Genomic DNA, 56575 nt, shown 5'->3' on the forward strand with positions numbered 1-56575 from the left:
GCCGAGGCCCGAGAGCGCCGCCGCGAGGTCGGCTTCGGTGACGGTGTCCATGGCCGCGCTGACGAGCGGCGTGTCGAGGCGCAAGTCGGGCGTCACGTTGGTCGAGAGGTCCACGTCGCTCCGGCTGTCGACCGGGGAGCGCTGCGGAACCAGCAATACGTCTCCGTAAGAGAGTCCTGTGCGAATCTCCATCGTAACCCTCCACAGCCGAAGGGTGCGAGGGTGATAACGCCGACGAACGCGGTTCCCGTCGCCGCGGAACGAAACTATTAGACGTTGGCGCTCGTTCGTTCACTAACACACGGCGCCGCGTCTCGTGCGAATCTCTGACCCATCGTAACCCCAACACAGTCGCCGTTCGCGGGCCGTGTGGTTCGAACCGTCCGCGAGCGATCGCACCGCGCGAGAGCGAGCTATCGGAGTCGAATCCGGCGCGGAGTTCGCAAGCGTTTTGGTAGGCTGATATTGACGGATAGTTGCCGTACCGGCCGCGCCACCTCGAGTCGGTATCGGTAGGTGGATCAGAGGCAACCCACAACGTCACGATTGGTCCCCGCCTCAGTACTTCTCCGACCGAAGACATTTCTTCCGCGCAGTCCCTTAGGAGGGTATGCAGACAGTCATTCTCGCCGCCGGCCGCGGCACCCGGATGCGTCCGCTCACGGACCGCCGACCCAAGCCCATGCTCCCCGTGGCCGACCGGCCGCTGGTCGCGCACACCGCCGACGCCGCCGTCGCGGCCGGCGCGACGGACATCACGCTCGTCGTCGGCTACGAGGCCGCTGACGTGCGCGACTACTTCGGTGACGAGCGCGGGGGCGTCCCCGTCGAGTTCGCCGTCCAGTCGGAACAGCGCGGGACGGCCGACGCCGTCCGCGCCGCGGCCTCCCATCTCGACCCCGACGAGCCGTTCGTCGTCCTCAACGGCGACGCGCTGTACGACGTGCCGTCGCTTTCGACGCTGTACGAGGGGACGCCCGCGGTCGGGTCGTTCCGCGTCGACGACCCGAGTTCCTACGGCGTCCTCGACACCGACGACGGGGGCTTCGTCACCGGCGTCGTCGAAAAGCCCGAACACCCGCCGTCGGACCTCGTCAACGCCGGCGCGTACGTCTTCCCCGCCGAGGCCCACGACTGGCTCGACGTGGCCGAGAGCGACCGGGGCGAACTCGAACTGACCGACGTGCTCGCGGCGACCTGCGAAGCCTACGACGTGCGCGGCGTCGCCTTCGACCGCTGGCTCGACGTGGGGCGGCCGTGGGAACTCCTCGAAGCCAACGAATGGAAACTCGACGAACTCGACCCGCGAATCGACGGCGACGTGTCCGAACGCGCCGAACTCGACGGACCGGTCGTCGTCGAGGCGGGCGCGACGGTCCGCTCGGGCGTGGTCATCGAGGGACCCGTCCTCGTCCGCAGCGGGGCCACGGTCGGGCCGAACGCCTACGTCCGCGGGCGCACGCTTATCGGCGAACACGCCAAGGTCGGCCACGCCGTCGAAGTGAAAAACAGCGTCCTGATGGAGGGCGCGACGGTCGGCCACCTCTCGTACGTCGGTGACAGCCTCCTCGGCCGCGACGTGAACTTCGGTGCGGGGACGAAGGTGGCGAACCTCCGCCACGACGGCGAAGCCGTCCGGCAGATGCTCAAGGGCGAACTCGTCTCCTCGGGTCGCCGGAAGTACGGCGTCGTCCTCGGCGACGAGGTGAAAACCGGCATCAACGCCTCGCTGAACGCGGGCGTCAGAATCCCGACCGGCGGCACGGTCAAACCCGGCGAGTCCGTCCTCTACGACCGCATCGACGAGCGAGAGGCTGCGGACGAGACGGACGGGAGAGACGAGTGAGCGAGGCGTGAACGAACACGCGCCGGGGACAATTTGACAACTGTATAACAATTAATCTGCCAAACAGTTATCAGACAGACCGTCGAACAACAGCCACAGCGCATGGACGTAATCGAGGGGGAGTCGTCAGCGATACGCGTGCTCTACGTCGATGACGACGAGGGGCTGTTGGCGCTGACGAAGCGGTTTCTCGAATCCTCGGACGACGGTATCGAGGTCGAGACGACCGACTCGCCGCGGCGGGCGCTGCGACTCCTCGAATCGGAGTCGTTCGACGCGGTCGTCTCCGACTATCAGATGCCCGAAATGTCTGGACTCGAACTGCTGTCGGAGCTCCGCGACGGGCGCGACTCCGGCATTCCCTTCGTCATCTTCACCGGACGGAGCCGCGAGGAGGTCGCCATCGAGGCGCTGAACCTCGGGGCGGACAGCTACCTCCAGAAGGGCGGCGACCCGACGGCGCAGTACGGCGTCCTCCGGCAGACGCTCGTCCGCATCACGGAACACCGGCGCGCGGAACGGCGACTCCGCGAGCGCGAGGCGTATCTCCGCGTCACCCTCGACTCCATCGCCGAGGGCGTCGTCGCCACCGACGCCGACGGGACGGTCGTCCAACTGAACCGGACCGCCGAGGAGATAACCGGCTACGACGCCGAGGCCGCCGTCGGCGAGCAGCTTTCGGACGTGCTCCACCTCGTCGACGGCGCGACCGGCGAGCGCATCGACCCGGTGCGACGCGTCGCCGACGCGGACGGGCCGGTCGAACTCGCCGCGGGAACGAAACTCGTGACGAGCGACGGCGACGAGCGCTACATCGAAGACAGCATGTCGCCCATCAGGACCGACGACGGGTCGGTCGAGGGCGTCGTCGCCGTGTTCCGCGACGTGACCGAGGCCTACCGCGAGCGGGAGCGACGGGAGCGCCAACAGCGGGCGCTCATCGACCTCGCGACCGACGAGACGGTCATCGCGGGCTCGTTCGAGGACGCGCTGCCGCGAATCACCGAGACGATGGCGACGGTGTTGGACGTCGAGCGCGCGAGCGTCTGGCTGTTCGACGACGCCGAGACGCTCCGCTGTGTCGACCAGTACGACCGGTCGTCGGGCGAGCACAACGCCGGGACGACGCTGACCGCCTCGAACTACCCGGCGTACTTCGCGGCGCTGGAGACGAATCGGTCGCTCGGCGTCGACGACGTTCGGACCGACCCCGCGACCGCAGAGCTTCGGGACGGCTACCTCGAACAGAAGGGCATCACGTCGCTGCTCGACGCGACGGTCAGGTCGGGCGGCGAAGTCGTCGGCGTCGTCTGTCACGAACACGTCGGCGAGCCGCGACGGTGGCGGAGCGACGAACGGCGGTTCGCCGCTGAGGTCGCTGACAACGTGGTCATCGCGCTCATGCGAGCGACCGACGTCGACGCGCTCCCGACGAGCGCCGACGAGGACGGCACAGACGAGACGCGACCGGGACGAGACGAGGGCTGAATCGGCCGTCGCGCTGAGCGACCGGCCGACGACACCACCCCGAGCCTCCGTTTCGACGATTCGAAGCCTCCATTCGGTCAGTTCTCGTCGTCGAAGCCGAACATCGGGTCTCCGAGTCGAGCGAGAGGGTTGAGAAACGTCGGTTCCGCGACGAATCCGGCGAAATCGGCGCAGCACCGTGAAATCTAAAATGCCCGTAGCTCCAAAGAACGTGTATGTCGAACAGCAGCCGATTCGTCGTCGCGACGCACGTGCTGACTAACTTGGCGGTGCGGAGCGACGAGCGGCTGTCTTCCGACCGTCTCGCGTGGAGCGTCAACACGAACCCGGTGGTCATCCGGCAGCTCCTGTGTTCGCTTCGGGAGGCGGACCTCGTCGATTCCAAGCGCGGCCCGACCGGCGGCTTCACGCTGGCCCGCGAGCCGGACGCCATCACGCTTCGCGACATCTACGAGGCGGTGGAGGACGCCGAGCCGTTCTGTTTCCACACGAACGAACCGAACGACGAGTGCACCGTCGGCGAACACATCCAGCCGGTGCTCGGCGAACTGCTCGAACCGGCGATTCAGGCGATGCTCGACGAACTCGACTCGGTCACCGTCGCGGACGTCCACGCGGAAATCGTCGAGACGGCGGACGGCGACCCGCTCGAAGCGTAGCGCGGCGCGGAGCGCGGTTCAGGCCGTCGACTGCACCGTCTCACTCTCGGCCGACTCCTCGCGCTCGGCGTCGAGCCACTCGGTGGCCCACTCCTGTATCTCGTCGAACACCGGGCACAGCGAGACACCCTTGTCGGTCAGCGAGTAGTACGTCGCCACCGGCGCGTCCTCTTCCATCCGGCGGTCGACGAAGCCGTGTTCCTGCAAGTCGTCGAGGACGCGAGAGAGCGTCCGCGAGCTCGCGCCGGTCGAACGCTTCAGCTCGTTGAACCGCTTTTCACCGTCTTGGAGGTCGTGGAGGACGATGAGACGCCACTGCGACCCGATTTGCTTCAGCGAGTCGATGATGGGGCAGGGGGCGTCGTCGAGGGTCATATCCGTGGCCATATCCCCACATCGAGTTCGACCCTCTTTAGCAGTTCGGTTAGTACACCTGCTTTCGAAACGTTACCTGATTCGGCTCCGGACCGACAGACCGGCCGGCCGGCTTCCGACTGGCCCATCACCGACCGACTACCGGCTGGCTGCCGACCAGCCGACCGGGTCGCTCAGGCGAGCAGCCGCGAGAGGAGGAGAAACACGCGCTTGAGGTTCTTCGAGAGGCTCGATTGATTCTCCGAGTAGAGCGTCACGCCGTCGTCCGGCCCGTGAATCCGTACGCAGCGGCCCCGGTCCGACAGGTCCTTCAACTCGATTCCCCGGACCGAATCGAGCGGGATGACGAGGTAGCGGTACTCCTCGTCTTGGATGTCGGCGTTACAGTGGTCGCCGTAGACGTGGATGCTCCGCTCCGTGACCGCGAGTTCGTAGCCGACGTAGCTCATCCCGGCGATTTCGGCCCCGGCGCGACCGCCCTTGACTTTGCCTTTCAGGTGCGAGGCGTCGAGGAGAATTCCGTCAACCATACGCCCGACTCCAAGCGGGCGCTCCTAAGTATTCGCGTCCAGTTCTCCGAATTGATTTTCGGGGTTCCGGGGAGCACTCGTCCACCGACGAAAACTCGGTCAAGCAGTCAGCTGACAGCCGTCGTCCGCGTCGTCGCCAGAGCCATCGGATTCGATAATCGAGTACGACGAGACGAGGTGGTTGACGATGTAGTCGACCGTCGAGGGGTCGTACGTCCAGAAGCCGGTGAAGCCCAACCCCGGTTCGGTCTCCTCGGCGACGAGCGCGCATTTGTAGTCACCGACGCCGTTGCCGTCGTAGGCGACGAACCAGGAGCGCCGAATTTCGTCGGAGCGCGCGAGATGGAGTTGGAACTGGTCGGCCTGCGGGACCTCGCCGTTCGGGTAGATGTACGCGTGGACCGAGAGGTCGTCGCGGCCGCCGAGGCGGCGGTACGTTCCGAGTTGCGGGCGGAGGTTCCCGCCCGACTGGAAGCCCGAGTGGAGTTCGCCCGCGCCGACGCGCCACGCGCGGTCCTCGATTTCGCGGGTGGCGTTGAGCATCTGCTGCCGGTCGTAGGAGGTAAACAGCGTCTCGTCGAGGTGGTCGAGAATCGGCGCGTACGAGTCGCGTTCGAACCCCGGTTCGACGTCCTCGGGGTGCGCGAGGAGGTCGTCGACCGAGACGGCCGTGTGGAACTCGTCGCCGGTACCCAGCACCGCGTAGTTCGAGGGACCCTCGTCGGAACTCGCAGACACCACCGAGACGTTTCGCTCCGCGAAATGCTCGGCGAGTCGCTCGACGACGCCTGGCGTCGGATTGAACACCGTCAGCGTTCGTTCCGAGGCGGCGACGCCGGAGATGAGTTCGCTGAGAGACATTACCGGGAGAACGCTACAACGGGTTATCATTCTTTGCAATAATATGGTATGCGAGACCGGCGAGTCGGGACGCGAAACTGGTCGACTCGCCCGGAAGGAAGTCGTTACCGGGAGAGAACAGCGTCCTAACTATGCCCCACAAGCGTGTACGTTCAGTATGATTTCCGACGCGCCCCGTTCTCGGACCCCCGCGGAAGTCGACGACGAACTCGGGACGGGCGACGGCCCGTGGTTCGCCGCCGAGGTCCCCGACATCGTCGCCGGACTCGAAGCCTCGCAGTCCATCGGTCCGGTCACCGCGGCGGCCGCCCGCCAACTCATCGCGGTCGGCCGCGCGAGGGACGCGCTCGCGCTCGTCCTCGGCGAGGTCGACGGGTCGTGGCGGCGATAGGGTCGCTCGTCGCGGCGAGCGACGCGGACTCGGCGGCCGGCGAACTACTTCTCGCGCGAATTCGTGTCTCTGACGTACAGTTCGACCAGCGAGTCGAGCAGGGTCGGAGCCAGTCGAAACCGAACGTCAACGCTGTTTTGCTCGCGGTCGTACGCGAGCTGCTGGACGTCGATGGCGGCCAGAAGCGTGCGCATCGCGTCGACGACGTAGTTGCTCGACCCCGCCTCGACGCGGAGGCTGTCGCCGAGGTGAATCGAGAGGCCGTCGACGGCCGTCTCGTAACACGTCTTGCTCGGCGCGTCGACTCGCTGGGTCCGTTCGACCAAGCCGAGGCTCGAAAGCGTCTCCAGCCGGCGGTAGATGGTCGATTCGGAGACCTCGCAGCTCTCGGCGAGCTCCTCGGCGGTCATCGGCGCGCGGTTGCACGCCAACAGCACGCTCCGGGAAACGTCGTCTCCGAGCGCGTCGAGGAGGTCGTCGTCGGACGACTCTGGGGTGATATCGGTCTCGTCGGCCGCCGCCGCGGCGTCGCTCTCGTCGGTCAGTGGGCCGGGAGGCCCGTCAGAAGCCGAAAGAACGTCGTCCACGAGGTCGCGTCGGGTCATCGCATGTTACCTGACGCGGGCGGGTAATATGTAATCGGTGCCTACAATCGAGATAAGCTTCGCTTATCCACGAACAGTCTCGAATCTCTGAAAACAGCGGCCGGGGACCGAAACCGAACGACTGCGGCGGATTAATGGGTTCGAAACGTCGGAACGCGGCGGTGAGACCCGCCACGACCGCACCGCTCGCTCACGGCTCACTCGACGGTGACGCACTTGGCGAGGTTGCGCGGCTTGTCGATGGGTCGTTCGAGCAGGTCCGCGGCGTGGTACGCGACGAGCTGGAGCTGGACGTTGGCGAGGACGCCGGCGATGTCGGGATGCGTGTCCGGGATTCTGAGTACGTGGTCCGCGAACTCGGTCACTTCGCCCGAACGGTCGCTCGTGATGGCGATGACGGGCGCGCCGCGGGCCTGGACCTCCTTGACGTTGCTCAGCGTCGCCTCGTCCTCGTGGCCCGTGAAGATAGCGAACACCGGCGACAGCGGCGTGACGAGCGCCAGCGGGCCGTGTTTGAGTTCGGAGGCGGCGAACCCCTCGGCGTGCTCGTAGGAAATCTCCTTGAACTTCAGCGCGCCTTCGAGGGCGACGGGGTGGGCGACCCCGCGACCGATGAAGAAGTACGCGTCGCTGCCCTCGTACTCGATGGCGATTTCGCGGGCCATCGAGGTGTCGAGCACCTCCTGTACGTCGCCCGGGAGCCGCGACAGCGCCTCCATCAGGTCGCGCGCGGCGGGCGACTTCGCGCCGGTCACGTCCTCGACGATGCGCTCGGTGAGGAGCGTCAGCGCCGTCACCTGCGACGAGAACGTCTTGGTGGCCGCGACGCCGATTTCCGGGCCGGCGCGGATGAGCAGTTCGTCGTCGCACTCGCGGGTTATCGACGAGCCGACGACGTTCGTGACCGCGAGGGTCCGCGCGCCGGCGGCGCGGGCGCGGCGCACGGCGTCGAGGGTGTCGGCGGTCTCCCCCGACTGGCTGACCGCGACGACGAGCGTGTCGGGCGTCACCGGCGGCTTGATGACCGAATACTCGCCCGCCATGAACGCGTAGGCGGGGATGCCGCGGGAGTTGAGCAGCGACGCCGCGTACATCCCGGCGTGGTGCGAGGTGCCCATCGCGAGGAGGTGGACCTGCGACACGTCGGCGAACGACTCCGGCGGGAACTCCTCGAGTTCGACGCCGCCGGCGTGGGTGTTCAGCCGGCTCTGGGTGGTCCGCCGGAGCGCGCCGGGTTGTTCGTGAATCTCCTTGTACATGTAGTGCTCGTAGCCGCCCTTCGTCGCCGTCTCGGGGTCCCACTCGACGTGTTCAACGGGGCGGTCGACCGCGCGGCCGGCCGAGTCGGTGATTTCGTAGCCGTCCGCGCGGGTGACGACGAAGTCGCCGTCGTGGAGGTAGATGACGCGCGCCGTGCGCTGGATGAACGCGGGCACGTCGCTGGCGAGGTAGTACTCGCCGTCGCCGACGCCGAGGACGAGCGGCGACCCCGAGCGGGTCGCGAAGATGGCCTCCTCGTCACCGATGATGGCCGCGAGCGCGTAGCTTCCCGAGAGGCTGCCGACCGCGGCGCGGAACGCCTCCTCGGGGGTCGCGCCGTCGCGGAGGTTCTCCTCGATGAGGTGCGGGACGACTTCGGTGTCGGTCTCGCTGCTGAAGACGTGGCCGCGGGCTTCGAGGTCGCTGCGGAGCGACTGGAAGTTCGAGATGATGCCGTTGTGGACGACGGCGATGCGGCCCGACTCGTCGGTGTGCGGGTGGGCGTTGCCGTCGGTGACGCCGCCGTGGGTCGCCCAGCGGGTGTGGCCGATGCCGTAGTCGCCGGCGATGGGGTTCTGCTCGACGGCCGCGACGAGTTCGGAGACCTCGCCGACGCGCTTCGTCAGCGAGATGCCCGAGCCGTTTTTGACGGCGATACCGGCCGAGTCGTAGCCGCGGTACTCCAGTCGCTGGAGGCCGTCGACGAGCGAGTCCACGGAGTCGTCCGCGCCGATGCAGGCGGTGATGCCGCACATCAGTGGGTCACCTCCACGCGCTCGCGAACGTCGCCGTGTAAGACCGTGCCGGCTCCGACGACCGCCTCGGCACCGACGCGACTCCCGGGCGTGAGCGTCACGTTCGCGCCGACCTCGGCGCGGTCACCGATGATGCTCCCGAGGCGGCGGTCGGTGTAGAGCCGGCCTTCGAGGATGACATCGGCGCGGCCGCCGGGCGAGACGACGCCGTCGCCGACGGTCGCGCCGGGGCCGACGACGGAGTCGCGGAGGACGACGCCCGCGCCGACCCGCGCGTCGGTCGAGAGAATGGAGCGCTCGATGACGCTGTTCGCGCCGACGGAGACGTTGTTCTGGAGGCACGAGCCACCGCTGATGACCGCGCCCGGCCCCACGTCGCAGTCGTCGCCGACGACGACGTGGTCGCCGAGGAGCGCGCGCTCGTGGACCCGCGCGGACGCGGCGACCGCGTCGTCGTGTCTGCGCGCGAGGAGCGTCTCGGTCACGGAGAGGAGCCCCCACGGGTGGGAGGGGTCGAGCCAGCCGCCGTTGACGAGGACGGACGTGACGTGCCCGTCGAGGTAGTGAATCACGTCGGGAAGCCGCGTCTCGCCGTCGTGCGGCGGGGTGCGCCGGAGCGCCTCGAAGACGGCGTCGTCGAAGACGTAGACGCCCGCGTTGACGAGGTAGCCCTCGCTGTCGACGGCGTGTTCGTCGATGTCGGCGATGCGACCGTTGTCCTCGACGACGACGCCGTACTCCTCGGGCGTGTCGGACTCGGCGACCGCGATGGTCGCCACCGAGTCGGTCGTCGAGAAGCGTTCGAGCGCCTTCAAGACGATGTCGGCGTCGACGACGTTGTCGCCGTTGCAGACGACGAACGGGCCGGTGACGAGTTCCTCGGCGAGGAGGAGCGCATGACCGCTTCCGAGCCGGGTGTCCTGGTGGACGAACTCGATGTCCGCGTCGGGGTACGTCGCAGAGAGGTGCGATTGGATGCGGTCGGCGCGGTGGCCGACGACGACGACGGCCCGCTCGATACCGGACCCGAACAGCGCGTCGAGGACGTACTCGACGACCGGTCGGTTTGCGACCGGGAGCATCGGCTTCGGCTGGAAGGTGGTGAGCGGGCGGAGCCGCCGCCCCTCGCCGGCCGCGAGGACGACCGCCTCGGTGAGACGGTCGTTCATGCGCACCCTCCCGCGAGCGACGGGCGTTCAGAACGTGACCGTGACGGTGTGCGAGTCATGAAAGCAACAGGGACCGCGACGGGGATTGTTATACAGCGAGTTCCCCGAACCGGTCTCGCGTTAGGGTCGCGTGTGAGACTGTTGCAAGCGGAGACCACAGTCCGAAATCGACGGGGCAGACGGTTCGGACGCGCCTAATCGGAGGGTGTCCCCCAGACAGTGTCGCGGCGCGACGAAGCCGCCGCGTCGGTCGCATGGACTGCGAATCACACCCGCGGAGTGAGAGCTGACAGCGGTGGGGGAGCCGGGGAGAGCTGAGTCGGCGGGAGGAGGAAAAAGGAGGGCAGACAGCGGGGAGAGGAAACGGACAGAGTCGGGCCGAGCGCCGCGGCTGTTCGAAAGCGGAGCGAAGTAAAATCCGGGTGTAGTCGTTCGAAATCGGTATCGTCGCGGACGCGATGAGGACTGACCCACTCAGAGGTCGAGGCGGTCCTTGTACGACTCCATCGCGGTGACGGCCATGAGCGTCGCGGTGCTCAACACGGCCCAGCCGGCCGCCGGGACCTGTTCGAGTCCGGGGACGCCGAGCAGTCCGCCGGAGACGGTCGCGGCCACGCCGGCGGCGATAGCGAGGTTCCGCTTCGGCGACGCGGCGAGCGACGCCGACTGCTCGTCGTCGGCGTCGGTGGTGACGATGTCGCCGTCGAGGTACTGGTCGAGCTGTTTCGCGGTGTCGAGAAGCGTGATGTCACCGCGGTTCTTCTCGAAGTCGACGATGCCCGCCGAGTCCATCTTCGGCAGGTGGCACTGGTACAGACCGATGTACACGCGCTTTCGTTGACTCGACGACAGCGCCTTAATCTCGATGCCGTTTTCCTTCGCGGCGATGAACTCGGCCATGTCGCCGAGTTTCGCTTCGCCGTCGTTCTCCTTGAGATATCGGAGCGCGTCGCGTCGGCGCTGGTTCTTCAGAATCTCGAAGACGACGTCCTTCGAGAGCGCTTCAACTTCGGGTTGTTGCTGCTGTTCTGTGACCGCGTGAGACGCACCAGTCGTCTCCGCGAGTCGCTCGTTCGTCGTCTGGTCAACAACGTCGGTGTCGGCTTGCAGTGAATCGGTAACCATTGTTCCTTCCTCCCCCACTGTGTAGTCGGGTGCTACCGCGTGACATGGTCGGTCGAGAGGGGAGACCACGAGACGCGTCGCACAGACCACAACCTTTGGATGCGCCCCACCAAGCGCGCCCCAGATACAGAGGGTCAGTGAACTAATAGGTTAAACGAGGATATATACTTGTCTGACAATCCCACACTCTGATTTCTCCGACTGTTAGGGTCTCAAAATCTGCGAGTAAAGCGGCTGTAACAATCTATGCTAACGCAGACTTTCAATAGATCCGATAGTACGGAAATCCTACCGGAAGACGACGACGTGTGTCGGTTTCTCATGCACACACATGGTCATCGAGCGGGGAGTTAATTCTGGGCTGTCAGTTAGGGGCATGAACACGACGATTGGACAGTAGCATCGACTGAGAATACGCGAGCCGCAAGACGGGGCTTTCGGACGTGGCGAGAAGACGGTGTTTATTGCGCGGTTATTCCACGAGCGCCTCGAAGGCGTCGGCCGAAGTTCCCCCGTTCCGTTCCGAGAGATACTGCGCGAGCACCAACACGAGAAGCGCCGCGGAGACGAACACCGCGACGGCGCTCCACGAGACGAGCGCGAATCCGGGGAGCCCCGCCCACAGACCGAGAATGAGCGCCCAGCTGAGCGCGCCGAGCAGCGCGTAGTACCGACTCCACGACTCGCTCGCGCCGGGCTGCATCCAGAAGAACCCCCGCTTGGCGACGTTCGGGACGAGTTCGACCGACCGCTCTTCGTCGTCGTAATCGACCAGCCCGGCGCTTTCGAGCTTCGGGAGATGCGTCTGGTACAGCGAGATGTACACGCGCTGTCGCTCTTCGTCGGTCACGTCTTCGACCGCCGTTCCGTTCTCCCGAGCAGCGACCATCGCTGCGAGTTCCTTCAACGAGATCGCCTCGCCCGCCCGATGGAGGAAGTAGAGAATCTGCCTCCGCCGGGAGTTGCTGAGGATGCGGAATAGCTCGTCTTTTGATAGTGTTGTCATCGTCGTGTGCGGGGGTGGTCCCGCACGCGGTGCGAAAGGGGGACCCGACCCGGTCGGGTCGTACTACACCGCACCCGACCTTTGTTATCGTGACGTTTCCGGGAGGCACCGAGTCAATCCCTCCCGTGTATTAAGCTCATCTTCACGCGATTGTTATCGGAGCGCAGACCGTCAGCGGGAGGGAGTTATCTCAGTCTCGGAGATGATTACACATCTCGATGATTTCGAGAAAAACCCTCGCGCCGAAACGGGAGCAAACTCGCGACAACGGCGGTAAGGAAGCCAATTGTCCAGTATAGAGGTGGCTAACAATACCCGATGGCGGCGATACTTAGATTCGAGACTACATGTTCGAACTGACTGGCTTCCAGCGCGACCTGCTGTACGTGATCGCCGGCGCAGAGCGCCCGTCCGGGCAGGAGATTAAAGAGATGATCAGCAAGGACGTCGGGGAGGTGAATCACGGCCGGCTCTACCCGAACCTCGACGCCCTCGTCGAACAGGGGTACGTCAACAAGGGACAACACGACCGTCGGACGAACTTCTACGAGATGTCCGAGAAAGGTCACGAGTCCATCGTCCAACGCCGAGACTGGGAAGACCGGCGCGTCGGGTTCCTCGGATAGCGCACGCCCGCAGAACAGAAGGACCGTCCGTTCGAACGCCCGCGGGCGCGAGTGGGACGCTCGCTCCCGGAGAAACCGAAGACGAGAACGGCTCGTCGCTGGTGGCCGCATCGGTCCCCGCGGTCTCGTTTGGCCCCCTCCTCCTTTCGCCACCGGTTCGACCCGAGCGACCGCACCGAGCGCTGACTCCGTCCGACCGCACCGAGCGCTGACTCCGTCCGACCCCGCCGAGAGCTGACCGCACCGAATCCACACCGAGCGCGACCGCATCCGACGACGCTCGACGCCGAGCCGCCCCGGCCGACCCGGCCGAAGTCTGAGCGGAGACCGAGGCGTGAAGCGGCGTGATAGCCGCGGGCAGCGGACTGCGGCGCACCGCGCCGAGTGTTCGTATCAGAAATTAGTACACTCAGGGACCGCCAAAAATATCAGAATTCATATATTCAAACCGGCGTCGCAAATACGGGATTAATGCAGCCATAAGAAACGGATTAATTCGAGAATAAGAGAGCGCAGTCAAGCGTTTTCGTCCCTCGAACGAATCGACAGGAGTTGTCGTCAAATCGAACATTAACACCGCCAATAATATCATCGATAGACATTCATGTATTCCTACTAATGTAATTATCGCAACATTTATGGGTGTAATCCGCAACCCCTGAGACATGGTAAGAGAACGGTCCACCGGGCAGGACCCAGAGACGACGACTGACGACGACGTCGGTAGACGCAAATACCTCGCGCTGTGCGGGTCGGTATCGGCCGCCGGCGCGCTCGTGGGGTTCTCTGGGCTCGGCTCGGCGACGGAACAGACAGGCGAGTCGGCCGACGGCGACGGGCACACGCTCGTCGTCGCCGGCACCGGCTCCATCTCGTCGTTCGAAGTGACGGTCAGCGGCTCCATCTCGCCGCTCCAGTCGAACGGCGCGCTCAGCACGACCGGAACGGTCGGGCCCGCCGCCGAGGGAACCGTCAGCGACGACTCGCGGCGCTACCAGTTCGCGGGCGACATCACCGACTTCCGGTCGACCGACGCGGTGTCGGTCTACGTCGACGGCGTCCGCGTCCCCGACAACTCCTTCTGAGCGCCGCCGAGCAGCTCGTTGTTTTCACCCGACGACAGCGGCGGCGCGAGGCGCTACGACCGCATGTAGCCGCGGAGCCACTCGGGCGTCACGTCGTCGAACACCACGGTCTTCCCGCCGTGTTCGGCGACGAACCCGTCGGCGTCGGACTCCGACGAAAAGGGAATCAGGTCTTTACCCATTCCTCCGAGCACCTCGCTTTCGACGACGTAGGTCATCTCGGTGGCGTCGCCGAACGTGTCCGCGCCGGTGTGCGTCGAGATGAACGTATCGCCGCCCTCGGTCGAGAGTTCGTAGTCGACGGTCGAGTAGTCCGTGACGTACACCGCCGTCGCCTCCCAACCCCGCTCCCGGTGTTCGAAGGAGTACGGGAACAGCCCCATGCTGAGGGTGTGGAACCACGCCGGGTTGTCGTGGCCCTCGGGCGCGTTGTCGCGGTAGAAAATCTGTCCGTTCGGACCGGCGTGGAGGCCGATGACCATCCCGCCTTGGTCGTCTTCCTTCCCGCCCGAGAGGTCGACCGGTTCGGGGGTCGGCTCCGCGTTCGAACCGCCGCCGAGACAGCCCGCGAGCGCCGCGAGCGCGCCGAGAGAAACGGCTTTCGTCGCGGCGCGGCGCGTGAGCGAACCGTTCGAGCGGTCGCGCGGCGGAGAGTCGTGGTGCATCGTCGCTCTACGCGGAGGTCGGGCGTCACGGTACATAAACCGTGAGAACGGTCGCTCGCGTGCGCGAACTGAACTACCCTCGGGCGAGGAGGCGGACGGGTCACAAAATCGAGCGGTTCAAGCGACGACGCGCGCGCCCTCGACGAGCGAGCGAACGTCCTCGAACAGGCGGTCGGCGTCGTCCTCGTCGCGGGCCTCCGCCGTGATGCGGACCAGCGGTTCGGTCCCGCTGGCGCGAACGAGGAACCAGCCGTCGTCGGTGTCGACGCGGATGCCGTCGGTGGTGTCGACCTCGTCGTAGGTCGCGTGGATGTCGCGGGCGATGCGGTCCATCGCCTGGTGTTTGTCGTCGAACGAGAGGCTCGCGCGGCGGGTGGCGTACCCCGCGCCGCCGAGGTCGGCGACCTGTTCGGACAGCGGCGCGCCGCGGGCCACGAGGTCGGCGAGCGTGAGCGCCGCGTAGTGACCGTCGGGCGCGAGCGTCTCGTCGGGCCAAATCCACGCGCCGGAGGGTTCGCCGCCGAAGACGTAGCCGGGTTCGGCGACCGCCTCGGCGACGTGGACGTCACCGACAGGGGTGTAGGTGACGCGGCCGCCGGCGGATTCGACCACGTCCTGCACGAGGAGGCTCGTATCGACGGGGACGGCGACGGCGTCACCCGGGGAAACGGCGTCGCGCGCGAACAGCGCGAGCAGTGCGTCGCCGGGGACGTACGCGCCGGTCTCGTCGACCGCGACGAGGCGGTCGGCGTCGCCGTCGTGGGCGAGACCAACATCCGCGCCGAGCGCGGGGACGGTTCGGCGGAGCGCCGTGAGCGTCTCGGCGTTCGGCTCGCTCTTTCGGGCGGGGAACCGACCGTCCTGCTGGCCGTCGATGGTGTTGACCGTCGCGCCGAGTTCGTAGAGCGCGTCGACCGAGACGCGACCCGTACCGTTGCCGAGGTCGAACGCGACGGTCACGTCGTCGAGGTCGTCGAACGACGAGACGAGGTGGCTCACATGGCGGGCCGCCGCGTCGGGCCACGCGCGCTCTGCTCCGAGTTCGTCCCACGCGGCGAGCGACACTTCGTCGCGGTTGAGCCGGTGGACGATGTCGCGCGTCTGGGCCTTGTCGAAGGCGCGGCCGCTGGGCGTCCAGAGCTTCAGGCCGTTGTCGGCGGCGGGGTTGTGAGACGCGGTGATTCCGATGCCGGCGTCCGCGCCGGCCCAGCCGACCGCGCGGGCGACCGTCGGAGTCGAGGCGACGCCGAGTCGGACCACGTTCGCGCCGCACTCGCGGACCCCGGCGCTCACGGCGTCAGCGAGGACATCGCCGCTGAGCCGAGCGTCCTGGCCGACGACGACGGTGCAGGCGTCGCAGCCGACCGCGCGGCCGATTCGAAGGGCGAGTTCGGCGGTCACGGTTCGGCCAACCGGACCTCTGATTCCACTCGTTCCGAACATACCGTGGGAGACGGTGACAGGACGTTTTGGTATGTTTCGCCTACTGTCACGACCAGTCGGTCAGGCGGCACCTACTGCGAGCGCGGACGAGTCGCGGGGTCGGCGTACCGAATCGGGGGCGCGTCGCCACTCGTCGGGGCGAGTGAGCGGTGAGTGGTCGGCGGTTAGGCGGCGAGTCGCCTCACTGGAGGGGCCGGGAGTCGCCGATGGGGACCACTTCGATAGAACCGAGCGCGTCGAGCGTCACGCGGTAGCCCGCGTAAGAAAAAGAGAGAATCGCGTCTTCGGAACAGCCGAACACCGTTTCGAGGGCGTCGGGGTCGATAGTCTGTGCGAGCGGCGGAAGCTGCGTGGGGCGGACGCCCTCGATTGCCGCAATACTCAATACAACGTTCGTGCTGAGGAGTTCGGAAGAATCGCGGTCGACCCGGTATGAGCCGGTCGACTCGTCGTACGTCACGCGCGAGTCCTTCCAGTCGTTCGTCTGTGCCATCATGGGTGCCTTAACAGGCGTCTGTGTGCGACGGTGACCCTTAAATCCATGCTATTTGTGAACAGTTGTAATTCGTGACTGTCACGGAATCGAACGGATACAGGAGTGGTACTCGACGCGGGGAATCTGGTGCCGAACATACACAATCAAAAACCATGATAGTTTTGCGGTGACGACGGTCAGCCCTGTCGGGCACGAAGCGTTTGGACGGTGTCTTGCGCCTCTTCGACCGTGATTTCGCGCTTGTAGAGCGCCGAGCCGGGCTCCAACAGTTCGCCGCCGGAGACGAGACCGCCGACATCGACGGGGCCGAATCCGATGTCACGGATGAGGCCGGCGACGCGCGTTTTGGCGTCCGAGTCGTCACCGGCGAGGAAGACCGCGAGGCGCTCGGATTCGGGGAGGTCCGGGTGGCCGAGGTCCCGGAGCGTCTCCCAGTGGATGGTGTTGAACGACTTGACCAGCTTCGCGTCCGGGAGTTGAGACGCGACGAGCTCCGAGGAGGTGTCGTCGCCGAGGTCGATGACGTGGAAGTTCTCCGTGTAGGGGTTCATCGCGTCGACCACGATTTTCTCCGCGAACCGGGCCGCGTCGGGCAGCGAGTCGCGCTCGCGGAACGGAATCGCGAGAAAGACCACGTCACCGAACCGAACGGCTTGCTTCGGTTCCACCGGGCGCAGTTGCGGGCCGAGCGTCTCCGAGAGGTCTTCGAGCGACTCGACTCCGCTGTCGTTGGCTATCGCCACCTCGTGGTTCGACTCCACCAAAAGCTGGGCCAACGTCCCACCGAGTCGACCGGCACCGAGGATTCCTATATCCATGAACAAAGATGTATGTTAACGAAGTTCAATCTTTGTGTGGTCGGAGGCGGAGCGACCGGCCACCAGCCGAACTGGTTACACTGCCGTTAAAATGCCGTATCGGCGGCCCAGACCGCCTCTATCGCGGGGGGGTCACGGGGGCTGAGCGTCAGGCCCCGCCGGCGTACGCCGCGAACTCCTTGCCGCGAAGGGCGAAGTAGACCACGCCGACCACCCCGACGAGCGACGCGACCGAGAACGCGAGCGTCGGGTCGCGCGCGTAGAGCCAGCCGCCGAGCGCCGCGCTCGGGATGACGATGGTGTTCCGCAGGAGGTAGTACGCGCCCGTCACCCGCCCGCCGGCGTTTCGCTCCGCCGGGCCGACGATGAGCGCCTTGTGCGCGGGGAGGCCGGCGAACCGGAGCCCGGAGAACGCAAAGAGAGCGACGACGACCCACTGGTCCGCCGGCGCGAAGATGAGGAGGACCGGGAACATCGCGTACACCGAAAATCCGAGGGCGACGACCGGCTTGAGCCCGGTCCGCTCGGTGAGCTTCGAGACGGGGAGCTTCGTCAGGAGCGCGACCACCATCTCCACGCCGAGGAGGACGCCGAAGAAGGCGTCCGGGCGGAGCGAGACGCCGAAGCCGGTGAAGCCGACTTCGAGGAACTCCGTGACGACGATGACGAAGAAGACGTACACCATCCCATTGGCGAACCGGACGAGCGTGTCCGCGACGAGGAGCGGCCGGAGCGTCGGCGGGAGCGACCGGAGGTCGTCGCGGAGTTGCGCGAGCCCCTCGAACGACTTGCCCAGCGAGTCCTCGCCCGCGTCGTAGAGGAGGTGCTGGGCGACGGTGGCGACGATGCCGAACGCCGCGGCGACGATGAGAACGTACCGAAAGCCCTCGACGAACGTCGCCGTCGCCGCCAGCAGCGCGGCCGCGATGAGCGGCCCGAGGAGGAAGCCGACGCGGCGGAACACCTCGGTGCTGGCGAACCCCATCGCCAGCCGCTCCGGCGGGACGCTCTGTTTGACGATGGCGAACGTCGCGCCGAGACCGAACGACTTCCACGCCTGCGTGAGAAACAGGCCGACGAAAATCCAGAGCCACGGTTCGAGCGAGACGCCCGCGAGCGTCACCTCGGGGACCTGCGGGGCGACGAACCAGAAGAGAAAGCCGGCCGACGAGAGTGTGCCGAACAGCGTGAGCGAGAGGCGAGACCCGAGTCGGTCGGAGAGCGCGCCGCCCGGATACGGGTACAGCGCGCCGATGAGGTTGCCGACGCTCCCGTAGAGGCCGACGACGGTCGCGCCGGCTCCGAGCACCCGGAGGTACTCCGGGACGTACCGACCGGTCATCTGAAACGAGAGGCTGAACGCGAACATCGCAACCGAGAGGACGAGCACGTCGCGTTCGAGCCCGACGAACTGCCGAAAGGAATCGAAGCTATCGACGGCGGCATCCCGACGCGTATTCATCGTCCGAGTGGTTCGCGGGAGGACTCAAGAAAGTACGGTGCGGTCGCGCTGCGACCGTGCCGGCAGACCTGCTACGGTGCGGCCGGCCTACTCGTCCGCCGGCGGGGCGACCCAGACGACGAGGCCGTCGTCGCTCCTGACGACGCCGCGGGTGAGGTCGTCACCGAACGGCGCGTCATCGACGGCCTCGGGGGCGATTTCCGTCACGCGGTCGACCTCGTCGACCAGCCAGCCGAACACGGTCGCCTCCTCGTCGGCGGCGTCGAAGACGACGACGCGGGGGGCGTCGGGGTTCGAACCCACGCCGAGGAGCGAGGCCGTGTCGACGAGCAGCGTCGTCGCGCCCCGGTAGTCCATCGCGCCGACGACGTGCGGCGGCGAGTCCGGCAGCGAGCGCGCCGATGTGCGGTCGATGATTTCGGTGACCGCGTCGAGGACGACGCAGTACCGTTCCTCACCGAGTTCGAATTCGAGGACCTGCGTCGGCTCCGCGAGCGCGCCGTCGGGCGCGTCGGTGAGCGACATCTACGCACCCCGGGCGAAACGCCCGTCTTCGGCCGCGTCGAGTTCGTCTTCGAGGTCGTCCACCTCGTCGTCGATGTGGTCGACGAGGAGCGCGATCTCCGAGATGTTCGCCGTCTGCTCTTCTGTGGCCGCGGCGACCTGGTCGATTTCGTTGGCGACCTCCTCCGCGCCCCGGGCGGTCTCGTCGACGAGGCTCGCCACCTCCTCGGTGCTCGCGGCCTGCTGGTCGGTCGCGCGGGCGACCTCCTCCGCGCCGGCGGCCGCCTCACCGACCGCGGCGTCGATGTTCCGGAGCGCGGAGACGGCCGCGTCGACCTCAGAGATACCGTCGTTGACCTCCTCGTTGGCCTCTTCGATGTTGTCGACGGTCGTCTCGGTCGTCTCTTGGATGTCACCGACGACCGCCTCGATTTCGGAGACGCTGTCGCGGGACTGCTCCGCGAGGCTCTTGACCTCGTCGGCGACGACGGCGAAGCCGGCTCCCGCCTCGCCGGCGCGAGCGGCCTCGATGGAGGCGTTGAGCGCGAGCAGGTTCGTCTGGTCGGCGATGTCGTTGATGACCTCGACGACGCTGTCTATCTGGTCGACTTTCGCGCGGAGGGCGGTGATTTCGTCGTACACCTCGGTGGTCACGTCATCGACGGTATCCATCGCGTCCGCGGCGTTGTCGGCGGAGCTTCGACCCTCGGCGGCGAGGTCGCGCGCCTGGTCGCTCATCGCCTTCGTCTGGTCGGCGCTGGAGGCGATTTGCTCGACGCTGGCGCTCAGGTTCGACACCTCGCCGGCGACCTCCTGCATGTTGGTCGACTGGTCGCCCGCGAGGTCGCTTATCTCCTGTGCGCTGACGGCCACGCTCTCGGAGGCGCGGGAGAGTTCGGCGACGCCCGTGCCGATTTCGTCGGTCGCGTCGTCGACGTCGTCCACGTCGTCGAGGACCTCGCCTGTCGCCGCGCCGGCGGCACCGGGGCCGGAATACGCGTCGTGCTGTCGGGAGGCGGGCCCGTCTCCGGCCGCAGACTCCCGTTCATTTCGCTCGATTGCCATACGAAACTGTGTGGGAGTAAACTGATAAGTATTCGTAGAGGACATCAGAATAGATAATCACAGATTGCCGCTAATCGCCTCGAAACAGCCAAAAAGAACGGATTCCGAGGACGGTGTCGCAGGATAGATACCACACAGCAAACGCCGGGGGAACCGGAAATCGTCGGGTCGGGTCGGGTCGGGTCGGGTCGGGTCGGGTCGGGTGGCTCTGTTGAAATCCTCCGCGACTGATAGTTTGCTGAGGCCGTGCTGCATACAGGGCGCGTATCTATCGCATCCTCTGTATCAGTAACCTCGCTACGAGAACTATTGCTAATCCGATTAACAGCCAGAATACGACCGATGCAGCGATTCCAAGCCCACTAGGTGATGTGGGAAATGGGGAGGGCATACCAAATAATAGGATACTCAATTGATAAATACACCCTCTGTCTGTGTCACGCGGATGCTGTCAAGTTCTAAGGAATTCAACAAAGCCGGTCGGGTGAAAATCACGTGTCCGGTCACAATCGACGGCCGTCGCGGGATGGCCGCGTGGTCACCGCGACCGGGAGTCGGTGGGAGGGCCGAAACGCGGGGGCAGGTCAGGCCAGTCGGCGGCCGGCGGCGACGGCGACGAAGCCCGCGAGCGCGACGAGGACGATGGAGCCGCCGGCGGCGAGCCCGTAGCGGTACGCGACCGTGACGCCGGCGACGCCGGCGAGTTCGCCCGCGAGGACGCCGTACAGGAGCGACCCCTTGAAGCTCCGGCCGAGTCGCGAGGCGGTGACGACGGGGACGACGAGCAGGGCCGCGACGAGGATGACACCCATGATTCGCATCGCGCTGACGACGACGAACGCGGTGAGAACCGACAGGAGCGTGTTGACGGCGCGGACGTGGAGCCGCGACGCGCGGGCGGCGGTCTCGTCGAACGTGACGTACACGAGCGGCCGGTAGGCGACCGCGACGGAGCCGACGACGACGAGCCCCATCGAGACGAGGAGGCCCACGTCGGCCCGCGAGACGGTCGCCAGCGACCCGAACAGGTACTGGTTGATGCCGACCGAGATACCGCCGCCGGTCAGCGAGATGAGCACGCTCCCGAGGGCGAACCCACCGGTCAGAACCATCGCCAGCGCGGCGTCGCTCCGGGCGTCGGTGTACTCGATGAGCGCCTGCACGGCGAGCGCCGCGACGACCGCGACGACGAGCGCGCCCAAGAGCGGCGGGACCGCGAGGCCGAGCGTCGCGTCGAGGAAGAGCGCGAGCGCAACCCCGGCGAAGGCGGTGTGGGCGAGCGTGTCCCCGACCATCGAGAGGTCGCGGTAGACGAGGAACGACCCGACGAGCGGGCCGACGACGCCGATACAGAGCACCGAGAGGTACGCCCGCTGCATGTAGGGATAGCCGAGGAAGTCGAGGCCGGTGGCGCCGGCGAGCCACGAGAACGCGCCGCCGACGACCGCCGTCAGGAACCAGTCGAAGAGTCCCGTGAACGCGTCGGCCACGAGGAGCGGCGCGAGGGAGTCGGCCGCGGAGAACTCGACCGCGAGGAGGTCGGTCGCCGCGAGCGCGACGAGACCGGTCACGGGTCGCGCTCCGGTTCGGTGTGGGCGTGACCGTGGTCGTGGTCGAGCACGCGCTGGTTCGCGCCGTAGGCCGCGGCGAGGGCGTCGCTGTCGGCGAAGTCGCCGGGGTCGCCGTGGAAGTACAGCCGCTTGTTGAGACAGGCGATTCGGGATGCGCGGGCCGTGACGACGCCGATGTCGTGTTCGACGAGGACGACCGTCATCCCCCGTTCGTTCAGGTCGCCGAGGAGGTCGTAGAACGCCGCGCGGGACTCGGCGTCGAGGGCGACCGTCGGCTCGTCGAGCGCGAGCAGGTCGGCCTCGGCCGCAAGCGCCCGGGCGACGAACACGCGCTGTCGCTGGCCGCCGGAGAGCGCCCCGACTCGGCGGTCAGCGAGATCCGCGATATCGACGCGGTCGAGCGCCGCGGCGACCGCCTCGCGGTCGGCGGCCGAGAAGCGGCCGAACAGGTTCCGCGGGTAGCGCCCCATCCGAACGACTTCGCGGACGGTGACGGGCATGTCGCGGGCCGCGTCCGTCGCGTCCTGTGCGACGTAGGCGACGCGCTCGCCGTCGGAGAACTCGTGGGCGGGGCGGTCGAACAGTCGCACCTCGCCGCGGGTCGGGCGCTGGAGGCCGAGCATCAGCGTCAGGAGCGTGCTCTTTCCCGACCCGTTCGGGCCGACGAGCCCGAGGAACTCCCCCTCGGGCACGTCGAGCGAAACCCCGTCCACGACCGGGACGTCGCCGTACGAAAAGGTCACGTCGCTGAGCGAGACGGCCGTCATTGCGCGCCGAGCGCCGTCCGGAGCGACGGGAGGTTCACCTCGCGCATGATGTCCACGTACCCCCAGTCGTGTTCCTCCCACTCGGTCATGACGCCGGGAAGCGGCGTGAGCGGGAGCACGTCCTCGGCGTCCGTCTCGGAGACGAGTTGCTGCGCGGCGCGGTCGGACTCCAGCGGGTCGGCGAGGACGTGTCGGATACCGTGTTCCTCGATGGTCGCCTGCGCCCGCTCGATGTCCCGCGGCGACGGCTCCTCGTCGGGCGAGATGCCGGTGAGCGCGACGATGTCGAGGTCGTAGCGGTCGGCGAGGTAGCCGTAGGCGTCGTGGCCGGCGACGAGAAGCACGTCGCGGTCGCGGTCCGCGAGTCCGTCTTCGAACGCGGCGTCGAGTTCCGAGAGCGTCTCGCGGTAGGACTCGGCGTTCGCGGCGTAGGCGTCGGCGTTCGCGGCATCGACCGACTGGAAGGCGTCGCGAAGCGTCTCGGTCGCGGTGGCGACCCGCGTGGGGTCAAGCCAGAAGTGCGGGTCGAGTTCGCCGTGGTCGTGGGTCTCCGACTCCTCGGCGTGCTCGTCGTCGTGGTGTTCGGTCGCCTCGTGGTGCGTCTCGTTCGTATGCGTCTCCTCGTGCGTCTCGGTCGCGTGCGCCTCTTCGTCGTGGTGTTCCGTCTCGTCGTGGGACTCGTCGCCGTGGACGTGGCCGTCCGCTCCGATTTCGTGGAGTTCCACGTCGGCGGAAGCGTCGACTTCGGAGACACCCGAGTCGTCGGCTTCGAGCGAGGTGTGGATGTCGTCGGCCCACGGCTGAAAACCGGGCGTTCCGTGGACGAACAGGTCGGATTCGAGCACCCGACCCTGCACGTCCGGGCCGGGTTCCCAGCCGTGGCCGTGCTGTCCGATGGGGACGAGCGTCTCGACGGACGCGGCGTCGCCAGCGACGTGGCGCGCCACGTCCCCGAAGACGAAAAAGGAAGCCGTCGCCGTCGTCTCCGAGGCGGCGGGTGAGTCGGTCGAACCGGCCGAATCGGACGAGTCATCACCGCCGAGACAACCCGCGAGGCCGACGGCGGCGCCTCCGGCGACTGTCGCGAGGAACCCACGTCGGGTCTTCGTTCTCATGTTATTAGAAAACTTCTTAGAGATAATAAGTGCTGTTATTCTATATTACTATATTATTACCTTGTGCTGGCGACGGAGTCGCCGGTGAGCGCCGCTGTTCGTGGGATGAGCGGAACGTCGATAAGAGAGAATGCGCAAGATTGCGAGGCGAGCGACCACCCTCGGACCGGCGTCAATCCGTGGTCGAGGCGGCCGCACCGGACGGCCCGCGTTTGTACTTCCGGATGGCCACGAAGATGAGCGGCGTACCGACGACGGTGGGCCAGAGCCACGCGGCGACGGTCGGGAGGAAGTCGAAGTTGACCGACGAGAAGGCGGTGACGGTGGCGATGTAGCCGCCGCCCATGCGGCCGATGTGCTCGAAGAACCACTCGCGCGATGCGGCGCGCTCGCGGCGGAAGGCGGCGAGGTCGCGGACGCCGAAGCCGGTACCCGCCGCGCCGAACACGAGCATCACGGTGGCGAAACCGTCACCGGCGAGGAACCGGAGCGCGCCCATGGCGAGGAGGCCGACGCCGGCGGCGGTGAGCAGGCCGACCGCGACCCAGTCGAGCGGTTCCGGCCCGTCGGTCGGGCGCTTCCGCGAGAGGACGCGGTCGCCCGAGAAGACGAAGTAGTAGCTGAACACCGCGACGAGCGCGAGGAACGCCCGCCCGCGGGTCGACGCGAGGGCGAACAACACGAGCGACGTGACCGCGACGACGGTCATCCCCGCGACGTAAATTCTCCCCGCACGCCGGTGGCGACGACCGCCTTTCGTCGTGACTATCGCGCCGAAGCCGGCGAACAGCGCCGCGAACCCCGCGAGGATGTGGACGCCGAGCGTCGCGTCCTCGACGAGCGTCATCGGGGAACTCCGAGAGCTGTGGCCGGGCGCGGATGCTGGGTTCGACGTGACGGGACGCGTTCCATGAGTAGAATTGGCATGGAATCGAGTCGTTCGAGAAGCGATATAAATCTACTGAGTAAGTACTTACTTGAATATTAGCGGATGAGTTTTAGTCAGGGCGACTGGCACTAAGAGGCCCAGTCGCTAGGGGTGACATGGATCGTCGTTAAGCGTCTCACGGAGTATTTTACTGGAGCATTATATCTCAAAAAGAGACTGAAGAGGAAACACTCTGGCCATCAGTTGGAGTACCGTACTTCAATAGCAACATAAGAATCGAATGCAGGGAGAAGTAATCACCAATTTCGTCTTGCTATGGCCCAATCTCATCTTCAGGTGGTATTTCGATGTCTAAGTCACCGTATTTAGCATCGTCGTACAGATGTGTCCAGTCATCAAGAGGAATCTTGGCTAGGACGTAGTCTTCTGTTTCTCCGACTTTTTCGACATTATAGTTGGTGGAATTATCGATGAGTGTGAAATCAATTTCGTCAAAAATTTTGAAACGGATATCACCTTGAACGGTGTAACCTATTGTGAGACCGGGGATGTCAGATGCCCATTTGAGAAATTGGATTACGCCTTCTGGGTTGGAAATTAGGAGGACGGCAATACTAGTCCACCATATTTCTGATTTTCGATCGTAACCATTGATCTGTTCTGATTTATTTCCGTTTCTGTCTACCACTGTAGTTTTCTTGGCTTTGATATCATCTTGATTTTCATCTATGAATTTTTTAATTAGCGATCGTGCTTCTTGTCTATCCCCCTCAAATTCATCACCAATTACTGCTTCGAGTCGTATTCTACTCATGACTGTAAATTGTATTTTCAACTAATTAAGTATGAATTCGTGTGGTAGTCTCCAAGAGAGAAAGGTAGAATAGTCGCAACCCCAGACGCGTTTTGATTGCAGTTCGGTTACAGAACCAACCGACCAACCACCGGACTCACTCGACCAACAGCGAGTCGATGTACGCCGACAGCGACGCCCGGAGGTCGTCGCCGACGCCCTCCATCCCGAGCGCGAGGGCAAAGCCGGTGTAACCGTCGGTCGCCGAGAGGACGAACGCGGCCGTTCCCTCGGGGTCGACCTCGCGGAAGACGCCCTGTTCGACGCCGTCGCGGACGATGTCGGCGATGACGCCGAGGGTGTGGCGCTCCATCCTGAGCAGGGGTTCGCGGAGCGTCTCGTTGTGCGGCGCGTGCGAGAGGAGTTCCATGACGGCGATGTTGACGCCGGCGGCGGCCGCGTCGCCCTCGTCGACGAGGAGGATGTCGCAGACCGCTCGAAGCCGCGCTTCGGGGCCCTCGGCGTCGATGTCGTCGAGGCTCCGCGCGAGGTAGTCCTCGGAGGTTTCGAGGAACGCGACTATCATCTCGTCTTTCGAGTCGTAGTAGTAGTACAGTCCCGCCTCGCTCTTGTCGCTCTCCGCGGCCACCTTCTTCGTCGTCAGCCGAGCGTAGCCGTGCTCGGCGAGCGCCGCGCGGACCGCGTTCGCAATCTGTGCTTTCTGCTCGGGCGGCACGGAGTCGGCGGGCATGGTGAGTGAGTGTTCGCTCGCTCGACTACTTGTGCCCGTTGCTCCGGGGGTGAAACGCGAAACGCGAGACGCGACGGCGGCCTCACTCCGCAGACCGACCGCGCGCACCAGCGACCAACTCCCCGAGCGCCCGGCGCTTGATGAGCGCGAAGCCGGCGAAGATGGAGACGAAACCGAGCGCGGTCACGGCGTCGATGAGCTGGCCGAGGAAGGCCCAACTGAGAAGCGTCGCGGAGACGGGTTCGAGGTAGCCGATGAGGTTTATCTGCGTCGGGCCGAAGCGGCCGAGCAGTTCGAAGTAGATGAGGAACGCGCCCGCGCCGCTGACGACGGCAAGGTAGAGCAGCGAGCCGACGGCGACGCCGGACCACTCGATTGCCGCGAGCGACTCGCCGGTGGCGACGCCCGCGACGGACAGGAGCGCGGCCCCGAACAGCATCGCCCACGCCTGAAGGGTCCGCGCGGGGATGTCCGAGGAGAAGGGGCGCGTCAGGACGGCGCCGAGGGCGAAGCACGCCGAGGCGACGAGGACGGTGGCGACGCCGACCACGTCGCTGGAGAGGAGCGCGCTCGGGTCCGGTCGGGCGACGAGGCCGACACCCAGAAAGCCGAAGCCGAAGCCGAGGACGCCGAGCGGGGAGATTCGGTCACCGAGGATGCCCGTCGCGAACAGCGCGGTCAGGACCGGGCCGAGACTGATGACGATGGCCGCCACCGCGCCGGGGACGTGCTCCTGTCCGAGGTAGAGAAACGCGTGGTGCGCGCCGATGAGGAGGCCGCCGGAGACGCCGACGAGCGTCCAGTCGGTCCGGCTGTGCGGCCGCCAGTAGTCGGTCGAGACGGCGGCGTAGCCGAGGACGATGAGCCCCGCGAGGAAGAACCGAAGCGCCGCGAACTGGAGCGGCGGGAAGTACGCGAGGCCGACTTCGATTGCGACGAACGAACTCCCCCAGAGGAGCCCCAGCAGGACGAACAGTCCGGCGGCGACCCGGCCGTTCACCGACACCACGCTCCGCTCGACGGGCGGCGGCGCGGCCGCGCCCGACTCGTCGGCCGCTTCGGTTTCGTTTCGACACACCCGCGCCCTGTTGGAGGTATATCCAGCATGTGGGCGTATCGTTACCACACAATCGATAATAGTCGTTTTGTTCGGTTCGAATTTCGAACCGCTCGCGGCTTACAGCGAGCCGCGGAGGACCTTCGCCGCGGTCAAAATCGGGTCCCAGACGGGACTAAAGGGCGGCGCGTAGCCGAGGTCGAGACGCTCCACCTCGGCGACGGTCAACTCGGCGGCGAGCGCGGTCGCCACGGTGTCGATTCTGACGGCGGCGCGGTCGGCTCCGACGATGGTGCCGCCGAGCAGTCGCCCCGTGTCGCGGTCGGCGACGAGCGTGACGGTCGTCTCGGCGGACCCGGGGTAGTAGCCCGACCGCGAGCCGGCGGTGATGGTCTCCGAGACGGGGTCGAAGCCCGCGTCGCGCGCCTCGTCGAGGTCGGTCACGCCGGCGCGGCCGCACTCGAGGTCGAACGCCTTCACGACCGAGGTGTTCGCGACGGTCCCGATGGGTTCGGGGTCGCCGGCGACGGTCTGCCCGATGGCGCGCCCGGCGCGGTTCGCGGGCAGGCCGAGCGTGTTCCACGTCGGCTCGCCGGTGACGACGTGGTCGATTTCGGCGCAGTCGCCCGCGGCGTAGACGCTTTCGGCGCTCGTCCGCCCGTAGTCGTCGACCGCGATAGCGCCCGTCTCACCGAGGTCGACCGCGTCGGCGACGAGGTCCGCGTTGGGGCGGAGGCCGATACCGACCATCGCCGCGTCCACCGCGAGTTCGTCGCCCTCGCAGACGACGGCCTCGACCCGGCCCGCGTCGTCGCCGCGGAGTCGCTCGACCGACGCGCCGAGATGGAGCGTGACGCCGTTATCTTCGAGGTGTTCTTCGACTCGCTCGCCCACGGCGTCACCGAACGTGCCGAGGACGTGGCCGGAGCGCTGGAACAGATGCACGTCGAGGTCGTGGGCGGTGAACGCCTCCGCCATCTCGACGCCGACGAAACCGCCGCCGACGATGGCGACCGACTCCGGCGGGTCCATCGCGCCGAAGCGGGCCGCGCGCGCCTCGTCGACGAAGCCGCCGCCGCCGAGGTCGGCCACCGAGGCCTCGTCCGGGTCGGTGAGGAACGACCGAATGGCCGCCGCGTCGTCCAGTCCGTGGAGCGTGAACGCGCCGTCGAGGTCGATGCCGTCTATCGGTTCGCGGAGCGCCCGCGCGCCGGTGGCGACGAGCAGGTCGCCGTAGGGCTGTTCGAACGTCCCGTCGGGGCCCTCGACCGTGACGACTCGCTCGTCGGTGTCGACGGCGACGACCTCGTGTTCGCGCCGGAGGTCGATGCCGCGGTCGGCGGCCGCCTCGGGCGACAGCGAGAGCATGTCGGTGAGCGTGTCGACCTCGCCTTTGACGAAGTAGGGCGTGCCGCAGTGGGCGTAGGAGACCCAGCGGCCCTTCTCGAAGACGACGACCTCGCGGTCGGTGTCGGCGCGGGCGAACTTGCTCGCGGCGGAGAGTCCGGCGGCGTCGCCGCCGACGACGACGAATGGTTCGGCAGACATCGTGAGAGAGTGGTACGCCCGCCGATACGTAATTTCCCCGGCCGGGCGAGACGGCGGTGTTCAGATAGGGGGGAACGGAGAAGCGTAGCATGTTCCGAACATCTGCCCGAAAGCGCTAGTCCCGACGGTATTCTCGGCCAGTCGGAAGTAGGGGTGGAACGAAAAGCGACACCGAAATCGTTGGTGAGGCTTCGGTTCTCAGCTCCGTCTCGCTGGGTTATCGCGTTCAGATACCGTTTCTCCAGATAAGCAAGCGAGTGCCTCGGGGGCAAGCCCCGAGTCGGTGCGCTCTTGAGAGCTTCGCAAACGGCTCGTTCCGCCGTTCATAACGGGGACACAATCTTCAGAACGTCAAGACAGAAACGACCAGCGACTGGCTCAGGTCGTCCGTATTCGCGTGCTACGACCATCCAACGCGGCCGTACTCCGCCTAGTCGTAGACCTCATCGGGGTCGTAGACCTTCTCACCAACTTCCTCGCCATCAATCGTTCGAGAAAAGCACGAACGATAGCCAGTGTGACAGGCACCGCCCTCCTGCTCGACGCGGTAGAGAAGCGCATCTCTGTCGCAATCAACCCGAATCTCCCGTACCTCTTGGATGTGCCCGCTCGTCCCGCCCTTCTTCCAAAGCTCATCTCGACTCCGAGAGTAGTAGTGGGCCAATCCCGTCTCCCGCGTCGCAGCCACCGCATCCGGCGAGGCGTACGCGAGCATCAGAACCTCGTCGGTATCCGCGTCCTGTGCGACTGCTGGAACCAGCCCGTCGTCCCCGAAGTCGAGTTCGATGTCTACCGATTCGTCAGCCATACTGGATTGTACGAGTGCCGAAAGATACCAATTTTCATTCGGGTACTCTCAGGAGACCCGACAGCCAGGCGGACCATCGCTCCCGTCGCGTCGTGTTCGGATTCTCAAGCTCCCAGCCAGCGGCAGTAGCGGCGGCTTCGAGACGGAGATACTCCCAGCGCTGGGAAGGGAGGTACGCCGGCCGGTTCGAAGCGGTGCCGACCAGCACGTACCTCTCCGTTTCGACCCGTGAAGAGAGCTCTCGAAAGCTCGATGCGGTCGGTCGCAGTTGGAAATCTCGGCGGACCAGATGCGTCGCGCTGAACGCGTGAGCGGCCTCGGGATTCGTCGAGAGAAGCCCGACGTATTGCGCCCATCGGCGAGCGTCGGTGACCACCGCCTGCGGGTCGCGAGCCCGCCGAAGCGCGGCCAGTTCGAACGCGAGCGTCATGTGTTCGTCGGCCATCGGCTAGAAGAGGGCCGCACCACCCCACCCGATGAGGAGCGAGAAGCCCGCAGCAGCGGCGGCCTGACGGAGCAGCATTCGACCGGCGTATCTCGGTGAGAGCTCCCTCGCAACCGTAATCGCCGTGACCAGACAGGGGAGCAACACCCCCGCGAGGTAGACGGCCGTTAGCACCTGCACGGGAGTCATTGCGGAGAGCGTCGCGCTGAGTCCGTCCGACTGCAGCAACAGCAGACCGTCCTTTCGAATCGACCCCAGCACGACGACGAGTGCCGTCTCACCGGGGAGGTTGAACAGCGCCATCACCGGCGAGAGGGTCGTGCCCATCGCGTCCAAGATGCCGAGGTAGTCGAGGAGCGATGCGAGAACGACGATTCCGACGAAGACGGGAAGCGCCTTCAGGAAGAAGCTTCGGACCACGGTGCTGGCTTCTCGCCACACCGAGCGCGGACTCGGCCACTGGATGAACGCGCGGTTTTCGGCGGCGAGAGACGCCGTCCGCGCCCGTTCGGGCGCAATCAAACGAGCGTAGACGAGCGTCGTGGTGGCGAGCACACCGACGTAGGGGAGGACGAGCCACGGCATGTCGACCGCCGCGAACACGGCGAGCGTCGCCGGGAACTGGTACGAACAGGCCGACCCGAATCCGATGGCCGAAACGGTCGTCCGGCGCGTGCAGTCCGAACACCCTCGAGTGCTGGTGACCGCCGGAACGTTGCACCCGAATCCCATGACCACGCGAACGAGGTCGCGACCGGTGAGGCCGACGTGCCGAAGGGAGGGATGGAGGGACGCGGTAATCCGCGTGACGAGCCCGCTGTTCTTGTAAACCCCCATGAACAGCGCGAAGAGGAGAATCGTCGGACCGGCCCAGACGAACAGGAACGGTCCCATCGACAGCAGACCGTAATCGCCGCCCAACACCGCCGCGAGTGGACCCGGGAGGCCGCTCGTCCACCGGACCGCGGGGGCCAGCAGTGAGCGTACCCCCGGAGAGAGTTCCGAGGCGACGGCGTTCGCGAAGTGGACCGCGGCGGCCGCCGGCAACAGGAGCAACGCGATGCTGACGGGTGGCCCGGCGAGCGGGCGTTCGAGAACCGTCGCCGGCGGGTCGAGATGAATGCCCGTCCGCCGGGTGACCTGCCCGGGGAACTCGTCGGCATCGCGGAGCGCGCTGACGAGGTGCGTCCGCTCGCGTCCGTCGACCGCCGACCCGCCGCCGTCGGTCGCGACGCGGGAGACGTTTCGCGCGTCCACCGGAACGAGCGGCACCCCGAGGTCGTCGGCGAGCGCGCCCAGTTCGTCGCGAGCCTCGGTCTGGTTCTCGACTTTGTCCCAGAACGTCACGGCAATCGCGCCGACTTTTCCCTGCACCAGCGGCAGCAGGTCCCCGAGGTCGTCGTCGATGTTCGTCGCGCGAACGACGAGGAGCACCGTCTCGGTGTCTTCGACCGCGCTGATCGCCGTTCGAGTCGTTTGGGTGTCGGTCCCGAGCAGGATTCCGGGCGTGTCGACGAAGACGAACTCGTCCGACTCGTATCGCTCGACGTCGACGGTCGTTCCGCGGAAGTTGCCGGTCGTCGGCGTCGTTCCGGTCAGGCCGGCGACGAGTTCCGACTTGCCGACGCTCTCTTTGCCGACGACGACGACGGTTTCTCTCCGGTCGCTTCCCGTCCCGCCGCGCCCCGTCTCGGGGCGACTGTTCGACCGAGGCTGCGTGTCAGTCATACTTTTTGAACCCTATTTTCGGCGCGAGTTCACGGAACGACTGCCGACAGAGCCAGATGTCGTACTTACTGACGAGGCCCTGTTCCCGGCCGGACATCCGACACACGTGTCGGTCGTCGTCTCGCGCGTCGTTCGAGCGCTCGGTTCCGCTGTCGGGCTGTGATGATTGTCGTGTCACGGTTAGCAGTCGCACATGTCGGGTTCGCAGCAGGACGCGTCCTCGAGGAACATGTTCTTCTCGCGGTACTCGTCGAGGGGAGCGCGGTCGATACCGAGTCTCGCGGCAATTTCGTCGGCGACGACCGCGAACCGCTGTCTGAACTTGTAGATGAAGCAGAACTGCTGACCGTTGTGCGCGACCTGGGGGCCGACGAGGAACAGCCCCGGCGTGTCCGTCGACTCGTCTCGGTCAGTCAGTCGCGGGTGGCCGTCTTCCGACTCGAAGTACTCGTCCGCCGGGCCGAGGCCCGACTGAAACCCCGTCGCGAGCACGGGCCGGTTCCGCGTCGTGAGCGTCTTACCGTTCGTACAGACGATGTCGAACGAGCCGTCCTCTCTGTCGACACGTTCGACGCGGGCACCGTCGTTGAGGGTGAGCGGTCGGTCCCGTTCGAGCGCCTCCCGGAGGCGCTGGCTGGTGTACGGGGACAGGACTTCGCTCGGGTCTGGCCCGCGATACTGCCACGGGCCCTCCTCGTCGAGGACGACTACCTCGCGGCCCAGTTCGGTGAGCGTGAGCGCCGCGTCGATTCCGCTTTCGTATCCGCCGACGACCGCGACCGGGTCGTCCACGTACTCGTCGGCGAACGCGTGCCACGAGTCGACTCGGGAGTTGTGGACGCAGTGACCCGCGCCGGGGAACGGCTCGTCGTTCGGTCGGTCGAACTGTCCGGCCGCCCAGATGACGAACCGGCTCCGGACGACGCCGGCGGACGTGTCCAGAACGAACCCGTCGTCGTGGCGTTGGAGGGATTCGACATCCACGCCGGTCCGGACGGGGAGGTCGTGAAATTCGACGACCCCGCTGAGGTACTGCGCGTACTCCTCGCCGGTCGGGTGTTCGCAGTCGAGCGCGAACGCGGGCGACGTGTCCGTCGTGACGGCGTTCAGGTCTCGACAGCCGAAACTGTTTCCGGGAAACGAGGGAGTGATGAACCGCATCTCCTCGGGCCACTGTCGAAACGACGCGCCGACCTCGTCTCGCTCCAGAATCGCGTAGGAGTCGAGGTCGAGGGCCTCGAGAACGACGCCGATACCGACGCCAGCGGCTCCTGCGCCGACGATAACCGCATCGAGCGACTCGTCCGTTCGGGGGGTAGTTGGGGCCTTCATTAACAAGAGGATAGTCTAGTTAGCTAATTATAAATAAGATGCGGTCTAGTGTTAATAACAGATGAGTCGAGAGACGATTCCCGTTACCGTGCTGAGCGGCAACCTCGGCGCGGGGAAAACGACCGTGCTGAACAACCTCCTAAACACGCGGACGGACCTCGATATCGCGGTCCTCGTCAACGATATGGGCGAGGTAAACGTCGACGCCGACCGCGTCGCCGAGCACTCCGACATCTCGGAGGACGACGAGGAGTTAATCGAGCTGTCGAACGGGTGTATCTGTTGTGAGCTCCGGGGCGACCTGCTCGACGCGCTCGCGAAGCTCGCGCGGGCTCGCGAGTTCGATTACCTCGTCATCGAATCGACCGGCGTCGCCGAACCGCTCCCCGTCGCCCAGACGCTCACCATGGGATTCGACCAGTCGGACCTCGACCCCACCGAGTTCTACGAGGAGACCGGTATCGAGCCGATGGACTACTACGAACTCGACACGACGGTCACCGTCGTCGACGCCCACCAGTTCTGGACGACGTTCGACTCGACGGAGTCGCTCATGGACGGCGACACGGAGAAGGACCTCGGAAGTCTCCTGGTCGAACAGATCGAGTTCTGCGACATCCTGCTGTTGAACAAGTGCGACCTCGTCGACGAGGCGACGCTCGACGAGATCGAAGCGATGCTCGAAGTGCTGCAGCCCCGCGCCGAAATCGTCCGGACCGAACACGGCGCGGTCGACCCGGACGCGATCCTCGACACTGGTCGGTTCGACTTCGAGGCGGCGAGTCAGTCCGCCGGGTGGATGCAGGAACTCGAAGAGCCCCACGCCTCCGCGGAAGAAGAACACGGGGTCACCTCGTTCGTCTTCGAGTCCCGCCGGCCGTTCCACCCGGAGCGGTCCGCCGACCTGCTGAACGAACTGCCGACGAGCGTGGTCCGCTCGAAGGGACACTTCTGGCTGGCGGGCCGCGAGGACATCGCGCTGGGTATCGACGTCGCGGGCCAGTCGATTCGACTCACGCCCGCGGGCAGGTGGCTCGCGACGCTCCCGGCGGACGAGCAGGCGCAGTACTTCGAGGCGTACCCCGAACTGGAGGAGACCTGGCATCCCGAGTACGGCGACCGAGGCTCCCAACTCGTCCTCATCGGCACCGACATCGACCACGACGACCTCCGCGCGGACCTCGAGACGGCCACGCTGACCGACGAAGAGATGGACGCCGACTGGAGCGCCTTCGAGGACCGCTTCCCGACGTTCGAACGTCCCGAAGACGCCGAAGAGGCGGCGGACGGGGAGGCACAGTCCGCCGACAGCGCCGAGGAGGTCGGCCTCGCCGATTGACGATGTCTTCGCCACGCTCGCTGTTTCAAACGGTCGTCGACAAGAACGTCCCGCGCGGAACGCGGGAAGACGCCATCGACGAACTCGCCGAGGAACGGGCGACTACGCAGCTTCGACTCGTCGTGGTCACGAGCGGCCTCGACGGGCGGTACCGTCGCCAAGCCCTGAACGTCCTGAGTCGGTGTCGAGCGACGGACGCGCTCGACGAACTCGCGAACGACACGAGCCTCGCACCCCCGCTTCGAGAACGGGCACAAGAAGCGCTCTAGGTCCGGGAGGAGAGCCGACCGCAGCTCACTCGAAGCGCGTTTTTTCGCGGTAGGGCCACTCCTCGTCGGCGTCGATGGTCGACGTAAGCCGCCAATCCGCGGCTGCTGCGGCGTCCGTCACCGGTTGATACGTCCAGTCCGGAACCCGCGCGACGACCTCGCTGGTTTCGTCCGTGCCGACGAAGACGTACCGCGCCGTGTCGAAATGCGTTCGCACGCTCGTCAGCGCCTCCTCTATCGAGCGCGGCCCCGACAGGAACTCCTGTTCGTACCCGGCTTCCCGGACGCGCCGCCGTTCGATGAACGACGGTTCCGAGGAGACGATACCGAGGTGGCTCGTCCACCGCGCGGCGTCTTCGAGCGCGCGGCTCGGTCGCGCGAGTTCGTCGAGCGCCCGCAACGAAATCGCGAGCGTGAGGTCGTTCGACGGCACCTCAGGGCCTCCCTCTTGACGGCGGCGCGGCGGCCTTCGAATCCACACCGTCGTGCGAGTCGAGCAGGCGCTCTGCGGCGCGGCGAGCGCCGACGACGTTTCGGGCGAACGGGCCGACGCTCATCTCCGCGAGCGCACCCGAGACGTACAGCGCCGACTCGGTGCCGTCGGTCCGCTGCCACGCGAGCGTCCGGTCGTCGAGGATGGGAAAGCCGTTCGCCCCGCGTTCGAGCGACAGCGACTCGGCGAGCGTTCCGACGAGGGGGTGCTCCGGGGCGGGGTCATGCCCAGTTGCGAGCACGACCTGTACGTCCGTGGCGGTCGTGCCGTCGTCGAATCGGAGCTGCAGTCTGCCGTCCGCCGCGTGCGCGTGGTCGATCTCGCCGCACCGAACGTCGAGGTCGCCGCAGTCGCGGGCGTCCGCCAGTCGGCGCGCGACGTACGGTGGGATTGTCGCATCGTGGCGCGCGGCGCGAATCCGGTCGTAGCGGGCTGCCGAGCCCGGAGGGAGCGAGTGAATCTCCTGTTCGATGTGCCGCCAGTTTATCCAGTGCGGGTCCGCCTCGGTCAGTTCGACCTCCAAGCCGTGCCGCGAGAGGAGCGTCACGTCCGTGCGTTTCGACAGATGACAAGCGAGCTGCGCCGCCGTGATACCGCCCCCGACGACGAACGTCCGACCGTCGAACGTCGCGGCCGCCGCCGGGTCGAAGTCGTCGTCCCAAACGTGCGCGAGCCGCGCGTCGTCGGAGAGCGACGCCGGCCACGAAGGGACTGTCGGCTGACCCCCGAGGCCGACGGCCAGAACAACGCGACGAGCGTCGAGCGACCCACGAGACGTATCCACGCGGAGCAACCCACGCGTCCGCGACCTCGTGACACCCGTTACCGTCGACTGACGGTGGCAAGCGTCGATATCGCGTCGGTCGATGACGTACCGGGCGTGGTCGAGAAACAGGTCGAGTGTCGGTCGGTTCGGATAGTCCTCGGTCGGAACGAGTTCGTGTTCCCGGTGTGCACCCTCCGCGAACGAATCGAGCGAGAACGGCTCGGTGTCGATGTGGTGGACGAACGTCGAACGGAGGGTTTGCATCCCGCACTGTCGTGCTTTCGTCGCGAACGACGCCAGTAACCGTTCGTGAGGGTCGACCAGACAGAGTTCTTCGTGGTCGAAGCGGCCTTCGTCGAGGAGGTAGTTCGCCACGCACGTCCCGTGAACACCACCGCCGATGATTACATATTCGTACGGCTGGCGGTCGAGTGAGTTGTGGTCGCCAGTCGACTCACTGTAGGTCATCTTTCACCTCCGTCTCCACCGACGTGCGTGGAAGGAGACGGCTTGCGCGTCGTTAGCGGCGTCATCGCCAGTCCCCGAGGTTGACGAACGAATCGCCGTACGCCGTTATCCACGTCGTCGTTCGGTACGGAACCGCCACATCCGGCGGATAAAGCGTACAAGCTGGTCGCTCAGGTGAGCCGACGACGAGTGACATCAGTTCTCTGCGAGGTCGCGGGGATGGCCCGGGGTCGGCATCGCCGCTCCACGTTGGTTCGGTGTCGCTAGAGCTTCGGTCAGTCATGCTTCGAGGAGCTTCCGTAGCGACTCCGCGGTTGCGGTCTCGCCTGCACCCTCGCTCGCGGCGACCGCGAACACAGAGGACGACACCTGCGCCCCGGCCCGTCTACGCTCCCAGTACCGTGGCCGGCGTCATCCGACGGACACCCTGCGAGAGAGCCGAACGAGGCGGCAACGGGTTCAACGGCGTCGAATCGTCGTCGCGCGTACTGAGACATGTGTTGTTAAAATTGAAGATAAGTATAATAAGTACTGCGATTACACACTACGTAGTTAATAATCTAGTCGCGGTAAACGAGGATGGATTCAGCCGGACGAGAGGATTATTTTGATAACCGAATCCCGAAAAGTGAGAAATTATAAGTAATATACTATCCAGATTTAATAACAATGGCCGAGAGAGAACGGAACTCGACGGCAACGTATTCGACTATCGACGCCCGTACGTGCCGTGCCCGAGCGCCGCATGGTCACGGGAGTGACCGTGGAGGTGACCAGTTGTGACAGAGTCCGGCCGGTCCGCAGAAGATGTCAAGCAGGCGGTTCAAGCCTACTGGAACGAGCGGGCTGATACGTACGACAACGACAGTCACCACGCTCTCCAAAGCGAGGAGCAACGCGACGCGTGGCTGTCGGTACTGCGCGCGTGGACGGGCGACTCGTCGGAGCGGATACTCGACGTCGGCTGCGGTACCGGCGTCATCTCGCTGCTGTTGGCCGACCTCGGTCACGACGTCACCGGAGTCGACTACTCGACCGAGATGCTCGAACAAGCCCGCGAGAAGCGTCAACAGACAGACCACGCCGTCGAGTTTCGCGTCGGAGACGCCGAATCACTAGACGAACCCGACGACGGGTACGACCTGGTGACGGCGCGGCATCTCATCTGGACGCTTCCGAACCCCTCGCGGGCGGTGCGGGAGTGGCGTCGAGTCGTCGAGTCCGGCGGTCGCATCGTTCTCATCGAAGGACACTGGGATTTCTCCGAGCCGTTCGACGGCTACGAGCGAATTCACGAGGACCTGCCGCTGTACGACGGCCGTCCCCCCGAGGAGCTATCGGAGATACTGAGACAAGGGGGACTCGAAAACGTCACCCATGAACCGCTGATGGAGCGGACGCTCTGGGGGGAAGTACCGGAGTACGAGCAGTACATCATCGCCGGTGACGTTCCGTGAGCGCCGCACGGTTCTAAGCGTCTGTCCGACCTTACCGGACCGGCGTGGCGATTTCGCCGGCCGTTTCGAACACCCATCGAACCAGGTACGGGAGGAGCTGATGGCAGTCGCGCGGCTATCAGTGAAGTCGTATGTTCTGTACCCCGTGAGAGTACATCGTGGGATGAAGCGTGAAGTCCTCGATGCGGTTCCGAATCCCCGTGACGGTCTCGCTGTAAGTTAATATCCCGAGCGGAGTATCGTCGTGAACGATTTCCTGTACCCGATCGTAGATCCGTTTCCGTTCGTCGTCATCCGTTGTCCGCCGCCCCCGTTCGATCAGGTCGTCTACTTCTGAATCCTCGTACCCGGTGTAGATTTGTGTGTCCTCGGAGTGGTAAAACGACATCGCCCGGTCCGGGTCCGGAACCCAGAAGAAATTGAACGATAGCAAACTGAAATCGGTTTCTCCGGCCTGCATATCCTCACTCAGCGCGCTCCACTCGGTTATGTTGATTTCGACGTTGATGCCGACCGCTCTGAGTTGGTTCTGAATCGCCGTCGCAATGATGCGAAGCTCGGGACGCCGCGTGTACGTTCGCAGGACGACGTCGAACGGCGTTCCATCGCGATGGCGGAGTTCGTCCCCGTCGGCTTCCAAGGTCCAACCGGCCTCCGCGAGTAGAGATCTGGCTCTATCGGGACTGTATTCGTACGGTTCGAGCTCGTCGTTGGCCCACCCGGTCAATTCGGGAGAAAACGGGCCAATGGCGGGGTCACCGACACCCTCCAAAATCGTCCTCGCTATCGTTTGGGTATCAATTGCGTGATTAACCGCCTGTCGGACTCGAAGGTCGTCAAAGGGCGGTTCGCGGACGTTGTATGCTAAGAATCGGCTTTGAGGCGTGCGAGTCGTCTGAGTTCTCGTATCTTCGGCGCGCGATATCCGTTCCATCGCAGAAACGGGAAGACTGACCACGATGTCCGACTCCCCTGCATCGAGGCTGGAAACCTTCGTTTGGTTGTCTCGGATTCCCTCGTACACCACTCGGTCGACCTGCGGCGACGAACCGTAGTAGTCCGAGTTTTTCGTAGCGGTGATGGATTTGCCCGATTCCCACGAGTCGAACATGTACGGGCCGGTACCGACCGGTTCCACGAAGCCGTCCGAATCGGAAATCGAACTCTGACTAATGACGGTCGCGTACCGATGCGCCAGGTAGGACGGTAGCGGTGCAAATCGCTCGCTGGTGGTTATCACGACCTCGTGCGTGTCGGTCGCGCTAATCGATTCGACCGGGAGCGGAGACAGGAGACTCGCCTCGTCGAACGCTCTAGAGAGCGAGAACGCGACAGCCTCGCTCGTCAGGCTCGTTCCGTCGTGAAACTGCACGCCGTCCCTGATGCCGATGGTCCAAGTTGTCCCGTCGGGCGAGACGCGCCACTCATCAGCTAGCTGGGGTTCAATCCCCACGTCCCGCGTGACGCGAAACAGCGATTCGTAGACGCCGATCCGGCCTAGCGGTCCACCACCGTGAGTGACGGGGTCGATCGATTCCGGAATGTACGACCCACCGATCACAATCGTCGTCTGATCAGCATCAGAAGAACAACCGGCGATAGAACCAATCGCGGCGGTGCCGAGACCCGCTTCGAGAAACCCGCGTCGTGTGTACTGAGGCATATTTACTAATTTTAGAACAGTATGTAATAATTCTTGTTATTGAAACTTGTATTTTTAATAATAGGCCGTGGTCCCGGGCCCGATCGACCAACAGATGGTGCGTTCGCTCTCAAATTACGGGCGGGAAGTCACGAGTCGGATCGGTGCGGTCGCCGTTCCCCATCCGTTCCGTGGTTGTTCGTCCGGGTACCGTCGGCTAATTCGTCGGCGTAGTGGCAGCGCGATTGGGTAGTTCGGACCCGCTTGAACTCCGGATGCTGGCGCTCGCACTGTCCATCCGCGTGTGGACACCGAGGGTGAAACGGGCAGCCAGTCGGTCGGTTCGACGGGTCCGGTGGAGACCCGGGTAATGGCTCCGGCGGCGGGTCAGTCGGGTCGTCGCTCGGGACTGCACGCAGTAGCGCCTCCGTATAGGGGTGGCTGGGCCGCTCGAAGACATCCCGTGCCGGTCCGCGTTCGACGATTTCTCCGGCGTACATAACCGCCAGCCGATCAGCGAGATAGCGGACGACGCCGAGGTCGTGAGAGATAAACAGATAGCCGATCTCGTGCCGGCGCTGGAGCTCCGCGAGCAGGTCGAGAATAGTCGCCTGCGTGGCTACGTCGAGTCCCGAAACTGGCTCGTCGAGTACCACGAGTTCCGGGTCGTGGGCGAGCGCGCGAGCGATACCGACGCGCTGAAGCTGGCCACCCGAGAGCTCGCTCGGATACCGCGACCCGACCTGCGGGTCGAGGTTCACTTGCTCCAGCAGGTCGTCGATGCGGTCGACCCGCTCGTCGGGTTGCTGTTCGTGCCCGAACGACTCGGCGATAGACCGCCCGACCGACCACCGGGAGTCGAAGCTCTCGCGGACGTTCTGAAACACCACGCCGATGCGTCGAAGCTGCCCGCCGGTTCGAGTGGGGTAGCCACCGACGGAGTCCCCATCGAGCAGCACGGATCCTCCGTCGGGCGTCAGCTCCCCGGTGACGAGCTTCGCGAGCGTCGACTTCCCGCACCCGCTTTCGCCGACGACCCCGACGGTTTCTCCGCGGTTGATGGAGAGGGAGGCGCCACAGACGGCTTTCGCGGACCTCGCATCGCCCAACAGCCGGTCGAGGACCGAGCGACTCGTTTCGAACTCCTTTTCGACGTTTCGTAGCTCCGCGACTGGCGCGTGGCGCGTCTCGTCGTCGTTCGCAGGAGACGCTCTCACTTCTCGTCACCACCGTCGGGAGCGACTACGTTCCGAGGCTGTCCGCTGGCAGCAACGGTCGGCGTCCCGCGAGAGTCCGCGGGCGTCTCGATGCAGGCCACGCGGTGGCCAGGGTCGCTTTCGACGACCGGGATGTCTCCGCTACGACAATCGGAGGTTGCGAGGCGACAGCGATCCGCGAACGGACACCCGTCGTGACCGCCGACGGCGTCGGGCGGGCTTCCTTCGAGCGTGCTGACTCGCTCGTCGCGGCCGAGGTTCCGCGGTGAGCACTCGAGGAGTGCACGGGTGTAGGGATGTTTCGGCGCGGTCAACACCTCGTCGACCGGCCCGGATTCCATCACCTGCCCGCCGTACATGACCACAACCCTGTCGCAGGTCTGGGCGACGACGCCGATGTCATGGGAGATCAGGAGGACGCCCATGTCTCGCTGGTCACGGAGTGTCCGTATCTGTCGCAGTATCCCCGCCTGCGTCGTCGTGTCCAGCGCCGTCGTCGGCTCATCGGCGATGAGCAGGTCTGGGTCGCTGGCCAATGCCACGGCGAGCATCGCACGCTGGCGCATCCCCCCGGAGAACTCGTGGGGATACTCGGCTGCGCTCCCGTTCGGGTCCGGAATCGCGACCTGTTCCATCAACTCGACGGCGCGGTCCTCGGCCCGGTTCCACGCGGTTCGGTTTCGGAACGGCGGGACACCCAGAAAGTCGAGGAGCCCCTGTGACGAACCGCCGTCGTGGATTCGGACTGACTCGGCAATCTGGTCGCCGATGGGGAACACCGGGTTCAGCGTCTCGTGGGGGTCCTGGAACACGATGGAGATGTCTTCGCCGCGAACGCGACGAAGCGTCGCCTCGTCGGCACGGGTCAGGTCCCGCCCGTCGAAGCTGATCCGCCCCGAGACGATTCGCCCCGGGTCTTCCAACCGGATGATCGACCGGGCGGTGACTGATTTGCCGCACCCGCTCTCGCCGACGAGGCCGACGATTTCGCCGCGGTCCACGCCGAAGGAGGCCCCGTCAACGGCGTGGACTGTACCCTGGTCTGAGTCGAAGTGCGTGTGCAGGTCCTCGACGCGGAGGAGTTCGTTCATCATAATTGCTCGATTTGAGCCGACTGCGTCGGCGAGAGCGCGTCTCTGAGTCCGTCACCGAGGAGGTTGAACCCGAAGACGGTGAGCATGATCAGGACGCCGGGGGCGTTTACCAGCCACCACGCGGTCCGCAGATAGTTCCGGCCCGACGCGAGCATCGTCCCCCACTCGGGCGTCGGTGGCTGCGCGCCCAGTCCGAGAAAGGAGAGACCCGCCGTTCCCAAGATGACGCCGCCGACATCAAGCGTCGCCAGCACGACCACCGGTGCGACGACGTTCGGAATCAGGTGTCGGCCGAGCACGTGAGCGCGCGAGCGGCCGAGAAGCCGCGACGCGGTCACGAACTCTCGCTCTCGAACCGACAGGACGCTGCTCCTGACCAGTCGGGCGTAGGAAGCCCAGCCGACGACCGCGAGTGCGACCATCACGTTCGTGAGGCTCGGTCCGAGAATACCGGCGATCACGAGCGCGAGGACGATACCCGGGAACGCCAACAGCGTGTCGACGAGTCGCATCAACGCCTCGTCGACCCAGCCACCGACGTATCCGGCGACGAGTCCAACCGCGGTCCCGAGAGAGAGCCGCACGGCCGTCACGGCGATGGCGATACCCAGCGAGAGACGGGCCCCGTGGAGCAGCCGGGTGAGCACGTCGCGTCCGAGTTGGTCGGTTCCGAGCGGGTGCGCGAGCGACGGGGCTTCCAGCCTGTGTGCGAGCGCCTGTGCGGTCGGGTCGTACGGTGAGGCGGCCGGGCCGAACACCGCGAGCGCGAACAGAGCACACACGAGACCGGCACCGAGCTTCGTGAGCCGTGTCGTCGTCAGGGCCTCGTACCACCGTCGCCAGCGAGCGTCGGCAGGTCGGTGGGGCGCGCTGTTCGCGGCGTTCTCGCTCACGCCGGCTCACCCCTGCGGTCGATTCGCGGGTCGAGATACCGGTAGGTCAGGTCGACCGCTAAGTTGGTCAGAACGAAGATGACGCCCACGAGAAGGGTCGCACCCTGAATCACCGGATAATCCCGCGCGAAGATCGCGTCGACGAGTAACGTTCCCAGTCCCGGTCGCTGGAACACGGCTTCGACGACGACCGCCCCGTTCAGGACGTAGCTGAGCTGTAACCCAGCGATCGTCACGACGGGGACGAGCGCGTTTCGTAAGGCGTGTTTGTAGACGACGATCCGCTCGCGCAGACCCTTCGAACGGGCGGTCCGGATGTAGGGCGCGTCGAGAACGTCCAGCATCGTCGTTCGGACCAACCGGGCGATGACCGCGGACATACCCGACCCGAGCGTTACCGCCGGAAGGACGAGGTGGTCGAGACCGCCGGAGCCCGCGACCGGGAACAGGTCGAGCCAGAGGGCCGCGACGATGATGAGCAGGTAGCCGAGCCAGAAGTTCGGCATGGAGACGCCGACGAGTGCGCCGAACTGGGCCGCGTAGTCGATTCGACCGCCCGGATTCACCGCGCTCGCCACGCCGGCGGGTACCGCGATAGCGATCGCGATGACCATCGACGCGGCGGCGAGTTCTATCGTGTTAGGCAGACGTTGGACGAGCATCGACGCCACGGTTTGCTCGGAGCTGTACGACTGCCCGAGGTCGCCACTCAGTGCGTCGATCGCCCAGTCAGCGTACCTGACTGGGAACGGCTCGTTCAGGCCGTGTTGCGCTCGGAACGCCGCCACCGCCTCCTCGGACGGTTGATGCCCCGTCTGTTCGACGAGCACGGCCACGGCGGGGTCTCCCGGCGTGAGGGCGGTCATACTGAACGTGAGGACCGACACGCCGACGAGAACCAGCATCGTCGTCCCGAGTCGTTTCAGCAGGTATCGACTCATTTTCCTGATCTCGGACCGTTCTGAAGCGGGATGTCCGGCGAGCGATGCCGTGCATTCGCCGTATCGGTCGCACGGGCGTTTCCGTCCGCGCCGAACTCGATATTTTCCAAGTGATAGCACGTCTCCGTCGGCAGCGGCTTGTATCCCGTAACGCCGGTGTCCACCCCGACGACGTTCGTGACGTTGGTCAACCAGCCGATGGGAACGTCGCGTTGGACGATCGACTGCACCTCGTCGTAGCGACGCTTTCGCTCCGCGGTGTCCGTAATCTCCCTCGCTTCCGCGAGCAGTTCGTCGACGCGGTCGTTCGCGTAGCCGCTGAACATCGTCGCATCCTCGGAGTGAACGAAGTCCGTGAGTCGGTCCGGGTCTGGATACCACAGAAGCGAGTTCGACCACATGACGAGGTCGAACGCCTCGCTGTTGGCGCGCTCCTCGATGGTTCCGTAATCCATCACTCGGAGGCTGACATCGAAGCCGATCTGCGACAACTGCGCTTGAACGGCCTCGGAGACGATGGGCAACGCCCGCGCGTCGTACGTCCAGAGGTCGATTTCCAACGGCTCACCGTCCTTCTCTCGCGCGTCCCCACCCGGCACCCATCCCGCGTCAGTGAGTAACTGCCTCGCAGTCTGGGGGTCGTACGGGTACGGTTCGAGGTCGGTGTTGGCCCAGTCGGTGACTTCCGGCGGGAAGGGGCCGACAGCGGCCGGCCCGAGACCGTTCAGCACGCTCTCGACGATCTGTTCCTGATCGATTGCGTGCATCACCGCGCGGCGTACGTTTCGATCGTCGAACGGAGACGACGTCGTGTCGTACACAAGGTAGCGAGACCGAGGAACCGCGTAGGTGACCGGCTCCACGTTAGGTCGGTCGTTCAAGGCCGAAATTGCCGACCCGGAAAAGGCTCGTGCCATCTCGAGTTCGGCGTTTTCGAGCTTCAAGAGTCGCGTCTGGTCGTCCGGCACGCTCTCGTAGACGAGGGTGTCAATGGCCGGCGTCCGACCGCGGTACGATGGGTTCGACACGGCGGTGATTCGCTCGCCCGGCTTCCACGAGTCGAACTGGAACGGCCCCGTTCCGACCGGCGCGGTGACGTTGCCGTCGTCGTCGTACGAACTCTCCGCGATGATGCTGGTCGGGGCGCGGGTGAGATGTGCTGAAAGCGGTGCGAACGGGGTGCTCGTTCCGATCTCGACGACGCGTTCGCCGCCGCCGGAGACGGACTCGACCGGGAGGCTCGCCAACGAACCCGATTCGAAACTCCGCCGGAGGGAGGCGACGACCGCATCGACAGTTAGCGGCGTTCCGTCGTGGAACGAAACGCCCTCCCTGAGCGTGAACTTCCACGTCAGATTGTCGTCGCTCGTGGTCCACCCAGAGGCTAATCCCGGTTTGACCGACGCGTTGTAGTCCGCGATGACGAGCGGTTCGATGACGTTCAGCTTTCGGAACATCCACCCCTTGACGAGCGGGTCGAGGGAATCTGGATTCCACGGCGTTCCGACGCGGAACGTCGTCTCCCGTTCCGTCTGCTCCGAGGAGGAGGAGGTCCGCTCACCGTCCTGTGAGGTGCCGCTGCAACCCGCGAGTCCGATGAGGCCCGCCGTCGCTCCCTTCAATGCGTCTCGTCGACTGAGTCTGCGGTTTCGTAGCGTTAGCATTCTTCGCGGTCCTCGCCTCTCTGCCGGCCGGTCGAAGCCGCGTTTCGCTCTCCGAGCCATGCGATGAGTTCCAGTAGCTCACCGACGGCCGTCTCGAACACGTCCCGGCCGGTTTCGGCGGTCGCGGCCGTCGGGTCTCCGACGACGCCGTTCTCGCTGAACTCGTCGGCGTACGTTGCGACTTGCGCGCCGTGGACCCACTCACCCCAGCTATCGGCGTCGCCCGGCTGTGGCGCGCCGACGTGTTCGGGAACCAAGTGTTGCAGCACGCTCGTCTCGATCTCTCCCGCGTGCTGTACGTCCACGTCGACAGCCTTCATCCACTCCCAGTACTGTGCATCGAGCGTGGTCTCGTCCGAGAGGCGTCGGCAAACGTGCTTGAGCGGCTCTCTGTTCCCACCGTGTCCGTTGACTATCAGGACAGTTTCGACGCCCCACGCGTCCACGCATTCCAACAGATGGAACACGTACTCCCGAAGCACGTCCGGAGGGACGTGAAGCGTCCCCGGGAAACGGCGGTGATACGGCGCGACACCGATGTGTACTGGAGGTAGTTTCCACGCTTCGGCGCGGTCGGCAGCGACGTCAGCGATTGCATCTGCGACAAGCACGTCGGTTCCGAGTGGGGCGTGCGGGCCGTGCTGTTCGATGCTCCCGACGGGGAGAAGGCAGACATCAGCGTTGGACCCCTCCACGTCGGTCCACGTCTGTTTCGTGAGGTTCACGAACGACCACCCCGCGTCATCCAGTCGGCTGCCGTGTGACAGGGGATAACGCCGTTGTGCAGTTCCAACCCTGTGAGGATATCTGGAGACGCAACCGTGAGCGGCGTCCTTTCTCCACTACGACATCCTGTAACCCCGACTGCGAGGTCGGTATGTGACTTTCGTCTCGAACGTCGACCGAGCATAAATAACAATATCGTGAACTGATATAATAATTCTTGCTAAACTAATGTAGGTTTTTCATAACTGGGCACGGAGGGAGAGTCCCAGAACACCCGCTGTGAAGCCACGACCGACTGCTGTTTCGAGCGTCTCTCGGGCACGTGTTACGAACGTTATACAATTCTAATAGTTCTTTCTAAACTTTAGTTGTTTTCTAGGCGTGTCAACGAGAGAGGATTATCGAGAGACAAGAGTGGCCGCCAAGAGTCACGGTGAGGAACGCCCAACTCCGGTTCCTTCCCCCACGCAGCGTTCCGCGTCGCCAGCGTGTACTGGTCTCCCCGCTCTACGTGAAACTCGTCAAGGTCGGTCGTCCTCTGGAGTTCGAGGGCGCTCAGCTTTGGCCTTGGAAGGTATTGAGCTGCGACACGAGAGCTGACCGGGAGAGTAGACGACGTCAACCGATTCGAGCGGCCACTCCCCTCGAACCGCGAGTAGGTCGGCCCCGCCTCGGTCCGAGCCCGATACCGTAGAGGGTCATCTGACATCCCTTCTCAGTGGATGACGGATGGGAGCGCTACGTCACTCAGCTCTCATCGGTTGTGTGTCGGGTCGCGAGTCCGGCGAGATGCGGCGCTTCCGTGGAGATTATTTCGGTGGTCGCGAGCCGAACGGCGTTTTCACTTCCGGGCAGTACGAACACGGGCACGTTGCGGGCGATACCCGCGGTCGCACGGGTTGAGACGATGCGCGTTCGAACCTCCCCCCACGAGAGCCACCGGAACGCCTCGCCGAATCCCGGCAGTTCGCGGTCGAAGAGGTCGCCGACTGCGTCCGGTGTGACATCGTCGATGGTGACCCCCGTTCCGCCCGTGGTAATGAGGATATCGACGTCGGATCGCTCCAGACACTCGCTCACGGTCGTCTTGATTCGGATGTAGTCGTCCGGGACCGTCCGACGCGCCGTGATGACGTGACCCGCTTCGGCAAGGATACTGGCGATGGCATCGCCACTAGGGTCTGAGAGGTCCTTTTCCACGTCAGTCCCCCGGGATGACGACACCGTCACGATGGCGACGCCGAGCGGGTCGATACAGTCGTGGCCGTCGGCGTCGGTCGTCCGTCGCGACTCTATCGGTGGGAGTTCACGACTGGCACCGTTCATTGCTCCCCACCAAGGATGAGCCGCTGTTCGGTCGGGGGCTTCGAATACGACCGCTGGCCCGGGAAGCGGTTCTCGAAGGCGCTCCAGTCGGCGTCCATCTCCTCGTCGGTGAGGAGACAGTCGTCGAGTTCGTCGGCGATACCGATCGAGTCCATTCCGGCACCGATGAAGACGAGCTTCACTTCGCGGTCACCCCACTGGTCGTCCCACTGGAGCCCCGGATGCGACTCGCGGTACGACTCCCGCCGAGATTCGGAGAGCGTAGCCGCCCATCGTCCGTTGACCTCAACGTGGATCTGTGCGCCCGCTTGGCTCAGGTTGAGGGCGTAGCGGTCGCGTCCAGCGACCCACATGTGGCCTTTCGCCCGGACGACGGAATCGGGGAACGAGCGGAGCCATTCGTGGAATCGCTCGGGATGGAACGGTCGATGTCGCTCGTAGACGAACGAATCGACGCCGAACTCCTCTGGTGGGTGGAGGTGGTCGTGGTCGTCACCATGGTCGTGGTCGTGATCCTCGCCGTGCCCATGGTCTGTGTCCGTCCCGTTATCGTCGTGCTCGTGCGGCTCAGCGTCCGTATCGTCCTCGTGGTCGGTTGAGATGACCTGTTTCCACCGGGCAGAGTTACTCGCCTCATCCTTGTCGAACTGTCCCGTTCCGAGGATTCGGTCCGGGTCCACAGCGCTGTCGGTCGCCCGGACGAGGTCTACATCAGGGTGGAGTGTTCGGATGATGCGTTCGACCTCCTCACGTTCCTCGTCGGACACGAGATCACACTTGTTGACGACGAGCACGTCGCAGAACTCGACCTGCTCGGCGAGCAGTTCCGAAAGCGGTCGGGTGTCGTCGTCGCTCGACGTGAGCGTCTCCCCGAGGACGAACGCCCGGTGGAACTGGTGGGCGTCGACCACGGTAACGGTCGTATCGAGGTCGTACAGCGCAGCGGCCCGCGCGGGAGAGACGAATCGCCGTGCTATCGGGACGGGGTCGCTGATGCCCGAGGCTTCGATGACGAGGTAATCGAACTCCTCGTCGAAAGCGAGCCGCCGGAGCTCTTGATCCAGTTCGTCTTGGAGCCCACAGCAGATGCACCCGTTCGAGAGCTCCGTGACGCCGCCGTCGTCCATCGAGAGGTCGGAACCGTTCTCGATGAGGTCGGCGTCGACGTTCACCTCGCCGACATCGTTGACGAGGACAGCAATATCGTACTGCTCTCCACCGACGGTGAGGAGGTGGTTGAGCAGGGTCGTCTTACCGGCACCGAGCCCGCCGCTCAGAATCGTGACAGGGGGTTGGTCGTCGAGGCTCATCAGTCGTCGGCCAACGCCAGTTCACGCTGCTCGTCAGACCCGAACGGGTCCGGGTACGTGCCCCAATCCTCGTCCATTTCGGCGTCCGTGAGGAGACAGTCGTTCAGCCGTTCGACCAGTGATTCCTGATCGAACTCCCGACCGATGAACACGAGTTGGACCCCGCGGTCACCCCATTTGTCGTCCCAGTCCGCCTTGATACCCGGACGAGCGGCGAAATACCGCTGCTGTTGGGCCTTCGGGAGCGTGGCGATCCACGTTCCTTTCGGGCCGGCACGGACAGACTGGCCCGCCTTGTCGAGGCCCATAGCGATGTCTTCGCGACCCGCCGACCAGAAAAAGCCCTTCGCGCGGACGACACCGTCGGGGAGGTCGGCGAAGAGTTCGGCGACTCGGTCGGGGTGGAACGGTCGGTCCGCGTCGAAGACGAACGAGGTGACGCCGTGTTCCTCGGCGGCGGCGGCATCGTGATGGTGGCCCTCCTGTAGTTCGCGCTTCCATCCGGCCGACTGGCTGGCGCGGTTGAAGTCGAACCGCCCCGTGTTCAAGATTTCCTCGGGGGCGACGGCGCCGTGTTCCGTTCGGATGAGCTTCGCCCACGGCTGGAGGGTTTTCAGAACAGCCTCTATCTTCTCCAGTTCGTCTTGGGGAACAAGGTCGCACTTGTTCAGGAGAAGCACGTCACAGAACTCGATTTGGTCCATGAGCGCTTCTTCGGGAACGCGGTTGTCCTCCGGGTCGACCGTGTCGTCCGTGAGCGCCTGCCCCGAATCGAAGCCCTGCCAGAAGCTGTGTGCATCGACGACGCTCACCATCGTATCGAGTTCGTAGACTCCCGTGGGGTCGAACTCCGCGTCTTCGAAGCCGCGAGCGAACGTCTGGGCGACCGGAATCGGCTCGCTGATTCCGGACGACTCGACGAGGAGGTAGTCGAAGTCTCGCTCTGCGGCTAAGCGTCCCACCTCATCGAGCATGTCTCCGCGGAGCCGACAGCAGATACAGCCGTTCGACAGTTCGATGATCTCTTCGTCGTTCTGGGTGAGTGCCGACTCGCGTTCGACGAACTCGGCGTCTATGTTCACCTCTCCCATGTCGTTGACGAGAACCGCGGCGTTCAGGTCCCGTTCGCTACCGAGGAGATGGTTCAACGTCGTCGTCTTTCCAGCGCCGAGACTGCCGCTCAGAATCGTCACCGGAATCGGGTCGTTGTTGACCGACATGCGTAGAATATGAAGATACTATACTAAAATACTAATTATTACTTCTCGACTGCGGACTCATAACAGAAATTAATAATAATTAGGTCCTATTTAGTATATGAGCGTCGTTAGTATCTCTATGCCGGAGGCGTTGCTCGACCGCATCAGCGAGTTCGCCGAGGAACACGAGTACAGCGGTCGGAGCGAGGTCGTGCGCGAAGGAGCGCGGATGTTGCTCGAAGAATTTGACGGAGGAGCGCGTGACGGGGGGCCGTACGTAGGAACGGTGATCGTCGTCTTCGAATGTCGTCACTCCACGGTTCAACAGCACCTCGCAGAGATACGACACGACAACGGCTCCGCCGTCACCGCGACCACCCACACACACCTCGGGAACCGATACTGTATGGAACTGTTCGTCTTGGAAGGGAGTCCGGAGGCCCTCGCTGAGTTCGTGAACTCCGTTCGAGTGGTATCGGATGTGCGGGCCGTGGATTACTCGCTCACGTCGCTCGGCGAAGAACACCACAACCCCCCGCCCCGATCGTGAGCGACGCTCAGCGTTCGGCGAGATGCAGCAGTTTGACCCGATTCACCGCGTCGAAATCGCGCAATCGACACGTGAGTTCGCGGACACGTCCTGCAATCCCTCGACAGAAAAGTGTCTCAAGACACCACTCTCCTTCGTGAATATGGTTCGTGGCCGTAATGACATCCTGATATTGGTGTTGTACATTGTGGATGTCCTCGATAACCGCTTCGTGTTCGTAGTCGAAGGCGATGATAACGACCACCTCGCCTTCGACGTCTTCCAATCTGGTGTGTCGCTCGATGTACTCCTGCATCGCTTCGCGGACGCCGCGCGAACGCGAATCCAATCCCTCTGCTTGCCACGTCACGTCAAAGTTGGAAAGGAGGTCGTCGGAGACGTTGAAACTCGTGCGCATCAAATATTAATCTGCTATCTAGACATATGAATTGCTAGTAAAGAAATTCAATATAATAATATATTCAGTGCCGTAGCAGCTCCGACGGCGCGACAAACAGTCGAGTTCGTCGGGACCAACGCGGTAGGCCGAAGAGTACGACTCGGCAAGAGACCGACGAAGGCGCTCAGTCGCGCCCGCGGCCATCAGGAGCGGGAGTCCGTGTAGCGTCCAAGTTGTCAACTTCCGTCAAAAGAGACACGAGCTCCGCTTCCGTTACTGGCTGCGCCGACGCCAGCCCCGCATCGCGGGCCACGCGAACCGCACTCGGCGGGTGCAGGTTCGCTTCGGCCAACAGCGCGTCGTCGTAGAATACCTCGCTCGGGGTTCCGCCCCCAACGACGTTGCCGTCGGTCATCACGCAGACGCGGTCGGCGACCTCGGCGGCAAAGTCGAGGTCGTGCGTCGAGAGGACGACGCTGATGCCGTCCGCGTGAATCTTCTGGACCCGCTCGGCGACCAGTCGCGACCGCTCCGGATCCAGGCCCGCGAGCGGTTCGTCCAGCACGACGACGCTCGGTTCGAGGACGAGCACGCCGGCGAGACCGACGAGGCGTTTCTCGCCGCCGCTCAAGTAGTGCGGAATCCGGTCTTCGAGGTGGGCCGCGTCGACCGTTGCGAGCGCTTCGCGAGCGCGCTGTTTCGCTTCGTCAGTGGGGACGCCGTAGTTTTGGAGGCCGAACATCACGTCGTCGAGGACCGTGGGTGCGACGAGTTGCGTATCGGCGTCCTGAAAGACGAAGCCGACTTCCTTCCGCGCGCGTGCCTTGTTGGCTTCGCTGATCGGTGTGCCGCAGACGGCCAGTTCGCCATCGTCGGGGACGAGCGTGGCGTTCAGGTGTTCGAGGAGCGTCGATTTCCCCGCGCCGTTGCCGCCGACGAGGGCGACGATCTCGCCGGGAAAGACGCTGAACTCGACGTCGTGCATCCCGACCGTTCCGTCCGGATACGTATGCGCCTCACACCGGAGGTCGACAAGTGGCGTCTCAGCGTGAGTCACAGTCCCACCCCGGTGACCGAGACAACGGCGTATCCGACGACAACTGCGTACGAACCGACCACGACAAGTAACTCGCGAAGGGGCGGCCGCGAGACATCGCCGTACAGCGTGATGTCGCCGTCGTAGCCGCGGGCTTCCATCGATTTGACGAGCCGTTCGGACCGCTCGATGGCCGACAGCATCGTCATCCCGAGGATTCTCGCGTACGGTCGCCTGTTCGACCAGAACTCCGAGAGGTTCGCCCCCCGAGAGAGCACGGCTTGCACCAGGTCTTCGAGCGTCTCGACCATGACGAACGTGAACCGATAGGTGAGGAGCGCGACCTGGTCGATCGGTCGGGGGAGCAAGCGCCCGAGCAGGTACGCAACCGCGGTGTACTGCGTCGTCATCGACGCCGCCAGCGTGAACGTCACGACTGCCAGCGACCGGAAACTGAGTTCACCGAGGAGCACGAGGCCCGACCACGTAACCGAGAGTTCACCGAGCGGTGTCGAGAGCGCGCCGCCGATCGGCGTGCCCGGCTCGAGGAACGCCAACGGGCCGGCGACCGAGAGGATAAACAGGAGCGGAAGCGTGTACCAGCCCGCTAGGCGTCGGTACGGAAGCCCCGCTAACCCGTAGACTGCGAGGACCACGCCGTACAGTCCAGCGAGGAGTACAACGCGGTCGAACACAGTGACCGCGAGGACGAGTGCGCCAACGACTCCCACCTTGGTCCACGGATTGACGCGGTGGAGCGGCCCATCCCGCCGCTCGGCGAACGCCGTGATGAGCCGCGGGTCGGGAACGTGGTTCGAGAGCGTCGTCACGAGTTACTGTGCCGAGCGTCCCTCTTCGCCGAAACCGCCGTAGCGGTCGACGTAGACGTACAGTCCGATACCGAGGACGAACAACAGGGCGACGAGTCCCCCGAATTCGAGCATCAGCCCGCCCTTCCGAATCGGCCCGGCGACGACGATGCCGCGGCCGAAGTCGACGAGTGCGCCGCCACCCTCCTGTACCCCACGTTGGAGCGCCTTCGCGGACCGCTTGGCCCACGGGAGCGCGCCGCCGGTCGAGGTGAAGCCCCAGAGCCCGGCCGCGAAACAGACCGCGAGCAGACCGAGGAGACCACCGTACTGTTGCCAGCGCTGCATCACGCGGTCACCCCGGTGGACTCCTCACGGGTCTCTTGGTCGGTGAGGCCGACGAGGTCGGGACGGACCGACGCGAGGAACCGGACGACGAAGCCCGTCAGGATACCTTCGATGACAGCGACGCCGAGGTTGAGTCCGACGAGGCCGGCGACGGCGATTGTCAGGTCACCACGGGGGAGCGCACTTCCGTTCACGCCGCTGATGACGATGATCGCGCCCATCAGGACCGCCCCTGCCGACAGGCCGAGCGTCGCGGCGCTGGCGCTGGCGGGGAAGACGTCCCAGTCCAGTCCCATCAGCGCCTTGAACGCGTAGTAGGCGACGATAGCCTCAGTGGCGTTGACGAGCGTGTTCGCCCCGAGCAGTCCGACCGCACCGTGCCCGAGCGCCGCCGAGAAGATGTTCACGACCAGCGCGATGAGTCCCCCGAGCAGCGGGCCGGCGAGGATTCCCACTAGTCCGGTGAGGTTCATGTGGATGCCGCCCCACACGGGGATATTCAGCTGGAAGACCGCGAAACTCGCGGCCGCACCGATACCCGCGAGCGCGATCTGACGCGTCTTGATACCGCCGTTCCGGATTCGGTACACGATGGCGCTGATTAGCCCGGCGCCGACGAGCGTCCACAGAAGGAGCGCCCACAACGGGAACGACCCTTCTCCGAGGTGAATGTGTGCCATAGCTTATTTGATAATCTAATAGGCAAACATAATAAATCTACTGTGTTAAAATAAGAGTTATAATAATCACAGCTATCAGTAGAGAGCGAATTAATATTCTGGACTAGCTCTATCGACCCGCCAACGACTAGTGCTTACGCGAGTTCGAAGAGGACACCGAGCCCTCTCAAGTCAAAACGAGTCCGACTCACTGGCTCCGGCACTCATCACATCGACGGGGACGACCGTGTATTCGACCGAAACTGACTCGTCTGCCCCGCGAACGGTTCCAATAAACCGCAAGACATCGTCGTAAGCGGCTTCGACGACGAACGTCTCGACACAGCCCGCGTTGCCGTCGAGGCAGTTGTGGGAGTTCGACCGAATCGACGCCTCGAACTCGTGGCGAATGTCCATCATCCGGCGCTCAATCTCCGGCTTATCGTACCCAAAGACGGCGGTTACCGTCGCTAAGACACGTTGACCCTCGTGATCGGTCTCTTCGTACTCCGCGAGTAGAGATTGGCATGCTTCACGAATCACCTCGCTTCGGCCGCTGTAGCCATGTTCCGCGGCGAACGTATCGAGGTTGTCACGGAGTCGCTCATCCATCGAGGAGCTTACAATCGGCATATATTAAATTTGTGTTCCGAGATAATAGAGATGGCGGTTAGTTACACTGGTATTTAATATCAGATGCGTGTCTGGACCTCGTCGCTGGGAACCTATCAACAACACCCCAAGCTCGTGGAAAGCGAAGTTTCCGAGGCCTACGGCACCAAAGACAGGAGTGTCACGCATAGTATTGCTGCGGGTCTATCGACCCATTTACCGCGGGAGTCACGACGAAGCTACACACTAGCGGTGACGCTACTTCTGGCTGACATCTACCGGACTGCCGAGTTCGTCTCTGATTTCCGCGACGTACTCGACGAACTCGTGGGCCGTCCGTTGACGCGGGCGTTCTAAATCGATAGGGATGGTCGATTGGACGGTCCCCGGGTCGGCGTCCATCACGACGACGCGGTCGGCCAGCGTCACCGCTTCGTCGATGTCGTGGGTGACGAACACGACGGTCCGTTCGGTCTGCGCCCAGATATCGAGCAGTTCGGCGTGTAGGCGGTCACGCGTCCGCGCGTCGACGCTCCCGAACGGTTCGTCCATAAGTAGAATCTCCGGGTCGACAGCGAGGGCACGAGCGATGCCGACGCGCTGTTTCATTCCGCCGGACAGCTCCTTGGGGTAGGCGTCCTCGAAGCCCTCGAGGCCGACGAGACCAACCAGTTCGCGGACCCGCGCTTCGCAGTCGGCGCATTCGCAGGCGGGGCGGTCGAGGCCGAATCGGATGTTCCCGCGGACGGTTCGCCACGGGAACAGGGCGTACTCCTGAAACACCATGCCCCGGTCGAGACTCGGTTCGGCAACCGGGTCGCCGTCGACCAGAATCGAGCCGCTATCCACGTCGTCGAGGCCGGCGATGGCCCGCAGCAGGGTCGTCTTTCCGCAGCCGGACGGCCCGACGACACAGCAGAACTCGCCCTCCGGGACCGAGAACGAGACGTCATCGAGCGCGTTCGTCGACTCGTACGCCTTGCTAACGCCCCGGACACTAATCTTTTCCTCGGACTCTCGGTCGGCGGCTGGGGGCTTACTCATCGCCACGCGAGCACACTCCGTTCGACGAGGCGAAATCCGACGTCCATACAGAGGAACGCCAGACTGATCAGAAACATGTAGGCGACGCTGGTCGCCATCGCGAGGTTGTTCGAGGCGTTGATAATCTCGTAGCCGACACCGGGCGCACCGAACAACTCGGCGCCCACGACGATCATCCAGCAGCGTCCGATGCTGGTCCGAAACCCCGTCAACACCTGGGGAGCCGCGCTCGGGAGTGCAACGAGTTTCAGCATCGAGCGGTCGCGTTCCACGCCGAGCGTCGACGCGGCATCGGTCAGTTCGGTCGAAACGCCCTCGACACCGCCGTACGCCCCGTAGAAGTTAATCCAGAACGCGCCGACGAAGACGATGAACGCCGCCCCGGTGTGGTGGATGCCGAACCAGACGATGGCGAAGACGACCCACGCCAACGGGGGAATCGGCCGCAGCACTCGAACGAGCGGCCGCAGCCAGTCGTCGAGCGCGCCGTTCCAACCCATCGTCAGCCCGAGCCCGATTCCGCAGCCGGCACCGAGAAGCAGGCCTGGAACGTAGTGGAACAGCGTCTCCGCGAGGTGCGCGAGCCCCGTCGGTAACACCAGCTCCGAGCCGACCAGGGGAACCGCGATTGCGGCCGAGGTCGTGAACAGGGTGACGAAGGCACGGACCGATTCGAGCGGCCCCGGGACGAGATACGACGGCTGGGTCGTTACCGCGCCGATCCACCAGACGAGGAGAAACGCGAGCAACCCGCCGAAGCCCCGTAGATACCGCTTGCGGTCACCCTCGCCAACAGCGGCGGTCACCAGCTTAGTACCGGTCGTGCGGGTGCTCATTGCTGGATAGCGTCGTAGGCGTCGACTGCGAACAGGTCATCGGTCGCGACCGGTTCCTCGATGTTGCCGACGTCGGTGACGAACTCGCCCATCGTGGCGGCTTGCTCGGTAACCGCGTGCGGGTCCGAGAGGAAATCAGACGCCCGCGAATCCATCGCGGCCTTCGCGAGGTCCTCGCTCACACCGGAGCCGATGACCGACGCGGCATCGACGGCGGCGGCGGCGGGCGACCCGGCCGTGAACTCGGTCGCTGCGACGTGCTGTTCGACCAGCGCCTGCGAGACATCGCTGTCGTCGATGACACGCTGGTTGGCGAACAGCACCGTGACCGGGTGGTCCTCCAAGATGTCTCCGGACCAGGCAAGTTCGCCGAAGCCGTCTTCGCGGCCGATAATCGTCGCGAACGGCTCTTGGATAATCGTCGCGTCGATGTCGCCCGACTGGATGGTCTGGACCGCCT

The 56575-nt window shown here is 64.9% G+C and carries 60 protein-coding genes (2 of these 60 cut by a window edge); 10 read left to right on the top strand and 50 right to left on the bottom strand.

What is annotated here, in order from left to right; translation table 11 throughout:
• On the bottom strand, positions 1-192 hold the 5' end (the start) of the coding sequence (locus tag C458_RS00535; protein ID WP_049897166.1) for a guanosine monophosphate reductase. 897 nt of this gene lie to the left of the window's left edge; 192 of the gene's 1089 nt are visible here — the first part of the coding sequence; the start codon lies at positions 190-192; the stop codon falls past the left edge of the window.
• Between the two features lie 418 nt (positions 193-610).
• Between C458_RS00535 and glmU the strand changes: the two genes are divergently transcribed.
• The 3 genes from glmU (at position 611) to C458_RS00550 (ending at position 3993) form a co-directional block, all read left to right on the top strand.
• Positions 611-1846 carry a bifunctional sugar-1-phosphate nucleotidylyltransferase/acetyltransferase gene (gene glmU / locus C458_RS00540; protein ID WP_008572285.1) on the top strand — a complete coding sequence of 412 codons (1236 nt, stop codon included), beginning with the start codon at positions 611-613 and terminating at the stop codon, positions 1844-1846.
• Between the two features lie 102 nt (positions 1847-1948).
• Positions 1949-3334, top strand: coding sequence for a response regulator (locus tag C458_RS00545; RefSeq protein ID WP_008572288.1), 1386 nt, complete (start codon positions 1949-1951; stop codon positions 3332-3334).
• Between the two features lie 215 nt (positions 3335-3549).
• Positions 3550-3993 (top strand): Rrf2 family transcriptional regulator, encoded by a 444-nt coding sequence (locus C458_RS00550; RefSeq protein ID WP_008572289.1) that lies wholly within the window; start codon positions 3550-3552, stop codon positions 3991-3993.
• Positions 3994-4011: 18 nt separating this feature from the next.
• On the opposite strand, the gene C458_RS00555 is transcribed toward C458_RS00550, so the two are convergent.
• The 3 genes from C458_RS00555 to C458_RS00565 form a co-directional block, all read right to left on the bottom strand.
• Positions 4012-4380 (bottom strand): helix-turn-helix domain-containing protein, encoded by a 369-nt coding sequence (locus C458_RS00555; protein ID WP_008572290.1) that lies wholly within the window; start codon positions 4378-4380, stop codon positions 4012-4014.
• Positions 4381-4541: 161 nt separating this feature from the next.
• Entirely contained in the window at positions 4542-4898 is a 357-nt protein-coding gene (locus C458_RS00560; protein ID WP_008572291.1) for a hypothetical protein, read from the bottom strand.
• A 99-nt stretch (positions 4899-4997) separates the two neighbouring features.
• Complete coding sequence (locus C458_RS00565) at positions 4998-5759, bottom strand: DICT sensory domain-containing protein (protein ID WP_008572292.1); 762 nt, start codon at positions 5757-5759, stop codon at positions 4998-5000.
• A gap of 157 nt (positions 5760-5916) precedes the next feature.
• On the opposite strand from C458_RS00565, the gene C458_RS00570 reads away from it, so the two are divergent.
• Positions 5917-6150: a hypothetical protein gene (locus C458_RS00570; protein ID WP_008572293.1), complete on the top strand. Its 234-nt coding sequence runs from the start codon at positions 5917-5919 to the stop codon at positions 6148-6150.
• Between the two features lie 44 nt (positions 6151-6194).
• Here C458_RS00570 and C458_RS00575 read toward each other — a convergent pair whose 3' ends face one another.
• The 5 genes from C458_RS00575 to C458_RS00595 all read right to left on the bottom strand — a co-directional run bounded on the left by C458_RS00575 (position 6195) and on the right by C458_RS00595 (position 12070).
• Positions 6195-6755 (bottom strand): helix-turn-helix domain-containing protein, encoded by a 561-nt coding sequence (locus tag C458_RS00575; RefSeq protein WP_008572294.1) that lies wholly within the window; start codon positions 6753-6755, stop codon positions 6195-6197.
• A gap of 197 nt (positions 6756-6952) precedes the next feature.
• Complete coding sequence (glmS, locus tag C458_RS00580; protein WP_008572295.1) at positions 6953-8770, bottom strand: glutamine--fructose-6-phosphate transaminase (isomerizing); 1818 nt, start codon at positions 8768-8770, stop codon at positions 6953-6955.
• Complete coding sequence (locus C458_RS00585) at positions 8770-9939, bottom strand: sugar phosphate nucleotidyltransferase (protein WP_008572296.1); 1170 nt, start codon at positions 9937-9939, stop codon at positions 8770-8772. Before C458_RS00585 ends, glmS begins: the two co-directional genes overlap by 1 nt.
• A 474-nt stretch (positions 9940-10413) precedes the next feature.
• Complete coding sequence (locus C458_RS00590; protein ID WP_008572297.1) at positions 10414-11064, bottom strand: hypothetical protein; 651 nt, start codon at positions 11062-11064, stop codon at positions 10414-10416.
• A gap of 472 nt (positions 11065-11536) precedes the next feature.
• Positions 11537-12070, bottom strand: a complete 534-nt coding sequence (locus C458_RS00595; protein ID WP_049897165.1) for a hypothetical protein — start codon at positions 12068-12070, stop codon at positions 11537-11539.
• Positions 12071-12417: 347 nt separating this feature from the next.
• Between C458_RS00595 and C458_RS00600 the strand changes: the two genes are divergently transcribed.
• Together C458_RS00600 and C458_RS00605 are read left to right on the top strand one after the other, a co-directional pair.
• Positions 12418-12696, top strand: a complete 279-nt coding sequence (locus C458_RS00600) for a PadR family transcriptional regulator (RefSeq protein WP_008572299.1) — start codon at positions 12418-12420, stop codon at positions 12694-12696.
• Positions 12697-13361: 665 nt separating this feature from the next.
• Complete coding sequence (locus C458_RS00605; protein WP_008572300.1) at positions 13362-13781, top strand: hypothetical protein; 420 nt, start codon at positions 13362-13364, stop codon at positions 13779-13781.
• Between the two features lie 53 nt (positions 13782-13834).
• On the opposite strand, the gene C458_RS00610 is transcribed toward C458_RS00605, so the two are convergent.
• The 20 genes from C458_RS00610 to C458_RS00700 form a co-directional block, all read right to left on the bottom strand.
• The gene (locus tag C458_RS00610; RefSeq protein ID WP_008572301.1) at positions 13835-14446 is read right to left on the bottom strand and encodes a nitrous oxide reductase accessory protein NosL; all 612 of its coding nucleotides are present in this window, start codon (positions 14444-14446) and stop codon (positions 13835-13837) included.
• Positions 14447-14563: 117 nt separating this feature from the next.
• On the bottom strand, positions 14564-15889 hold the full coding sequence (gene glmM / locus C458_RS00615) for a phosphoglucosamine mutase (protein WP_049897164.1): 1326 nt from the start codon (positions 15887-15889) through the stop codon (positions 14564-14566).
• Between the two features lie 181 nt (positions 15890-16070).
• Positions 16071-16385 carry a HalOD1 output domain-containing protein gene (locus C458_RS00620; RefSeq protein WP_008572303.1) on the bottom strand — a complete coding sequence of 105 codons (315 nt, stop codon included), beginning with the start codon at positions 16383-16385 and terminating at the stop codon, positions 16071-16073.
• 176 nt (positions 16386-16561) lie between these two features.
• Entirely contained in the window at positions 16562-17203 is a 642-nt protein-coding gene (locus C458_RS00625; RefSeq protein WP_049897163.1) for an NADPH-dependent F420 reductase, read from the bottom strand.
• Positions 17204-17351: 148 nt separating this feature from the next.
• Positions 17352-18665 (bottom strand): MFS transporter, encoded by a 1314-nt coding sequence (locus C458_RS00630; protein WP_008572307.1) that lies wholly within the window; start codon positions 18663-18665, stop codon positions 17352-17354.
• Between the two features lie 87 nt (positions 18666-18752).
• A complete protein-coding gene (locus C458_RS00635; protein ID WP_008572309.1) occupies positions 18753-19190 on the bottom strand; it encodes a chemotaxis protein CheW in 438 nt (145 codons plus the stop codon).
• Positions 19191-20234, bottom strand: a complete 1044-nt coding sequence (locus tag C458_RS00640; protein ID WP_008572310.1) for a methyl-accepting chemotaxis protein — start codon at positions 20232-20234, stop codon at positions 19191-19193.
• Positions 20235-20818: 584 nt separating this feature from the next.
• Complete coding sequence (locus tag C458_RS00645) at positions 20819-21805, bottom strand: metal ABC transporter permease (protein WP_008572312.1); 987 nt, start codon at positions 21803-21805, stop codon at positions 20819-20821.
• Complete coding sequence (locus C458_RS00650) at positions 21802-22572, bottom strand: metal ABC transporter ATP-binding protein (protein ID WP_008572313.1); 771 nt, start codon at positions 22570-22572, stop codon at positions 21802-21804. Before C458_RS00650 ends, C458_RS00645 begins: the two co-directional genes overlap by 4 nt.
• Positions 22569-23687, bottom strand: a complete 1119-nt coding sequence (locus C458_RS00655) for a metal ABC transporter substrate-binding protein (protein ID WP_008572314.1) — start codon at positions 23685-23687, stop codon at positions 22569-22571. The genes C458_RS00650 and C458_RS00655 overlap by 4 nt, the downstream gene beginning before the upstream one ends.
• A 172-nt stretch (positions 23688-23859) precedes the next feature.
• Entirely contained in the window at positions 23860-24534 is a 675-nt protein-coding gene (locus tag C458_RS00660) for a hypothetical protein (protein WP_008572315.1), read from the bottom strand.
• Between the two features lie 355 nt (positions 24535-24889).
• Positions 24890-25390 (bottom strand): hypothetical protein, encoded by a 501-nt coding sequence (locus C458_RS17995; RefSeq protein ID WP_152418112.1) that lies wholly within the window; start codon positions 25388-25390, stop codon positions 24890-24892.
• 136 nt (positions 25391-25526) lie between these two features.
• Positions 25527-26120, bottom strand: coding sequence for a TetR/AcrR family transcriptional regulator (locus C458_RS00665; RefSeq protein ID WP_004064764.1), 594 nt, complete (start codon positions 26118-26120; stop codon positions 25527-25529).
• Between the two features lie 82 nt (positions 26121-26202).
• Positions 26203-27120 carry a DMT family transporter gene (locus C458_RS00670; RefSeq protein WP_049897171.1) on the bottom strand — a complete coding sequence of 306 codons (918 nt, stop codon included), beginning with the start codon at positions 27118-27120 and terminating at the stop codon, positions 26203-26205.
• A 177-nt stretch (positions 27121-27297) separates the two neighbouring features.
• Complete coding sequence (locus tag C458_RS00675; protein WP_008572325.1) at positions 27298-28725, bottom strand: FAD-dependent oxidoreductase; 1428 nt, start codon at positions 28723-28725, stop codon at positions 27298-27300.
• Between the two features lie 430 nt (positions 28726-29155).
• Entirely contained in the window at positions 29156-29533 is a 378-nt protein-coding gene (gene hisI / locus C458_RS00680; RefSeq protein ID WP_008572327.1) for a phosphoribosyl-AMP cyclohydrolase, read from the bottom strand.
• A gap of 34 nt (positions 29534-29567) precedes the next feature.
• The gene (locus tag C458_RS00685; protein WP_008572329.1) at positions 29568-29978 is read right to left on the bottom strand and encodes a hypothetical protein; all 411 of its coding nucleotides are present in this window, start codon (positions 29976-29978) and stop codon (positions 29568-29570) included.
• A gap of 3 nt (positions 29979-29981) precedes the next feature.
• A complete protein-coding gene (locus tag C458_RS00690) occupies positions 29982-31706 on the bottom strand; it encodes a nucleoside recognition domain-containing protein (RefSeq protein ID WP_008572331.1) in 1725 nt (574 codons plus the stop codon).
• Positions 31699-31884 carry a 30S ribosomal protein S14 gene (locus C458_RS18855; protein ID WP_049897162.1) on the bottom strand — a complete coding sequence of 62 codons (186 nt, stop codon included), beginning with the start codon at positions 31882-31884 and terminating at the stop codon, positions 31699-31701. The genes C458_RS00690 and C458_RS18855 overlap by 8 nt, the downstream gene beginning before the upstream one ends.
• Positions 31885-31886: 2 nt before the next feature.
• The gene (locus tag C458_RS00700) at positions 31887-33038 is read right to left on the bottom strand and encodes an NAD(P)/FAD-dependent oxidoreductase (RefSeq protein ID WP_008572336.1); all 1152 of its coding nucleotides are present in this window, start codon (positions 33036-33038) and stop codon (positions 31887-31889) included.
• Positions 33039-33099: 61 nt separating this feature from the next.
• Between C458_RS00700 and C458_RS00705 the strand changes: the two genes are divergently transcribed.
• Both C458_RS00705 and C458_RS00710 read left to right on the top strand, forming a co-directional pair.
• Positions 33100-34377 (top strand): GTP-binding protein, encoded by a 1278-nt coding sequence (locus tag C458_RS00705; RefSeq protein WP_008572339.1) that lies wholly within the window; start codon positions 33100-33102, stop codon positions 34375-34377.
• Positions 34378-34379: 2 nt separating this feature from the next.
• Positions 34380-34646, top strand: a complete 267-nt coding sequence (locus tag C458_RS00710) for a hypothetical protein (protein ID WP_008572341.1) — start codon at positions 34380-34382, stop codon at positions 34644-34646.
• Between the two features lie 25 nt (positions 34647-34671).
• On the opposite strand, the gene C458_RS00715 is transcribed toward C458_RS00710, so the two are convergent.
• Positions 34672-35079 (bottom strand): hypothetical protein, encoded by a 408-nt coding sequence (locus C458_RS00715; protein WP_008572342.1) that lies wholly within the window; start codon positions 35077-35079, stop codon positions 34672-34674.
• A 1-nt stretch (position 35080) separates the two neighbouring features.
• On the bottom strand, positions 35081-36373 hold the full coding sequence (locus C458_RS00720) for an FAD/NAD(P)-binding protein (protein ID WP_008572344.1): 1293 nt from the start codon (positions 36371-36373) through the stop codon (positions 35081-35083).
• Positions 36374-37152: 779 nt separating this feature from the next.
• Here C458_RS00720 and C458_RS00725 point away from each other — a divergent pair.
• Positions 37153-37830: a class I SAM-dependent methyltransferase gene (locus C458_RS00725; RefSeq protein WP_008572346.1), complete on the top strand. Its 678-nt coding sequence runs from the start codon at positions 37153-37155 to the stop codon at positions 37828-37830.
• Positions 37831-37948: 118 nt separating this feature from the next.
• Here C458_RS00725 and C458_RS00730 read toward each other — a convergent pair whose 3' ends face one another.
• The 10 genes from C458_RS00730 to C458_RS00775 form a co-directional block, all read right to left on the bottom strand.
• Positions 37949-39493 (bottom strand): ABC transporter substrate-binding protein, encoded by a 1545-nt coding sequence (locus C458_RS00730; RefSeq protein ID WP_239638822.1) that lies wholly within the window; start codon positions 39491-39493, stop codon positions 37949-37951.
• A gap of 128 nt (positions 39494-39621) precedes the next feature.
• A complete protein-coding gene (locus C458_RS00735) occupies positions 39622-40689 on the bottom strand; it encodes an ABC transporter ATP-binding protein (RefSeq protein WP_008572351.1) in 1068 nt (355 codons plus the stop codon).
• Positions 40686-41783, bottom strand: a complete 1098-nt coding sequence (locus C458_RS00740) for an ABC transporter ATP-binding protein (protein WP_008578804.1) — start codon at positions 41781-41783, stop codon at positions 40686-40688. The genes C458_RS00735 and C458_RS00740 overlap by 4 nt, the downstream gene beginning before the upstream one ends.
• Entirely contained in the window at positions 41780-42676 is an 897-nt protein-coding gene (nikC, locus tag C458_RS00745) for a nickel transporter permease (protein WP_008572354.1), read from the bottom strand. The genes C458_RS00740 and nikC overlap by 4 nt, the downstream gene beginning before the upstream one ends.
• Positions 42673-43617 carry a nickel ABC transporter permease gene (nikB, locus tag C458_RS00750; protein WP_008572355.1) on the bottom strand — a complete coding sequence of 315 codons (945 nt, stop codon included), beginning with the start codon at positions 43615-43617 and terminating at the stop codon, positions 42673-42675. The genes nikC and nikB overlap by 4 nt, the downstream gene beginning before the upstream one ends.
• Positions 43614-45239, bottom strand: a complete 1626-nt coding sequence (locus tag C458_RS00755) for an ABC transporter substrate-binding protein (protein WP_008572356.1) — start codon at positions 45237-45239, stop codon at positions 43614-43616. Before C458_RS00755 ends, nikB begins: the two co-directional genes overlap by 4 nt.
• A 35-nt stretch (positions 45240-45274) precedes the next feature.
• Positions 45275-46006, bottom strand: coding sequence for a creatininase family protein (locus tag C458_RS00760; RefSeq protein ID WP_049897161.1), 732 nt, complete (start codon positions 46004-46006; stop codon positions 45275-45277).
• Between the two features lie 748 nt (positions 46007-46754).
• Positions 46755-47333, bottom strand: coding sequence for a molybdenum cofactor biosynthesis protein B (locus C458_RS00765; protein WP_008572358.1), 579 nt, complete (start codon positions 47331-47333; stop codon positions 46755-46757).
• Positions 47330-48643 carry a GTP-binding protein gene (locus C458_RS00770; protein WP_008572359.1) on the bottom strand — a complete coding sequence of 438 codons (1314 nt, stop codon included), beginning with the start codon at positions 48641-48643 and terminating at the stop codon, positions 47330-47332. The genes C458_RS00765 and C458_RS00770 overlap by 4 nt, the downstream gene beginning before the upstream one ends.
• Complete coding sequence (locus tag C458_RS00775; protein ID WP_008572360.1) at positions 48643-49863, bottom strand: GTP-binding protein; 1221 nt, start codon at positions 49861-49863, stop codon at positions 48643-48645. Before C458_RS00775 ends, C458_RS00770 begins: the two co-directional genes overlap by 1 nt.
• 118 nt (positions 49864-49981) lie before the next feature.
• On the opposite strand from C458_RS00775, the gene C458_RS00780 reads away from it, so the two are divergent.
• Entirely contained in the window at positions 49982-50392 is a 411-nt protein-coding gene (locus C458_RS00780; RefSeq protein ID WP_008572361.1) for a CopG family ribbon-helix-helix protein, read from the top strand.
• Positions 50393-50399: 7 nt separating this feature from the next.
• On the opposite strand, the gene C458_RS00785 is transcribed toward C458_RS00780, so the two are convergent.
• The 9 genes from C458_RS00785 to C458_RS00825 form a co-directional block, all read right to left on the bottom strand.
• A complete protein-coding gene (locus C458_RS00785; protein WP_008572362.1) occupies positions 50400-50789 on the bottom strand; it encodes a CopG family ribbon-helix-helix protein in 390 nt (129 codons plus the stop codon).
• 166 nt (positions 50790-50955) lie between these two features.
• The gene (locus C458_RS00790) at positions 50956-51756 is read right to left on the bottom strand and encodes an energy-coupling factor ABC transporter ATP-binding protein (protein WP_008572363.1); all 801 of its coding nucleotides are present in this window, start codon (positions 51754-51756) and stop codon (positions 50956-50958) included.
• Between the two features lie 68 nt (positions 51757-51824).
• Positions 51825-52637, bottom strand: a complete 813-nt coding sequence (locus tag C458_RS00795; RefSeq protein WP_008572365.1) for an energy-coupling factor transporter transmembrane protein EcfT — start codon at positions 52635-52637, stop codon at positions 51825-51827.
• Between the two features lie 3 nt (positions 52638-52640).
• Positions 52641-52964, bottom strand: a complete 324-nt coding sequence (locus C458_RS00800; protein WP_008572367.1) for a hypothetical protein — start codon at positions 52962-52964, stop codon at positions 52641-52643.
• Positions 52964-53644, bottom strand: coding sequence for an energy-coupling factor ABC transporter permease (locus C458_RS00805; RefSeq protein WP_008572369.1), 681 nt, complete (start codon positions 53642-53644; stop codon positions 52964-52966). Before C458_RS00805 ends, C458_RS00800 begins: the two co-directional genes overlap by 1 nt.
• Before the next feature lie 171 nt (positions 53645-53815).
• Complete coding sequence (locus C458_RS00810; protein WP_008578798.1) at positions 53816-54235, bottom strand: CopG family ribbon-helix-helix protein; 420 nt, start codon at positions 54233-54235, stop codon at positions 53816-53818.
• Positions 54236-54493: 258 nt separating this feature from the next.
• The gene (locus tag C458_RS00815; RefSeq protein WP_008572373.1) at positions 54494-55279 is read right to left on the bottom strand and encodes an ABC transporter ATP-binding protein; all 786 of its coding nucleotides are present in this window, start codon (positions 55277-55279) and stop codon (positions 54494-54496) included.
• Positions 55276-56115 (bottom strand): ABC transporter permease, encoded by an 840-nt coding sequence (locus C458_RS00820; protein WP_049897159.1) that lies wholly within the window; start codon positions 56113-56115, stop codon positions 55276-55278. Before C458_RS00820 ends, C458_RS00815 begins: the two co-directional genes overlap by 4 nt.
• Positions 56112-56575 carry the 3' portion of an ABC transporter substrate-binding protein gene (locus tag C458_RS00825; protein WP_008572377.1) on the bottom strand. It continues 568 nt past the right edge of the window, so only the last 464 of its 1032 coding nucleotides appear in the window; the start codon falls outside the window, past its right edge; it ends in the stop codon at positions 56112-56114. Before C458_RS00825 ends, C458_RS00820 begins: the two co-directional genes overlap by 4 nt.

Origin of the sequence: Haloferax sp. ATCC BAA-644, assembly GCF_000336975.1 — an archaeon.
Taxonomy (GTDB): domain Archaea; phylum Halobacteriota; class Halobacteria; order Halobacteriales; family Haloferacaceae; genus Haloferax; species Haloferax volcanii.

Excerpts from the sequence above, each read along its gene's own strand:
- glmU (WP_008572285.1), top strand. The coding sequence starts at position 611 with ATGCAGACAGTCATTCTCGCCGCCGGCCGCGGCACCCGGATGCGTCCG.
- C458_RS00545 (WP_008572288.1), top strand. The coding sequence starts at position 1,949 with ATGGACGTAATCGAGGGGGAGTCGTCAGCGATACGCGTGCTCTACGTC.
- C458_RS00550 (WP_008572289.1), top strand. The coding sequence starts at position 3,550 with ATGTCGAACAGCAGCCGATTCGTCGTCGCGACGCACGTGCTGACTAAC.
- C458_RS00555 (WP_008572290.1), bottom strand. The coding sequence starts at position 4,380 with ATGGCCACGGATATGACCCTCGACGACGCCCCCTGCCCCATCATCGAC.
- C458_RS00560 (WP_008572291.1), bottom strand. The coding sequence starts at position 4,898 with ATGGTTGACGGAATTCTCCTCGACGCCTCGCACCTGAAAGGCAAAGTC.
- C458_RS00565 (WP_008572292.1), bottom strand. The coding sequence starts at position 5,759 with ATGTCTCTCAGCGAACTCATCTCCGGCGTCGCCGCCTCGGAACGAACG.
- C458_RS00570 (WP_008572293.1), top strand. The coding sequence starts at position 5,917 with ATGATTTCCGACGCGCCCCGTTCTCGGACCCCCGCGGAAGTCGACGAC.
- C458_RS00575 (WP_008572294.1), bottom strand. The coding sequence starts at position 6,755 with ATGACCCGACGCGACCTCGTGGACGACGTTCTTTCGGCTTCTGACGGG.
- glmS (WP_008572295.1), bottom strand. The coding sequence starts at position 8,770 with ATGTGCGGCATCACCGCCTGCATCGGCGCGGACGACTCCGTGGACTCG.
- C458_RS00585 (WP_008572296.1), bottom strand. The coding sequence starts at position 9,939 with ATGAACGACCGTCTCACCGAGGCGGTCGTCCTCGCGGCCGGCGAGGGG.
- C458_RS00590 (WP_008572297.1), bottom strand. The coding sequence starts at position 11,064 with ATGGTTACCGATTCACTGCAAGCCGACACCGACGTTGTTGACCAGACG.
- C458_RS00595 (WP_049897165.1), bottom strand. The coding sequence starts at position 12,070 with ATGACAACACTATCAAAAGACGAGCTATTCCGCATCCTCAGCAACTCC.
- C458_RS00600 (WP_008572299.1), top strand. The coding sequence starts at position 12,418 with ATGTTCGAACTGACTGGCTTCCAGCGCGACCTGCTGTACGTGATCGCC.
- C458_RS00605 (WP_008572300.1), top strand. The coding sequence starts at position 13,362 with ATGGTAAGAGAACGGTCCACCGGGCAGGACCCAGAGACGACGACTGAC.
- C458_RS00610 (WP_008572301.1), bottom strand. The coding sequence starts at position 14,446 with ATGCACCACGACTCTCCGCCGCGCGACCGCTCGAACGGTTCGCTCACG.
- glmM (WP_049897164.1), bottom strand. The coding sequence starts at position 15,889 with ATGTTCGGAACGAGTGGAATCAGAGGTCCGGTTGGCCGAACCGTGACC.
- C458_RS00620 (WP_008572303.1), bottom strand. The coding sequence starts at position 16,385 with ATGATGGCACAGACGAACGACTGGAAGGACTCGCGCGTGACGTACGAC.
- C458_RS00625 (WP_049897163.1), bottom strand. The coding sequence starts at position 17,203 with ATGGATATAGGAATCCTCGGTGCCGGTCGACTCGGTGGGACGTTGGCC.
- C458_RS00630 (WP_008572307.1), bottom strand. The coding sequence starts at position 18,665 with ATGAATACGCGTCGGGATGCCGCCGTCGATAGCTTCGATTCCTTTCGG.
- C458_RS00635 (WP_008572309.1), bottom strand. The coding sequence starts at position 19,190 with ATGTCGCTCACCGACGCGCCCGACGGCGCGCTCGCGGAGCCGACGCAG.
- C458_RS00640 (WP_008572310.1), bottom strand. The coding sequence starts at position 20,234 with ATGGCAATCGAGCGAAATGAACGGGAGTCTGCGGCCGGAGACGGGCCC.
- C458_RS00650 (WP_008572313.1), bottom strand. The coding sequence starts at position 22,572 with ATGACGGCCGTCTCGCTCAGCGACGTGACCTTTTCGTACGGCGACGTC.
- C458_RS00655 (WP_008572314.1), bottom strand. The coding sequence starts at position 23,687 with ATGAGAACGAAGACCCGACGTGGGTTCCTCGCGACAGTCGCCGGAGGC.
- C458_RS00660 (WP_008572315.1), bottom strand. The coding sequence starts at position 24,534 with ATGACGCTCGTCGAGGACGCGACGCTCGGCGTCCACATCCTCGCGGGG.
- C458_RS17995 (WP_152418112.1), bottom strand. The coding sequence starts at position 25,390 with ATGAGTAGAATACGACTCGAAGCAGTAATTGGTGATGAATTTGAGGGG.
- C458_RS00665 (WP_004064764.1), bottom strand. The coding sequence starts at position 26,120 with ATGCCCGCCGACTCCGTGCCGCCCGAGCAGAAAGCACAGATTGCGAAC.
- C458_RS00675 (WP_008572325.1), bottom strand. The coding sequence starts at position 28,725 with ATGTCTGCCGAACCATTCGTCGTCGTCGGCGGCGACGCCGCCGGACTC.
- hisI (WP_008572327.1), bottom strand. The coding sequence starts at position 29,533 with ATGGCTGACGAATCGGTAGACATCGAACTCGACTTCGGGGACGACGGG.
- C458_RS00685 (WP_008572329.1), bottom strand. The coding sequence starts at position 29,978 with ATGGCCGACGAACACATGACGCTCGCGTTCGAACTGGCCGCGCTTCGG.
- C458_RS00690 (WP_008572331.1), bottom strand. The coding sequence starts at position 31,706 with ATGACTGACACGCAGCCTCGGTCGAACAGTCGCCCCGAGACGGGGCGC.
- C458_RS00700 (WP_008572336.1), bottom strand. The coding sequence starts at position 33,038 with ATGAAGGCCCCAACTACCCCCCGAACGGACGAGTCGCTCGATGCGGTT.
- C458_RS00705 (WP_008572339.1), top strand. The coding sequence starts at position 33,100 with ATGAGTCGAGAGACGATTCCCGTTACCGTGCTGAGCGGCAACCTCGGC.
- C458_RS00710 (WP_008572341.1), top strand. The coding sequence starts at position 34,380 with ATGTCTTCGCCACGCTCGCTGTTTCAAACGGTCGTCGACAAGAACGTC.
- C458_RS00720 (WP_008572344.1), bottom strand. The coding sequence starts at position 36,373 with ATGACCTACAGTGAGTCGACTGGCGACCACAACTCACTCGACCGCCAG.
- C458_RS00730 (WP_239638822.1), bottom strand. The coding sequence starts at position 39,493 with ATGCCTCAGTACACACGACGCGGGTTTCTCGAAGCGGGTCTCGGCACC.
- C458_RS00740 (WP_008578804.1), bottom strand. The coding sequence starts at position 41,783 with ATGATGAACGAACTCCTCCGCGTCGAGGACCTGCACACGCACTTCGAC.
- nikB (WP_008572355.1), bottom strand. The coding sequence starts at position 43,617 with ATGAGTCGATACCTGCTGAAACGACTCGGGACGACGATGCTGGTTCTC.
- C458_RS00765 (WP_008572358.1), bottom strand. The coding sequence starts at position 47,333 with ATGAACGGTGCCAGTCGTGAACTCCCACCGATAGAGTCGCGACGGACG.
- C458_RS00770 (WP_008572359.1), bottom strand. The coding sequence starts at position 48,643 with ATGAGCCTCGACGACCAACCCCCTGTCACGATTCTGAGCGGCGGGCTC.
- C458_RS00775 (WP_008572360.1), bottom strand. The coding sequence starts at position 49,863 with ATGTCGGTCAACAACGACCCGATTCCGGTGACGATTCTGAGCGGCAGT.
- C458_RS00780 (WP_008572361.1), top strand. The coding sequence starts at position 49,982 with ATGCCGGAGGCGTTGCTCGACCGCATCAGCGAGTTCGCCGAGGAACAC.
- C458_RS00785 (WP_008572362.1), bottom strand. The coding sequence starts at position 50,789 with ATGCGCACGAGTTTCAACGTCTCCGACGACCTCCTTTCCAACTTTGAC.
- C458_RS00790 (WP_008572363.1), bottom strand. The coding sequence starts at position 51,756 with ATGCACGACGTCGAGTTCAGCGTCTTTCCCGGCGAGATCGTCGCCCTC.
- C458_RS00800 (WP_008572367.1), bottom strand. The coding sequence starts at position 52,964 with ATGCAGCGCTGGCAACAGTACGGTGGTCTCCTCGGTCTGCTCGCGGTC.
- C458_RS00805 (WP_008572369.1), bottom strand. The coding sequence starts at position 53,644 with ATGGCACACATTCACCTCGGAGAAGGGTCGTTCCCGTTGTGGGCGCTC.
- C458_RS00810 (WP_008578798.1), bottom strand. The coding sequence starts at position 54,235 with ATGGATGAGCGACTCCGTGACAACCTCGATACGTTCGCCGCGGAACAT.
- C458_RS00815 (WP_008572373.1), bottom strand. The coding sequence starts at position 55,279 with ATGAGTAAGCCCCCAGCCGCCGACCGAGAGTCCGAGGAAAAGATTAGT.
- C458_RS00820 (WP_049897159.1), bottom strand. The coding sequence starts at position 56,115 with ATGAGCACCCGCACGACCGGTACTAAGCTGGTGACCGCCGCTGTTGGC.